The sequence below is a fragment of the Brachyspira pilosicoli genome (assembly GCF_036997485.1).
In the GTDB taxonomy this organism is placed as follows: Bacteria; Spirochaetota; Brachyspiria; order Brachyspirales; family Brachyspiraceae; genus Brachyspira; species Brachyspira pilosicoli_C.
The window spans coordinates 57,672-115,342 of sequence record NZ_JAWLPU010000004.1 but is presented as its reverse complement, the minus strand read 5'-3'; the positions used below and the strand labels follow the sequence as shown (position 1 = coordinate 115,342).

The window sequence follows — 57,671 nt, the reverse complement described above, 5'->3', positions numbered from 1 at the left end:
ATTACTTAAAGAGCCTAATCCCCCTCCTATCTCTATAGCATAATCTCCTCTTAAAATCCCATGAGGTACAGTGTTTGCTATATTATAAGCAATATTTCTGTCGCATAAAAAATTCTGACCTCTATTTTTGTTTGGAAATATAGACTTATTCTTTAAATATTCAGTAATTTCTGATTTTGAATATACATTATTTAACATATTTATTTATTCTTGACATCTGTAATAAAAATAATAATATCATAAAAATAGCAAAAACTAACATTATTATAATACTCACATTAAAACCTAAGATCATTAATATGTGTGTAGATATATAATTAAGAACTATATTATAAAGCAAAACAAGCAATATACTCCCTATAATACCTATAAGATTAGCCATAAACCCAGATGTATTTCTAATATAAATATTATACCTAAATGATAAGTATGCTATTACTATAAATAAAAGCAAATAATAAAATGGAGATAAAATCTTTTTAAACAAAACATTTGTAGTTCTTTCATTAGAGTACCCAAACAAAGGAAGCTCTGATCTTAAGCTTATAATGTCTCTTATACCTGTATCACCTAATACTCTGTAAGGATAATCTTTAATGTTTTTTATTGTTATGTCAGATATATTGACAGATATAATATATTCATTTGTATTATTATTATCATAAGTTTCATTCTTATCATTAAATTTAGCTTTTAAAATAATATTCTTTATACCTTGATTATTAAATGAATCTGTTATTTTTCCATATTTATAAATTACTTGATTTGTAATTTGTAAATCTTTGTCTAAATTAATTATAGATACATCATACAAATATAATGATTCACCAAAAAAAATACTATAAAGAGCAGAAAGCATAGTAGTATTATTATTGAGCATTAAAGTAATACCATTATTTTCTAACATAGTTGTATTGGTTATAGAGTAGTAATCATCAATAAAAAATTTTCTAATCTCTTTTGCCCTATCTATAAAAAAATCATATCTATTAATACTATCAACTATCAAAGAATAATAAGTTTTAATTTCATTAATATCTGGGTAATTAATATATAAATTAGATATGCTGTTGTATGCTCTCCAAAAATTTCCATTTCTATATAGTTCTATAGTATCTGCGAGCTTACCATAAGCTAATGATTCGTAGAAATTTTTTCCAATATAAAGCGGCTTATTATTTTGTATAATACTAATTTTATTAAGATAATAAATGGCTAAAGGATTATACCTATCCATTTTAAGCACATCAGTATAATATCGGCCAGCAAGAGAATAATTGGAAAGACTAAATGCTCTGGAACCTTGAGAAAGCAAATTATTTATATAAGCATTCCTATCCGTATTTTGAATCTCTTCTAATTCATTCTTTTTATTTTCAATATCCTTTAATAATAATAAAATATTTCCGTCATTTCTATCATATATTAAAGCATTTCTCGCAAAGCTCTCAGCAGTATCTAAATTTCCGGCATCAAACTCCTGTTTTGCCCTTTGATATTCACTTTCTTTTAAAGAAGATTTATATCGATTAAAATATTTATAATCTTTATTAATATTATAATCTTTTAATTCATATAATAATTTGTCTGTTAAAAAATAATCATAAAAAGTAAAAAATGCAGTTAATACAACTATTAAAGCAATAGGTATAGCAATAATCCTCGATATTGATAATCCAGCTAAATAATAACCTCTAAAAAATGCCAAATATACACTTAAAGCTATTATAAAAGGAATAAAATTTTTGTATATAATAAGTGATGAAAAAATATATATTATTAAATCATATACTTTCCCCTCACCTCTAGTATATATGTTATATAGCAGAAATATAAAAAATATTGAAATAATACTAATAATAGAAAAGCTTAGTATCAATCTTGGGATTATGCCAATTTTTTTCATTATTATTCCATATCAAGTTCTTGCTCAATATCTACTATTTCTTCCACTTCTTCTAATGTTTCAATAGGCTTTAATTTAGGCTTTTTAGTATAAATATCTTGCATAACTTTTTGAGCTAATACCTTAGGAGGTAAAACGGCAAAGTCATTGATAACAATATTAAAATAATCTATAGCCTTCTCATATTTATTTTGATAATAATAACAGAAACCAATTTCATAATAAGCCCAAGAAACATCTTTAGCAAAATTATTTCTATCAAAATTATCTATAATATACTGATAATATGCTATAGCATTTTTATATCTTTTATTATTAAATTCAGTATAAGCCTTTTCTGCTATGATTTTAGGATATCTTTCTTCTGCATCAACTTTGACAGTTGTAGCACAAGAGATGGAAAATAAAGCAAAAATAAGCAATAAATAATAAGTTTTTTTCACCAACAAAATCCACTATTTTTTTATAGAATAGACTTCATCGCGTACTGGCAAACTTTTGCGTAGGATTTTTAGGAAACTTCTCAAATCTCCCATATCCTTATAATCATCACATTTCTCTACAGTTCTTCTGGCAACTGTAAAATACTTGTACATTTTTTCTTCGCCAAGTTTTTTACGCCATTGTTCCTGAGTACATTTTACTCTTAGCAAATACTGTGAACCGTCTATTCCACTAGCTTTTCTAAATAAAACACAATATCTGCAATTAGCACAATAAATACCTCCACATTCTGGAGATTGTTCATTTTGTTCTTCAGTCATAAATACTTACCATAAATTAATTATATTGTTTTATAACTACAGTATAGCAAATTTAATATTAAAAGTCAAGTTCATATACTATATACAGAACTATTATTCTTCTAATATATATAGATACTCTTCTTTTACAAAAGGTCTTATTTCATCAAAAGAATAAACTATTTCTGTTTCGCCTTGAACATAAGCCGTAATAGTATAAATAGGCCATACAAAGTGAATACCATCTTTATATACATAAAAACTAGTATCTTCTAAAGTTATTTCATCTAAAGGAACTAAATAATCTTCTTCTGACCTATCACTTATAGAAAGAAGTTTAGATTTCATACTTATAAGCAATTTTTTATCTTTAAAGTCTTTTATTAGATTTGTAATTGAGATTTTTTCACCATCTTTAAGAGAATAAACTAAAGATGTATTATTATAAACACCATGAGCACCTCCCATATATATAGAAGAATAGCTATTTATAGATATTGTTGTATCATTAAAATATAATATATCTTTGCCTGCTATATACTCATAATTAAAATCTGAGTTTGTATACCAGTCATTATAAAAATCACTCATAGATTTTTCAAATAAAGGAAGCGTTTCATTTTTTAGCCACAATGTTTCATCTCTTGTAATATTATCAATATTATTATTAATATCCAAAGTTATTTTATCATAAACTTCTAAATTATTTGTATCACTTGGAATAAGCACAAATATAGAATCTTTATAAAAGAAAGTAGAACCATTTCCAAGAGAATCATTTTGAGATGAGTTTGTGTATAAATAATTGTATGATACAGCAGAAATAAAATCCGAAGCACTAATATCCACCTCATCTATTTTTGTTGTAATAGTAAACTTTTTATTATAATAATCGCCTCTCATTGTGTCGCCTACATCAGACTGAGCATACATATCAGCTCCATCATTATCAATAGCGGCATTAGAATAAAAATAAGTCTTTATTAAATTTTCATCTATATAAGTAAATCTAAATTGAGCAATATTATATTCCGGCAACACCATATCATTTAAAGCTAATTGAGCCATAGAACCATTATCATTTTTCATAAAAGTATAAGGCGAAAACCATTCATTATAATCACCATCACTTTTAACAGTAGTAGTAGTTGTTGTTGTTTCAGGTAAAGCGTTTTGATTAGTATCTATATAATTTTCAGTATTTTCCTGATTTTTATCTAAATTATCTTTATTATTACAAGCAATAAATAAAAATAAAACTAATAATAATACTTTCTTAATCATAAAAACTCCAAACATTTTTTAAAAAAAGAATAATATATTTTCCTTTTTTTGCAAGTGAGAGTTTTTATTTTTTTACAATATAGAGTCTTATAAAAATAATTAATCGCTAAATGATATAACGCCTTCAATAATAGCTTCAAATCTTTCAGGCTCTATAATCATCACAGTATCATCAACTTTCAAATTAGGAGCAAAATCACCTATACTAATTAAGAATGAGTGAGCACTCTTATATGCCCTAGCATAATCCATAAACTCATCTACAGTATTTTGTCTCATAGGGTATCCAGAAGTATCCAAAGCAAAAGTACTTTTATATGATTGTCCTTCAGAACCGAATTTTTTAATAGTAACAAAGAAAACCAAACTATCAGATTTTTTAGTATGATCCGTTACAATATATCCATTTAAAGTTAATATTCTATAGAAATGTTTTTCCAAATAATCAATAACATCCATTTCTAATGCTGTTCTAAATGCGTTATTAGCTATAATAGAACTATAAGTTTTTAACTTTTGTTCAACATCTAAATATATGTTTCTTATAGACTTTATTATCTCCCATTGTTTAACAGCTTCTTCAAAATGCTTTTGTTTAACTAAAGTTTCAGCATATCTATATCTTTCATCTACAACTTTTTCATTTGCAATATTGTCTTTAGTAAGAACCTCTCTGTAATATTTATTAGCCTTATCATAATCTCCAAGTTCATAATAAGAGTTAGCTAAATCTAATGATATGCTGTCTTTATTATCTATAAAACTGCTGTCATAAGATATTTCTAATTCTTTTACAGCGTTTTGGAAATCTCTCGAAGCGGATAATATTCTTCCATAAAGTAAATGATAATTATAATTAGAAGAATCCAAAGCTATAGCCTTTTCAATATTCTGCTGCGCTGCATGATAACTGCGCATTTTATAATAAGAATAAGCAAGCATATACAATAATTCCGGATTGCTGTCATTGCGAGTAGCAGCCAATGACAAATATTTTTGCGCCAATATCCACTCGCCGCTTTGATAGGATATAAGTCCTGCTTTATATAAAGAATCATAATCCTGATTTTTTATTTTTATTATATAATCATATTCATCTAAAGCCTTTTTAGCATTTCCTGTCTCTTCATAAATATTAGCCAAAAACTCACGCACTTTCAATTCGGTAATATCTTTAGTAAAATAAGCACCATCTAACATAGATTGTAATGATGCCATAGCCAATATATACTGATTTTGTTTATAATATAAATTAGCACTATACCATAATATAATTGGATCTTTTTTAAACTTTGGGTCAAGCTCATTAATTTCTTTCATTGCAAGTTCAACATTACCATCTTCATAAAACTGAGTAATACGTTTTAATTTAGCAGGATAAGAACCGCTCTTCACAATAAAATTAGTCGCTACTCCCAATGCAACTATCAACATCATTATAAGTATAATTGACAATTCCACTATTATATTCCTTTTTGATAAACTATAACAGGGCTTTCTGTTTCTTTAGATTCCCTTAAAGCTTCTTTTATTTTATCAGTTAAATTATCTTTAACTGTAAAAATTGATATTTTATTAGCCTTATTATCAGCAAAATCAAATCCGCTAACCGCCATAGACACTTTTACATCTATACTATCGCCATTATAACTAAAGTTATAGTTTTGAAGCATCTTTAAATATCTCTTTGTAATCTTTAAAGCCTCTTCTTCATTAGCATATACTATTATATATATAACATCATCATCTATTAAACATTGACTCTCGCCTGCTCTTGCCTCTCTTTTAATAAAAGCAACCAAATCTTTTCTTATTTTGTAATAACCAAGCCTGTCATAATGCTCTATTATATCATTAGCATTAGAAATATTAAATGCCATTATACCTATAGCATAATTATGTCTTTGTGAAAATGATATTACTGTTTTCAATGTATTATTAAATATTTCATATTCTAAAGTATTAGTTTTTTCAGCTTCATTAATTGAACTATTGGAAGAATTATTAGATTCATATCCTAAGTTAAACAATATTAAATTATACATAAAGAGTATAATATTTTTTATATTATAAGATAGAAATATAGCAATAAAAAATAAACATAAAGATAATATTGTGCTATAGAATGTATATTCTTGTCTATATAAGATTTTCTGTATTTCTGGTATATAGCTTAAAGAAAGAAGCATTACTATAGAAGTTACTACAAAAAACAAAATATTACCTATGCTTTTTCTTAAATTAGCCTCATGCTCTTTTGCAGAAAATATAAAAACCACAACAAAAGCATACAATACAGACATAGATATCCATATCCAAACCCAAATATCCAAAGTATAAAGCAAATAAACTAAAAAATTATTGGGGTTTGAAGATATAAGCAATATATAAATAGGTATTGCTATAGCACTATATATTAAAGTGCTTATCATAGCAGCAAAAAAACCATAGAGATATGATTTTGATAAGCTAATTTCTTTTACTTCCATAAATAACTACCTAATTTTTGCACCATACGGTATTATCATATTTTAATTTATTGAATCCGAATATTTTCATCATTCTTTCTAATTCTTCTTTAGTAGAATAAATCATATATTCAAGTCCTTTTCTGCCTTTACTTACAATAGAAATAAAACTTTCTTCTGTTACGCAAACAACATTAGCACCTAAAGCATAATACTTAAACAATTCTCCGCCATATTTAGGTGATTCTGCCAAAATATTAATTTGTGTTTTATTTTTATGCAAGTTTAAAGCTACACTACTAATAGTATCGGAAACTTTTTTCATACCTTTTAATGAATACTTATTATTATTAGAAAAATATACGTTATTTAAATTATTGTTAATTATATCTTTTTCATTAGATATTCCTTTTATTATTAGAGGTATATCTAAATGTTTTTGAATATAATTTATTTCTTTATGAGTTTTTAGATGTATATTATTTTCACAGCCATTATAATAATAAGACAAATCTATTCCAACAGCACAAGCTCCATTCTTTTGAGCCTCTTTAAGTTTTCTCATTATAACATCTTGAGAATTATTACCGCTAATCATAATAATTCCTCTCTTATGTTCTTTGATAGATTGGATAGCTAAATTAAATATTTCATCATTATTAAAATCATTGAGTATAGCAAGTATTTCAGAGTTTGAAGCTATATCCATAGTAATGTTATAATATTCTTTTATATCCATTATACCATCTAAAGCTTCTGGAAGATTATGAATGGTATCTATTACAATAGGCTGAGATAGATGCATATTAAATATACTTGTTTGCAAGCTAACATCTTTATCATCATTATGTATTATGCTTGGAAAAAAAGAATAATTTTCCAAACCTGTATCTTTATTTTCATCAAACAAATAATCAACATTATGTTTTGAAGATAATTTCTCTTTTGATACTTTTTTAATTTCTTCTATTGTAAGAGATTTTTCATCGGTTAGCTTAAAATGAACAGCATTTATAGCTTTATTAGCAATTTCTATAGCCTTATCTCTATTATCTGCCACAGCTATAACGTTTCCAGCCTTATCAAGATTGCTTGTAGGAGAAACTAATATATCGCCTACCTTTGTTTTAATAAATATCTCTTTTACGCCGTCTATATTTTTAGCATTCTCTAAACCTTCTATAGATTCAATAATCCCCGTACCAGGTAAAAAAGCTTTCTCAACAGAAACTCTATCCCATTTAGGCTTTAAATCACTTGGAGGATTACCTAAAGCTATCTCTATTGCATTTTTAATGAGGTTTACACCAGTAGCAAAAGGATAAGTATAAGCACTCATAAACCCGCCGGAAAGTCTTGCAGCAATCTCCCCTACCATGGCACCGTTTTTAGTTACTTTTATATCTCCCTTAGCGGCACCAATTTTTAAATTCAAAGCTTTTATGCCAGCCTTCATTACATTGATTGCATCATCTATCTTTTCTTGCTCCAAAGCAGAAGGAAGTATATGACCAGTTTCTATAAAAAATGGAGGATACTCTATTATTCTGTCAGCAACACCTGTAACATATATTTCATCATTATAAATAAGCATGTCTATAGAAAGCTCAGGTCCTTCCATAAACTCTTCTATTATCACCTCTCCCGAAGGCGAAGCACTCTTAGCCCTATTAAAAGCATTAAGCACATCCTTTTCATCAGACACCTTCATTACACCGCGAGCCCCCATATTGTCAGCAGGCTTTATTACAACAGGTTTAGTTAAATTTCTATAAGCCTCAACCGCCTCATCATAATTCCACACAGGAAAAAAATTAGGCTGAGGAACATTGTTTTTCTTAAACCTCTCACGCATTCTTATTTTGTTTGAAGCAGCATAAGCATCTTCAAATCTATTACCCGGAAGCCCCAAAGCATTAGCAACAGCAGCAACCGTACTCGAAGCATCAGTTCCAACTGTAATAACACCATGTATTTCCATCTCTTTGCTTAAAGCCCTCGCAACTCTCACACTTCCATCAACATCTCTTGTAGATGCTATTATAGGATAATCAGCTATCTTCATTCCAGGAGCATCTTTATTATAATCCAATACTATTGTATATAATCCCATATCTTTGGCTATTTGTATCGCTGGCACTTGTAATAGTCCAGCCCCTATTATGATAATTCTTTTACCTTTCATAATTAAAAAATTGCCTTTATTTAAAATAATCCATTAACTATATCGAAATATATTAAACTTACTAAAGAATTTTATTAAAACTTAACTTGCAAAAATATATAATATATATTAATATAGTATATAAATATAAGGGTGTTTATGATTAAATATAGAGAAATTAACTGTAAATCAGCACTAAATAAAATAAATAATAGATACGGTTTCTGTTATGATTTAAACATATATAGAGGCTGTATTCATAAGTGTTACTATTGTTTTGCTGTATATTCTCATAAATATATTAACTCAAGAGATTTTTTTGGTGAGATATTTGTAAAGAAAAATATTGCAGAAATGTTAGAAAAAGAGTTATCATCAAGAAATTGGAAAAGAGAGATTATTAACTTAGGAAGCGTTACAGACAATTATCAAGAGTGCGAAAAAGACTATAAACTTATGAGGGATATATTAAAACTTCTTATAAGATATAAAACTCCTATGTGTATATCAACAAAAAGTGATTTAATATTAAGAGATTTTGATTTGATAGATGAGCTTTCAAATATAGTTCCTGTTAGAATAGCTGTTACTATAACAACATTAAATGAAAAACTCTCATCACTCATAGAGCCTAATGTAATAAGCCCATTAAGAAGATTAGAAATATTAAAAGAGTTCAAAAAAACAAAAGCAACAGTTGCAATTCATACAATGCCTGTAATGCCTTTCATCACAGAAGATGAATTAGAAAATATTTTTAAAGCAGCAAAAGAATGTAATATAGATTACTGTGCTTACGATGCTTTAAAACTCTGCGGAGAATGCAGAAAGATATTTTTAAACTTTGTTAGAGAAAAATTTCCATATCATTATAAAAAATATTTATATATTTATGGAAGCAACGGCATTCTTAAAGATGATTATAAAAATAAAATGTATAAAAAAATAAAAGTATTAGAAGAAAAATATAATATATCATACAAATCAAGAGAAGATTTACATAAAGAAAAAATTAATGCGCAAAAAGAAGAGATGCTGCTCTTTTAAAAAATATAATCCCCTCTCAAAGCTTTAACTTCAAAAGGGGACTAACAATAACTTTTAGGATATCTTTAAAATATTAACTTATCTTCTTATCGGAATAAATATAACTATCTTTATATACAGGATTCTTTTTAATCTCAGCTAAAACCTTCTGAGCATCTTCTCTGGTTTCATACCTGCCTATTTTTAATTTGTACATAGTTTTTCCATCTGAGCCTACTTCTTCTTTAACAAAAGTTTTTGGATATTTAACTTTTAATGTATCTCTTGCAGAATAAGTATTATCTTTATCAAAACCAACTGCTACTTGTATAAAATAAATAGAATCTTGAGAAGATGATTTAGTATATGGCACAGTTGTAGTTACCTCTTTTTTCTCTATAGGTTTAACACTAGCTATCATTTGCTCGGGAGGTGTATATGTTGAATTTGGAGTTTGTTCTCCTTTAATATTTGCATTAATTGCATCAAGTTCTGAAGCTAAATTTTTAGTATATTCATTATATCTGTCTTCTGAAGATACACCTTCTCTAATAATACTGCTGCTACTTACGCTTGAAGCATTATTATTTAAAGGCTCAATATTATCTATATTTGAATCAACAAAGTTAGATTCTTGCATGTTATTTTCTTGACTATTTAAATTATCAGCCATAGCTAAAGTATCAGTAGTATCTAAATTATTAATAACATTATTATTCTCTCTCATAAGTATATCACTTGATACATCTGCACTATTATTAGAAGCATAGCTTGCCTTAGAAGAACCCAAATGAAAACCTATAACAAATATAAACAATACTAAACTAGCAGCACTTACAGAAAATACTAATAGTCTTATAGGTGTAAAATTAACTATATACAATGTTCTTCTATTATTTGTTTGCTTATTATTCAATTTAGTAGAATAATCTCTTTCTTCCATGTTTTCTTTTTGATTCATTTCCATAATGCCATCCTAATTTTCGAGATATAATTACCAAATGATTATAATCTCTCATATTGTTGATAATAATATCGGCATAGAGTTTCTTATTTTTTACATCTCTTTGCATTTTTAATATCTTTCTTGCATTATGTTCTGATATATTTCTACTTTTTTGCATTCTTTTTAATATATTGGAAGTTTTGGCATTAACAAAAACTAAACTATTACAAAGTTTATATATATTGCTCCTCATAATTAAAGCAGCTTCTATAACAACATCTTTATCAGTGGAGTTTATTAAATCTTCTGTTTTTTTTTCTATATAAGAATAAGTAATATCTTGAAGTTTTTTAAGCTTTTTTTTATTAGAAAATACAATACTTCCAAGCTTTTTTCTATCTATATTATTGTTTGAATCTAATATGCTATTAGAAAACTCTTTTAAAATAATATCTTTTTTATTTTCTAAAGCCTCATGACCAAGCTTATCAGCATCTATATAAAAAGCATCAAGCTCTTTTGCAAGAAGCTTAGAAAAAGAACTCTTACCAGAACAGATAAGACCATATACACCTATAATGTTTCTCATAAATAATTATTAATTAACAGCAGTAATATTTGTATTTACTGTATTAGTAATATAAGGAACTGTTATTTGATTTATATTAAGTTTGTTTAAAGCTCTATTATCTATAAGTTTAATTAAAGATACATTTTCATCAACTGTTATCACTTTAGCCATACCAATAGTTTCGGCATTAGTCATATTTAATTCTGCTTTAGTTGTATTATATATCATCATATTCATATTATTGCTTAAGCCTTGAAGTTTGCCTGCATTAATATATATATTGTCATTATGTATTTTAATTATTTTAGAATAGAAAGGCACTGTATTATTGATAACATTTCCAGCCATAACAGCAGCAGTCATCATTTTATCTCTGCCTCTTGTAGTGATAGTAAAATTAGTAACAACTCTCTCTGTATTAACATCTACTAAGTCAAGCATTAAAGTAATATTATCATATCCGCTAAATGTAGAACCTCTTAAATAATAATCAGCATTTCTTCTTTTTAATTCTTGATATAAATCTCTCTCAGAATAATAAGTATTATAAATATCTACAACATTAAATCTGCCATACTGCGGAAGCACGTAAGATAATGTTTGATATAATGCAGTATTTAAAAACATTGGACTGTCTTTTTGTATATTAATAGTATCCGCTATAGCAACTGTAAAACCTGGCTTATCTATATTATACTGATTATCTATGCCCCAAGTTCTTGAAATTATATTTTTATCCAATTGTCTTTTATAGCTGTCATATTTATAAACAATAGATTTATTATTAGGATTAACATTTTTAGCAATCTCTAATTCCTCTAAAGCTTTCTCTTCTAATCCCATTCTTTTATATACATCTGAAAGCATAAGTCTTGCATAAGTATTAGCAGGATTTAATTTTAACATGTGTTTTAAATATGCTTGAGAGCGAATTTTATCAGCAAGTCTTGTATAGTAAGAAGCCTTATTAGCATAATATAAAGCAGCTCTGTCTCTTTCATAATCAGCTTGAGGATTAGTATTAAATAAAACTCTCTCATAAGCTAATCTGCCAAGTTCATCTTCTGGTTTTACTCTTAAATAATTTATATAGGCATTTTTAGCATTAGGAAAATTATTAGCCTTCTCATAAACATTGCCTATATAATAATTTTTAGTATCATCTTTGAAACTTGACTCTGGAATATATTCTAATATAGCTATAGCATCATTGTATCTATCTAAAGCCATATAAACATTTGCCTGTAATATTTTTGCATCATTATAATTTGTATAATAATAAAAAGCATTTTTAATTTCATTTAAAGATGCATTATAATTACCAGTTATATAATAATAATTAGCCAAATGATAATAAGATTCAGCCATTTTAGGATTATTTTTTATATTAAGATTAAATAAATCTAAAGCCGTATTTTTATCTCCATTAGCAAGCTTTAAATATGCAAGTGCCACAGGAGCTTCACTCCTATTTTTATTTAATATCATAGCCCTTTCATATAAGCTCATAGCAGTTTTATAATACCCCACTCTCTCACTTAATGCTCCCTCAGCATAGTTGGCAAGATAATTTTTACTGTCTAAAGCTTTAATTTGGTTAATTGTAGCTCTTGCTTCATTATTCTTATTATTGATAAGCTCTATAGTTAATTTTTTCTCTAAAACTCTATAATCTCTTGAATGATATCTATAAGCATCATCTATAAGAGTTTGCGCCATAGTATAATTTTGAAGTTTTATATAATTGTCTATAAGCAGCAGATATTCATTGATATTACTTGGTTTAATATTTAATGAATTTAGCACAGAGATAGATGCTTCATAATTTCTATTATTATAGAGATTTAAAGCATCATCATAACTCTGTGCCAAAACACTGCATACTGTTAAAACAAATAAACAAAAAATTTTATATATCTTCAACGCTATAACCCTTATCTATTAATATTTCTTACCTGTAATTGTCTTCTAAGGAATGCTGGCTTTTCATAATCTGTATCTACACTCTCATCTGCAAATGGCAGCTTAGCTCCTAAATTATTATGCTTTTGCATTTCATCTTCAGGTATAATCTCAAAAGGAGCTATAGTTCTTTTTTCTGTATTAGTTTCTTCTTCTAATACACTATAAAGTTCCGCTGCTGCTTTATATTCTTTTCTTTCCTGTATATTATTATTTATTTTATTATGCTCTAATTCTTCCTCATATTCTTCTGCAACATTATTACTATTTAATATATTATCGCTAGATAAATTAACATCTAAGTTATTTGACTTTAATTCATTTTCAAGATTTAATCTGCTAAAACCGCTTTTAGATATTACAGGTTTTTTCATCTCTTCTATCTTGTTTTTAAAATTGATAACATATTTATTATTTGAAATATCATCATGATTTTCTATTTCTTCTTCTATTACTTTATTTTCTATTTTTTCTATATTCTCTATATTATTTATACTTTTTATATGATTTCCTATAATAGTTTCAATTTTTTTACTTTCTATATCATTTGAATTTTCTATATTTGCTTCATTTGCATTAATTTCATCTACAACAAAATTGATTTTTTGAGTTTCTTTAATATCATTAGAATTATTTTCTACACCATTGTTTTTTACTTCATTAGAAACATCATTTACTTTATCATCTTTTATTGTATTAGATTCTTTATCTTCTATTTTTTTTTCTTCAGTATTATTTGAGTTATTATCAAAACCAGTAGCAACTATTGTAACAATAATTTCATCTTTAATTTCTTCTTTAGTACAAACACCAATTTTTATATTAGCATTTTCATTAGCATAGTTATTAATAATCTTGCTTGCTTCTCTATACTCTTTCATACCAAAATCTTTAGGACAAACTATATTAGCAAGTATTCCCCTCGCATTTTTAATACTAGCAACATCTAAAAGCGGATTTTCAAATGCATTAGTAATAGCCTTATGAAGCCTATCATCACCTTTACCAACACCAATACCCAAATGAGCCCTTCCATTAGAAAGAGAAATCATAGTTTTTACATCGGCAAAGTCAACATTTATAAATCCAACCTGTGTAATTATATCAGAAATACCCTGAACACCCTGACGTAATATATCATCAACAACCGCTAAAGCCTCTTCATATTTATAATTATCCATATCAACCATATCATAAAGGTTTTCATTAGGTATAATGATAAGAGAGTCTACTACTGTAAGCATTTTTTCTATACCAGCCTCGGCGCGCTCCATTTTAAGTCTGCCTTCATACTCAAAAGGCTTAGTTACAACACCAATAGTTAAAGCACCAGCCTTTTTAGCAGCCTCTGCCACCACAGGACTAGCACCTGTACCAGTACCGCCTCCAAAACTACTCGCAATAAATACTAAATTAGCACCGCTTACAATCTCTTCTATTTTAGCAACATCTTCTCTTGCAGCCTCAGCACCCTTCTCTGGGTCTGTACCTGCGCCTAAACCTTGTGTAACTCTGTCACCTAAAACTATTCTAGTAGGAGCATTAGAACGAGATAGCGCCTGTGCATCGGTATTCATAGCTATAAAATCTACATTCTCTAATCCTTCAGCTATCATTCTGTTTATAGCATTACATCCGCCGTTACCGACACCTATAACTTTGATTACTGTGTCTAATGATGAGAGATTATTATAAGAATTCATTGCCATGCTCCCTTTGGAATTTTCATCTAATTCTATACGATACTTGCTATCCATATATACTCCACTGAATATAATTTAATATAAAGATATTATCGGCATTTTACTAAACATAATTATATTAACATAATTAAAATTTTCTGCAAGTAGTAAAAATAAAAAAATATGTTATTATATAATTTGTTATTGTTTATAAACAAAAAATAAATAGAGTTTTTTATTAATACAAAGAGAGAAATAAATGAATATACACATACACACATTCGGATGCAGACTTAATCAATACGAAAGCGAAAAGATAGCCTACGAATTAAAAAATATGGGAGCAAATATCACAACCCTAAAAGAAGCAGATGCAATAGCAATTAATACATGCACCGTAACAAATGACAGTGATAAAAAATTAGTTTCCTACTTAGAAAAATTGGAAGATATAGAACAAAAAAAAATATTTTTAATAGGCTGTTATGTTTCAAAGAAAGGCTTCACTACAGAAAATAAAAATATTATCACAATTAATAATGACCATAAAGAAGAAGCAGCACAAATTATATTTAATACTATACAAAAAGATACAAACAAAGAAATAAAATCCACAATATTTTTCCCACAGGAGCAAAGCAGAGCATATTTAAAAATACAAGATGGATGCGAAGTATTTTGCAGTTATTGTATAGTTTCAAGAGTGAGAGGCAAACATAAAAGCCTTGAGCCAAATAAAATATATGAGGCTATAAAAATTGCGAATGATTACAATTATAAAGAAGTAGTATTAACAGGTCTTAATTTAGGCTCTTACAACTATAACAACGAAATAAAATTTGCTGATATACTAAAAAATATATTAGAGCATTCTTCTAAATACGGCATTAGAATAAGACTCTCATCTATTGAGCCAATTTATTTTGATGATGAGCTTATAAACCTTTTTAAAAATAAAGACGTATTATCCCCTCATGCACATATTCCATTACAATCTGGAAGCAATAAAATATTAAAACTAATGAACAGAAGATATACAAGAGAAGAATATTTAACTTCCATAGAAAAGCTATATAAAGTTAATCCAAATATGGCAATAAGTACTGATGTAATGGTGGGTTTTCCAGAAGAAGAAAATGATGATTTTAATGATACATACAATTTATGCGAAAAGTCAAAGTTTATAAAAATGCATGTATTTAGGTATTCAGATAGAGAAAATACCCCATCATCAAAAATGCCGAATAAAATAGGATATAGAAGAAAATTAAAAAGAGCAAAACTTTTAAATGAATTAAACAACAAAATGAAAGATAATTATTATAATAATGCTTTAGGTAGAAAATTAGATGTTATCGTTGAAGAGGTTTTGGAAAATAATTATTATATAGGTACAAGCGGAGAATATTTAAAAGTAAAGTTCAAAAGTGATAAAACTCTAAATAAAAAAGAACTTATAACAGTAAAATCTTTAAAATATGAAGATGATATTATAATAGCAGAGTAAAATAGACTTGTTTCAAAACTAAATTAATAAATATTTATATGTTTTTAGTTTAATATTTAGTATGTAAAATATAATTAGTATTACTTTCTTAACTTACACTTTTGGGTTCTTTGACGAAGCCCGCAGAACGTAGCGGCGGGAAAAAGAACAATTATTATAAACTTAAAAATTTTTATGTTTTTATTATTTGTGGTGGCTTTGCCCCCACACCCCCAGTTCTTTTATTGGTATAAAAGAACCAAAAGAACTGCATTTTTATATACTAAAAAATAATTAATTATACAACATATAAAACATTATCTTATAACTAAACTTATATTAAAAATTATATAACTAACTCTATCAATTACATTTCAAACAAGTATAATATAAAAAAACTTATCAAGACATTTTTTTAATGTCGTCGTCCATTTTCTTTTTCCAAAGGTCATAAATCTTTTTCTGTGATTCTGCCTCTTCTGTTTCATTAAGATATACATTTATTCTTCTTAAAGCAGCTATTAAATTAAGAGCTATTTTCATATCATCTAATCTTCTTTCTTTTAATTCATACTTTGTTCTTTGCTGTTCGGCAGCTGCTGATAATAAAGATTTTGATAATCTCATAAGCTTAACCCTATAAATATAGCCTTCCACATCAGGGCTTAGCTCTTTTATATAATTTTTAAAATCTATTATATTTTTCGATATTAGGGCAAAACGCCATTCTATCTCATAAAAATTTTGAAGCCATTTAGAAGTTTCTCCATAACAGTATTTAAAAAAGTCTATAACATACCCAAATGAACATATAAACTTATATCTCCATTCATCATTAAGCTTATCTTTTAAATATTCATGTATATTTTCATTTAATGAAAGCGAATCATCAGAATGATTTCCTAAAGCCTCTTCAAGCAAAATAATAGCCTTGTTAATATATCTTCTTCCATCATTAAGCTGATTTTCTGATCTTACATCTATAGAATCTATTGCCACATAACAGGAAGTTGCTATTAATGATGAAGCATTGATATATAAAACTGCCAAATCTATCTTTTTATATGATGCCAATAATTCATCATCTATGGAAGATATCTCTTTTTCTAATTTATTTAATTTAGATTCTACAACAGAAAGTAAATCTTTATATTTGTTTTGTCTTCTAACACATTCAGCCTTAGCTACTTCACTTATTTTTGCCATAAAATTACTCCAATAATATTATCGGAATATGTTTATTAATTATTTAAAATCTCAGGAACTGTGATAATAAAAGAAGTAGTCTCAAATGGAATATTAATGCTTTTTATATTCATACTTCCGCCATGTGCCTCTACTATTCTCTTTGATATAGCTAAACCAATACCAACACCATGGCTCTTTGTAGTAAAAAACGGCTTAAAAATATTTTCCATAACTTCATCTGTAATATAAGAATTAGTGTTTTCTACTATTATATCTATCATTGAATCATTATATAAATTATCACTAAATAAAACACTTATTATAGCATATTGTTCATTTGATATGGCATCTATTGCATTAACAACTAAATTAAATATAACCTCATTCATTCTATCATAATCCCAATATACAGTATCTTTTTTACTAAAATTAAAAGCATAGAATTTAATATCTTTATTGCTCTTTTTTATATACTCTTTAGATATAATAGTAATATATTTAATAATATCTTCTATTTTTATTTTTTCTGCTTCTAAATTAATACTCTTAGCAAATGATAAATTCTTTCTAATATAATTCTCTAAATTCTCAACCTCATCAGCTATAATCTGAGCATATTTCTTAACATTCTCATCACTGCTCACCCTCACAAGCCTATTAGCAAACCCTGCAATAGGGACAATAAAATTCCTCAAATTATGCGCCATAGAAGAGCTCATCTCTCCTATAATAGCCAAACTCTTCATATCAAGTAAAGTCTTCTGTGCTGTTTTTAAAGCATTATTATTCTTTTCAAGTTCATTATAAAGATATGAATACCCCAAAGCAACTGCCGCCTGCCTTCCAAACATCTTCAAATAATCTAAATCGTCATTAGGTATAGCCTTATTATTGAAAGGATTATCAACTAATATCATACCTATACATTTACTCGCATTCATTATTGGTATAATAGCAAAAGGATAATTACCAAATAAATCTGTATATTGCCTTAATTGCTCAACTCTGTAATCTTCATCTATATTAGTAATATTAATAGTATCATGAGTATTAAAAACCTCAAAAAACAACTCGCAATTCTCATTGTTAGGTATAACTGTATTAATAAATTGCTGATTCAAATCCCAAGAAGCCTTAATGCTATTCATATTAAAAGAAAGCATTATCTTTTCTCTTAAAGCATACTTATCAATATTTTTCATATCATTCCATATATAAGCAGCCTCTTCTCCATCTTTAGGAGCTATACACATACGCCCTCTAAATACATTAAAGCCCTCATCATAAAGAAAAGCAAATGCTCTATTAAAAGCAAAGACATCTCCTATTGTTGTAATAGTTAATAGCAAAAACAATATATCTTCAGTCTTTGAGCGCTCTACCAAAATATTGCTCATATCATATAACGTATTTAAACGTGACATGTGGCGCATATTTTTTTCATTGGCTTTGCTTAACTCTACTATGTTAAAATATTCTGATACCCTACTTGAAATGTTTAATAAAAGAGGCTTTAATAACCCAGCATCTTCATTGTCAAAATCACCTAATGGATTAACAGCATCAGGAATTCTATCTATCACAACAATATAAACATCAACTCCCTCTCTAATCATAACCTTATTGAATAACACAGACCTATTAATAATGCCAGCAAACCTTTCAGCACACTCAGTTTTTGCTATATTATTGATAAAACTTTTGCCGTCTTTTATACAATTAGATATATGATTTTCCTTCTCAAAAATAGTGCAATCAAAGTCCGCATCAAAACCATAGCTCGATATAGTCTCAAACCTAGTATTATTATCATGACTAAACATCATAAATGCTTTTCGAGAACTAAATATATTCGCTATATCCTCTGAAATGCCTTTTAAGTTGGAATCAAATTTATTTATATCACTTAATTTTATATAAAGCTCTCTAAGCAATTTTAATTGTTTATCTTTCTCTTTATATGTAACATTCTGTAAAACATTATTAGCATATACCCCAAAATGACCTATTATATTAAGCAAATCTTCTAATATATTTTTATAATATTCTCTCTTATCCTCTTTATTTCTAAAAGCTACCAAACCTATAGGATTATTATGTAAATAAATAGGCAAAACCATAAGCGAAGAATAATTATTAAAAACATCATAATCACTTATATTTTCATTATTTCCAACATATCTCTTTTGCTTATATAAAACTTCTTCTATTCTATTTTTTACTATAGGGAAATCAACCTTACAAACATAATACCTATCAATGCCGTATACTCCCCTCAGTATTAAATAATCTCCTTTTGGGAAATACACCTCTCCGCAATCAAATCCATAAAAATTACAAATCTGCTCTAAAAATAAATCTACAACCCTATCTATCTCATAAGTATTTTCCATATAAAGAAGCCCCATAGATAAGTCTCTAAAAAAAGTTTCTATAGATTTATTTTCTGACATAAAAAAATTAACCTTCTAAATTATAACTAATAGTCTTTACCACTTTAAATATTTTTAATTGATACGGTAAAAACTCCACTATCCCGTTTTTAAAATCATTTACTCTATTATTAAATGATATATCTTCTATTATATTATATTTATCTATTTCTAAAGTTTCTTTATCTGCACTTGTGTTAATTACTATTAAAACAACATCTTTTTCATCTAAACTATATTTATAAAAACGCTTTAAAGGATTTTTTTTCTTTTCTTTCTCTTCTATATTCTCATTATTATTTTCATTATTCTCATTTGATGAATTTTCTAATTTCTTTTTTAGCTCCTCAATTAGCTTCTTCTCCTGCAAATCAATAGACACTATTTTACCGCAATTAGAAAGTATATCATTATTTTTTATATAATTACTAATATCTTTTATAAACTCACTTAAATCATAGCTAATATTTTCAAACTCATTTCCTTTAACAACATCACATCTATTATAAAAACCATATTCATCACCCAATGTTATCATCCACATATCGCAAACCATAGCAGTAAATAAAAATCTCTGCATAACTTCCCATATATTACCATTATATTCATTAATAAGTCTTAAAGTATCATGATTACTAGGGAAAGCTATTTGTTTAGATTTTTCTCTTGCCAAATCATACTGCTCTATAAACCACTCAGACTCATAATCCCACCACTTTGCACTGCTTGCCACATAATCAAAACCAGCTTCAATTAAAGATAATGTATCTTCCATAGAACAGCCCAAACTCTCAGCAAAAAATACTGTATCTTTTTTATTAGTTTTAGCAATGTCAATAAGGTATATCCATAAGTCTTTATTAACTTTGTAGGCAGCATCACATCTAAAACCATCAAAACCTAAACTCAAATTATGAAGTATTAAATCTTTCCAATACTCCCAAATAGGATTTTCTTCTTTTTCAGATTTCTCATTATTGAAACTCGCTAAATCTCCCCATTCAATCCACACACCATTGTCCCAAGCACCCGGAGATTTTAATTTACCTTCATCATCTAATAAATACCAATCAAAATGCTCATCAACTAAAACACTGTCCTTTGAAGAATGATTAATAACTAAATCTATCATCACCTTTATATTATTTTTTTTACAATAATTCAAAAAATCTTTTAATTCTTTTTCAGCAATATTAGCCTCAGCACTCGAAAAAAAATTCTCATTATATTTGTAATAATCTTTCGCAGCGTACAAACTTCCGCTAAAACCAGGATAAGTAATAGGGTTTATATAAATCCACTCAAAACCCATATTTTTAATTCTATCAATATGACTATACCAATTCGAGATGTGTCCCAAAAGAGGAGGAAATAGATTGTAAATAGAAGTCTTCATGTATATATTATATAAAATTAATATAAAAATACAACTAATAATAATTATTATTTAATAAAAATATATATGCGATATACTATTTTTTATAAAAAAGTTATATTATAATATAAAATTATGGAAACACTAAATTTAGAAAGAGCAGAATACGAATTAGAAAAAGCATACAAATCAAACCCTACTCCTTGGGCCATTCATTCAAAATATGTTGCCAAAGCTGCAAGAATAATAGCTTACGAATATAATAAAAAATCAACAGATAAAAAATTAGACGAAGACAATTCATATATATTTGGCCTTTTGCATGATATTGGAAGATATACAGGAATAAGTGCAGAGAGGCATTTAATAGATGGTTATAAATACTGCATCAATTATGGCTGGGAGAAAATGGCTCAGATATGCATAACTCATGCTTTTATGATACAAGACGTAAACACTGCAATAGGAGTATTTGATATGTCTAAAGATGATTATAAATTTATAAAAGATTTTGTTGCAAATGCAGTATATGATGATTATGATTTACTTATCCAACTATGCGACTGCCTTGCTTTGCCGAGCGGATTTTGTTTATTAGAAAAAAGATTTGTTGATGCTGCATTAAGATATGGAACATTTCCTCAAAGTGCATTGAGATGGAAAAAAGTTTTTGAAATAAAAGAGTATTTTGAAAAGACAATAGGCACTTCAATCTATAATCTGCTTCCAAACATAAAAGACAATATTTTTTAACTATTAAATTATAAATAATAAAACTTATGCTATTTAAATTATAAAATAACATAAATTTTAGAATTATTTTTAATTTTTTCTTATGTCAGTAAAGTTGCAGCCTAAAAAAGTTTTCCAAGCTTCATCAGTAGGATTTACAGCATTAGGAATTATCAAGGTTGTAAGTTTATCGCAATATAAAAATGCATCTTTATGGCAGTTTATAGAATCAGGAGAAACTCCTAAATAAATAATAGTTTTTAAATTACGGGAAGTATTAAAAGCTGAGTCTTTTATTTCTTTTACAGATGCTGAAATAGTTACTTTTTCTAAGCGAGAATTAGCAAATGCACTTTTGCCTATTGATATTACAGAATCTGGTATTACTACTTCTCTCAATGACTGTAAATACAAAAAAGCATAATCTCCTATAACTTCTAACTTGCTACCTAATACAAGAGTTTTTAATGAATAAATAGCTTGAAAAGCCCTCTCTCCTATTAATACAACAGAATTCGGTATTGTTAATACCTCTATATTATCTAAATTTAAAAAAGAATATTGTTCTATAGTTGTTATTTTATCATCTGGAAATACAAAGCTTAATCTTTTTTTGCTTATTCCTCCGCTTGAAAACATTCCCTCGGTTATAGTAGAATTTTGAAAATTAATATTTTTAGTGTCTATTATTATATTATCAGCATTAATTTTTTCTGCTGCTTTTATAGTTAAAGCAGCAAGAGAAGAGTTTGCTTTTAGCATATAATTTTTAGGAACACCTTTAAATATTACTTTATATAAAGATTTTTCAACATAATACTCTTGTAATTTCGCTTCTATTTGTTTAGATATTTCAGCATCATCTTGAGAAATATCTATACCATACTTTTGTGCTTCTTCATCTAAAACAGGGGGCGTTACTGTAGAACCTCCGGTTTGTCCTGAGTCTTCGTTATTTTCGTTAGTTGGACTGCTTGGACTAGAACAAGAAATTACAACTAAAAAACATAATGTTGTTATTAATGCAATTTTTTTATACATAATACCCCCATAATAAAATTACTTTTGTTTAACTGTAGTAAAATTACCGCCTAAAAAGTTTTTCCATTCATCGTAATTTGGATTTTCAACATTTGGCAATATTAAAGTTGCAAGCTTTGTACATCCATCAAAAACATTTCCATTATGTGTTATATCATTAGGACTTGTTCCCAAATAAGTAAGTGTGGTTAAAGATGAGGATGCTGAAAATGCAATATCTCCTATAGTAACTAAAGAAGATGGAAGAGTTAAACTTACTAATCCAGAATATGCAAAAGCACCTGCTTCTATAGCAGTTACAGAGTTTGGTATTATTAGTTCTGTTAATGATGAAACCGTGAAAAATGCACTATCGCCTATAGTTTTGAGAGAATTTCCTAATATTAATTTTTCTAATTTATAACATTCAAAAAAAGCAGCCTCTCCTATAGCTGTTATAGAATTTGGTATTGATATCTCTTTCAAAGAAGACAGCATATGAAAAGCATAAGATTCTATAGCAGTAATTTTATTATATGGAAATACAAAAGTAAATATCACATCTTCTTGAGAACTAATACCTTCAGAAAACATATAACTTTTTACAGCATTATTTTGGAAATTAATACCGCTTATATCTATGATTATATTATTAACTAAAAGTTTTTTGGACACTGTATAAATTAAAAATGAAAGAGAATTTTGATGAGAATACGAGCTTTTTGGTGTTCCTTTCAATATCACTTTATATAAGCCTTTTTCTTGAAAATATAATTTTAAATTTGTTTCTATTTGTTCAGTTATAATCGCATCATCTTTAGAGATATCCACACCATATTTTCTTAGCTCTTCTTCTGTAGCAGGAGGGATAATATTTTGATTATTATCTTCTTGTTTTTCAGGGGTTGTAGGGTTAGAACAAGAAATTATTGCTAAAAATATCATTATTAATATAATTTTTTTATACATAATTTCCTCTTAATTATTTTGTTTTTTTTATAGTGGTAAAATTACATCCTAAAAAATTTTGCCATTTACTTTTAAGCTCTTCGTCAGTCTGTTCAGGTGCATTAGGAACTATTAAAGTTTTAACTGTATTTTCAAATATATTTCCGCTATGTTGTATAGTATTAGGGCTTGTTCCTAAATAGATAACCGTAGTTAAAGATGATGAACTTCCAAATGCTCTGCTACCTATTGATTTAACTGAAGCAGGTATAGTTATTTCTTTTAATACTGAATATGTAAAAGCTAAATCTCCTATATATTCAAGTTTACTATTAACACCAAATGTTACTTTTTCAAGCTTATAATCTGCCTGAAAAGCATAAGGATTAATATTAATAACAGAATCTGGTATTGTTATTTCTTTTAAAAATTCACTATAAAGAGAAAAAGCATTCCCTTCTATAACTCTTATAATATTTTCTGGAAATTTAAAAGTTATAGTATAATCACCAGAACTCGGATATCCTTTAAACATTGAAGACTTTATCTTCCTCTCATTAAAATAAATATTGCTAACATCTATTTCTATATTTATACTTTTATATTTATATAATCTTTCTGCAACTTCTATTACTAACTTAGCAAGAGAATTTTTCTGCATATATTCAGCTTTTGGTGTTCCTGTAAATATTACTTTATATGATTGCTTATCAGTATAATATGCCTTCAATTTCTCTTCTATTTGTTTAGATATTTCAGTATCCTCTTGAGAAATATCTATACCATACTTTATTGCTTCATCATCTAAAACAGGCAAAGGCGGAGCTATTTCAGTCCAAGGTATATCTCCTCCACCACCTGTATTTCCAGAATCACCTCCAGAACCTCCACCATTTCCAGAGCCTCCTCCATTTACTATATCTCCATCACTTCCGCTATTCGGACTGCTTGGGCTAGAACATGACACTGCAAATAAAAAACATAATAATAATACAATTTTTTTATACATAAACTCTCCAAAATAAATTACTTCTGTTTAACTGTAGTAAAATTACCGCCTAAAAAAGTTTTCCAAGCAGGATCATTTATATTCTCAGCATTAGGTACTATTAAAGTTTTAAGATTAGCACAATTATCAAATATACCGCTTCCTTTAGTTGTTATATCATTTGGGGTTTTACCTAAATATGTAAGAGTAGTTAAAGATAATGCACCATTAAATACATTATTACCAATAGACTTTACTGATGCCGGTATAGTTAACTCTTTTAATGATTGACAATACATAAATGCCCCATCTTCTATAGTCTCTAAATTGCTTCCTAATGTCATTTTTTCTAAATTTAAACAACTTTGAAAAGCATAAGCACCTATTGTTTTTACAGAATTGGGTATAGTTATTTCTTTTATAGCATATAATAAATAAAATGCATAAGAATCTATAGTTTTTATTTTGTATACAGGAAATATAAAATTAAGTGGTATTTTTACAAGCTCTCCTCCTAAAAACATAAAACTGCTTACAGCATTATTTTTAAAATCAATATTACTAATATCTACATCTACAGAATTAGCACCAACTGTATTAGCAGCATTAAAAATTAAATATGCAAGCGATTTTGCTTTTGTAAAATAAAAATCATAATCTTTCGGAGAACCTTTTAATATTACCTTATAACTTCCCTTTTCATCAAAATACAATTTTAAATTTGATTCTAATTGACTAACTATAACATCATCATCTTGAGAAATATCTACTCCATACTTTTCTAATTCACCAGGAGGCGTAACAGTTTCAACTTTATTTGTATCATCTATTTGATTTGTATTTGGACTATTTGGATTTGAACAAGACATTGCCGCTAAAAAACACAATATCATTAATAAAATTTTTTTATACATAAGCTATCCAAAAAAATTATTATTCTTTTCTTACATCTGTAAAGTTGCCGCCCAAAAAGTTTTGCCATTTACTTTTAAGGGCTTCAGTAGTTGTTTCAGGAGCATTAGGCACTATTAAAGTTCTAAGCATATCACATTTGTAAAATATAGCCATTCCTGCTGATGTTATATCATTAGGAGTTGTTCCTAAATAAGTAACTGTTGTTAGTTGCTGAGAAAATGCAAATGCCTGCATTCCTATTGATTTTACAGAAGCAGGTATTGTAAGTTCTGTAATACTAGTAGAATCAAAAGCGTAATCTCCTATTGATTCTAATGAAGAAGATAATTTTAATGTTTCTATTTTTGGTCCGCTGAATGCTCCAATTCCTATAGTTTTCACAGAGTCTGGTATTATTACTTCTTTCAATCCATTAGCATACACAAAAGCCTGATCACCTATAGTTTTAAGATTTTTACCTAAAGTTAATTTTTCTATGCTGATAGAAGAATAAAAAGCTTCTGACTCTATAGTTGTTACAGAATCAGGTATTGTTATTTCTTTTGTATTGTATAAACTATCAAACGCCCTTACTCCTATAGTTGTTATCTTATTTTCTGGAAATATAAAACTTATAACTATATTTTCAGTACCATCAACACTATATCCTTTAAACATACCTGTTTTTATAGTATTATCCTGAAAATCAATATTTTTTATATCCAACTCTATATTCATAGAAGAACTAACTTTTAATGCTGCTTTTAAAGTTAAAGTATATAAAGATTCATAAGTACTATAATCTTTAGGAGTTCCTGTCAATATTACTCTATACGAACCCATTTCATCATGATAGGCTTTCAAATTCGCCTCTATTTGCTGACTTATTGTCGCATCGTCCTGACCTATATCTATACCGTATTTTTTTATTAATTCTTCTTCTGTTGGGCCTGTAAAACCTCCATCGCCATTATTATCGTTATTAGGATTGTTTGGATTTGAACATGAAAATATAAATAACAACCCTAATATTAATATTATTTTATCAAATATAAATTTTTTATACATGCATAACCTCTCATATTTACTCAAACTTTACATAATGTTACTTAGAATAACATTATATATAATATAACAATATATTTTTTAAAATGTTGTAGTTTTTTTGAAAAATTTAATAATCTCTTTCTATTGTTTCTGATATAGAATCATTAGTGTAAGGCAAATCAAAATAATCAACTACTTCTGAAGTGATATTATCATAAACTATTATGTTAACACCATTAGTTGTCTCTCTTAAATTGCTCCTGCTTATAAATATTCTGTTTCCGCTGTCAACCACTAAATCATTATATTTATTAAGCTCTTTATGATAAATATAATTAGTCTCACCCATTGAAGAAAATACAAGCTTGTTTTTATCTATAACATAAGAAACATTATTAGTATATATTTCATTGGTTATATTAAAATTGGAATACAAACTTTTAACCACATTATCATTAGTGGAATACTCACCAAGCATATTTATAACTATAGTATAATCATTAAGATTAGTGATTTTTTCTATATAATTGTAAATATTATCTATATCCCTTAAACCCATATCATAAACTTTATTATACTCATACAAAGCATTTCTCTCCCAAGTATAATAGTTTGTATCACCTCTTCTATCCGGCAAATCAAAATTATCTTTTAAATATTTACCCAAAAAAGAAGTGTATTTCTGAACACCTTTATAATTCAAATGCCCCGAATCATTATAATCTCTCCAAAAATCTAAATCATAATCATCATAATAATGATTGAAATTCATAAAAGGAACATTATACTCTTTTGCTATTTCACCCACCCTATTAAAATGCATTGCCTCTTCATCGGTCATAGGGAAAGGAGAAGCTATTACAACAATAGGAATATTATTTGTTTTTGCCAACTCTAATATTTTTCTATAATAAGTTTCCTGCTCTTCAAGCAAAGGCAAAGTATCTTTAATATTTTCTATATCAGGTCTTTTAACAGGAAATGTTTTATTATGAAAAGAATATCCCTTAAAATATTTATAATGATTATAATTATTTGCATAAGGTATAAAATCTTCATCTTTTAAATCTTTGTATCTGTTATGATATCTGTACATAGGATTAATAAACTCATCAAACCTTTCTGCTGCTGTTACTTTTAGAGAGTTTATTCTATTTTCTGACCATTTTAATGCATAAGTGGCAGCTACTATCTGATAATCTACAACATTAGTTCTGCTTGCTGCTACAATATAAGACTCTAATGCAATTAATTTAGGCTTTTGATATTTTAAAACCTCTATTAAATAATGATAAGTGCTCCAAATAGGCTGACTACCTGAAGTAAAATTATAAGCTGCTATACCATATTCATTATACAAAATAGCAGGATTAATATTATAATGCACATGGCTGCTTCCTAAAAATATTACATCTATAGAATTGGTCTTCTGTTCATAAAAGCTATCACCCTGATATATACCATTTTCATTTTTAAATCTTAACGCTCTGCTTGAAAACCAAAGCAATGTAATAAATATCACTATAAAACAAATAATTTTTATCGTATTTCTTATCATATTATAAACAGCCTATTATTAAATTATTAAACTTGATTAAAATATTCTTTACTCAATATAGAATAAATTGCAGCATCAGCAAGTCCTGTATTATCCCTATAAACGCTTCTTAATACACCTTCTTTTTTTAATCCGCATTTAAGCATTACTTTACCAGAATTTATATTATCAACATTATGAGCCGCTTCTATTCTATTGGCTTTAACTTCTTCAAAAAAGAATTTAATAATCATAGAAAAAGCCTCTGATGTAATGCCTTGATGCCAATATTTCCTTGATATGCAATATCCTACTCTAATGCAATCTATATTATCATTTGCATCAACTGAGCCTATACTTCCAATCAAGAAATTATTCTCTTTTAGTACAATAGCCCATTGATAAAAATCTTTATAACAGTATTGACTAGTCCATTCAGTTAAAATTATTCTGCTTTCCTCAACATTTTTATGAGTTCTCCAAATTAAATATTTAGTAACCTCATCATCGCTAGCCCAATTATTGTACATGTCTTCTGCATCTTCTATTTTAAATCTTCTAAGCAATAATCTTTCACTTTCTAATTGTATTGTTCCTTTATAGTTCATAATTTTCTTCACAAAAAATATTTTTTTATAAAATTTTTTTTATTATTTATTAAGTAATCAACCACATTATAATAATTATAAAAAACTACATTCAAATAAAAACATATCACATTTATCATTAACTGCAATTTCCTTTTCAAAAGAAGAAAATGTTTTAACTTGAGTAAATCCAACTTCTTTTAAATACTGCTCCATTTCACCATATTTATAAAGGTGCGTCTGAAAATCCATAAACTCACTTTGAAGCAATTCAGTATTATTATACATTTCATAAATTGATGGCGAAAACTGAGTTTGAGTCTTCTCTTCATAATAATTTTTTGATTTAAGCACTATTTCAAAATTCTCTTTTGTTTTAACGGATACAGCAATATTATAATCATTATCATCTATACATCTATTTTTTATTGTATCAACTGCAAAAACAAATTTACCATCTTTTAAAAGCCAGTTCTTTATTCTTGTTAGAATTTGTTTGCAAATATCAATATCTGTAAACAATGATACTGAACCTGAACTAATAAATATATAATCAAATTTCTCTTTCGGAGAATATTTCATAATATCAGTATGAACTGTTTTCGCATCAGAAAATTTTAATTTTAGTTTTTGCAGCATTTCATTAGACATATCTATTCCTGTTATGTCAAACCCTCTTTCTATAAATGGAATAAGAAATCGTCCGCTTCCGCATAAAGGCTCTAAAATCTTTTTGCCTTTTTCAGCATAAGATAAATAAAAGTTTAATTCATCTTCAGGTGCTTTTTCATGCAGTATCTCATACATTTCAGTACAAAGACTGCCATAATAATTTTTTCTAACTCCACTCATTTTTATAGCTCCTAAAATTGGAAATATATAAATTGTTTAGGGTCAAAACCTGCACCATATTTTCCATATATTATAATGAAGAATAACAAGAAAAATATTACTGCCCATCTAAAATATAAACATTGATTTTTCAAAAATACATAAATAGTTTCTTTCTTTATATATTTTACTAAATCAACTAAAAACAAAACAACCAAAGATATTATAAGTATATTCATTTCAAAACGGTCTAATCCTAATTTATATAATGAACCGTCAAATATACGCCATAAATCTATTTTAGTAAACATTCTCTCTATATAGTAAAAAGCATCATGTATAGTTTCTGCTCTGAAAAATATCCAAGCCAAATCTACTATTATAAATGTAATAATCACTTCAAGAAGCTTAAAACTAAAACTTTTCACTTTTACATTAAATTTATTTAAAACATTATTTTTAAATTTTGATGTAATATCTTCTATTAAATAGCATACACCATGAATAGCACCCCAAGCTATAAAAGTAAAATTAGCTCCATGCCAAAGACCGCTCACTAAAAATGTTATTAATATATTTATGCTTCTTCTAAACTTTGAACATCTGTTTCCGCCCAAAGGTATATATAGATAATCCCTAAACCAAGTAGACAACGATATATGCCACCTGCCCCAAAACTCTTTTATGCTTCTTGCAAAATATGGAGTATTAAAGTTTTCCATTAAGTCTATCCCCATAACTTTAGCAGTTCCTATTGCTATGAGTGAATAACTTGCAAAATCGCAATATATCTGAACCGCAAAAAGTAGTGCTGATAATACTAATTCACTTGTATTATAAATATAATATCTGTTAAATACAGTGTCCACCAATATGGAAGCCCTATCCGCTATCACCATCTTTTGAAAATAACCAAAAAGCATTAAAATTAAACCCTCTGTTATTCTCTGATAATCAAACCTTTTAATTTTATCCATATTCTGTATTTGACCGAGTAAATGTTTTGAACGCTCTATAGGGCCTGCTACTAACTGCGGAAAGAATGATACAAACAATGCATACTTAATAATGTTTTTTTCTGACTTTATTTCACCTCTGTAAACATCTATAGTATAGCTTAATGCCTGAAAAGTGTAAAATGATATGCCTACAGGAAGCACTATATCAAAAGGCTTTTCTACTAACTCTATATTTAATGATGATAATACAATATTAATATTCTGAAGTAAAAAATCAAAATACTTAAAAAACACAAGTATTGCAATATTTATTATAAAACTAAATGCTACAACTATTCTTTTATATTTTAATTTTTCTATTAATATACCGCTTAAAAAAGTTACAACAGTTGAAGTAGCCATTAATAATGCATATTTAGGATTCCAAAACATATAAAATATATAACTTGCTATAAATAAACAAATATATCTTAATTTCTTTGGAAATATCCAATACAAAATAAGCGTTATAGGAAAAAATATCAAAAAGTCCGTAGAATTAAACAGCATTTATATAACTCATCATAAAATATACATTGTATAACTAAAAAAATCTTTAATTGTAATAAAATCAATTTTTTTATATCTTAAATTATAATATATTATTATAAAACTAAATATATTACAACATATATTAATTACTTGTGATAATTTTGTTAATTCTAAAATTTATATTTATGTAAAAAACTTATAAAAAACATACTCCCATAAGCAATATATTATATTTATTTGTATTGACTATAAAATACACTATGATATAATCTACTTCAAACGGCTAATATGTAGAGGTTTTAGTGAATATAAACGAAATAATGGATAACCCTGAAAAGCAAATTGAGGTGTTTTCCAATATAATAAAAAAAATGAATTCTTCAACAGATTATGAAGAAAGTTTAATAACACTTATATCTGAAATAAAAGCCGTAATGAATTCAAACACAATACTTTTATACTTAGTAGACCAAGAATTAAATAATTTAAACTTTGAAATGTCTATAGGTCCCTTAGGCGATAAATGTTTCGGATCTATTATAGATAATGATAAACCAATAGCAGTAAGAGCATATACCACATCAGCTTCATTATATTCTAATGACCCTAAAGAAGATTCAAATTTCGTCCCCTTGAAAGATATGATAGGAGATGAGTTAAAAAATATTTTATTTGTACCTGTAAAAATTAGAAAAAGAAATATAGCTGCAATATTTCTTTTAAACAAAAAAAACGGCAATTTTATAGAAAAAGATACTATATTAATGAAATCTTTTGCTCATTTAGTATCTTTATCTTTAGTTAATAAAATTAATTATGAAAAAGCACAGTCAAGAGCTTATGAAGTTGCTGCTTTATATGAAATGTCTATATCTATTAACAGATGCGAAACTGTTGATGAGATATTGAATAACAACATCAGTATAGTATGTGAAGCTTTTGAAGCACATAGGGTTTCTGTGATATTAAAAGAAAATGGCGTATTTAAATTTAAAGCTGCTATAGGCATTGATGAAGATATTTTGCAATATGGCGTAGTTACTGTTGAAGATAATGTACTTGCAGAAATATTAAAAACTAAAAAGCCTGTTTATTCTGTAAATGTTTCTAAAGACCATAGATTTAAACCAAACAAGTCTTTAAGATATAAAAGAGAAAGTTTTATAGCAGCCCCTATAATCATAAAAGATGAAATAATAGGCTTTTTATGTGCTACAGAGAGAAACATTAATAAACCATATAATTTAAGTAATTTGATGTTATTAGAAATGCTGGCACAGCAATTAGGTGAAAATTACATGCATATACTTTTATCTGAAGAATCAAAAATAAAAGAATCTCTCACAGAAGAAATTAACTATACAGAACAATTACAAAAAAGCGTACTTCCAACACATTTCCCAAATGATAATTTATTTGAGATAGCCGCTATAAGCATACCAAGCAAAAATGTAGGCGGCGACTTTTATGATTATATCAAAATAAGCAGCAGTAAATATGCCCTTATAATAGCAGATGTATCAGGTAAAGGTTTAGGCGCCGGTTTCTTCATGACCATGACAAGGTCTATATTAAGAGTTTATTTCTCTCAAATAGATGACCCTGCAAGCATATTAAAATATACTAATAGGCATATTTTTGAAGATTCTAAAAACGGTATGTTTGTTACTTGTTTTTTAGTTGTAATAGATACCAAAAACAAAACTTTAACATATTCTAATGCCGGACATTTGCCTCAATATTTAGTTAGAAAAGATAACTCTTCAAACACAAAAATATTAGAAGAAATGCATACAAAAGGCAAACCATTAGGATTTATAAAAAATGAAACATATATAAACAACAAAATATCATATTCCTCAGATGATACTATAGTATTATTTACAGATGGGGTAACTGATACTTTTAACAAATTTGATGAAGTTTACGGCGACGACAGATTAAAGGAACTCCTTAAAAATGATTATGATAATCCTAAAGAGTTATTAGATGATATAGTAGAAGAAACTGTTACATTTAGAGATAAAGTTGCTCAATTCGATGATATTACTCTATTAATAACTAAAATTTTATAATTATTTCAAAATCAACTATAATTTATATGCTTGATTAATTGAATAATTATTTTATAATATAAAGAATAACTTTAAAACATTTAGGATAAAAAATTGAAAGCAAAAGATTTTTTTAAAACAAAACTATCTAATTTAAAAAATAAATATAATAAAGTGAATCTCAATAAATTTATAAAAATATATATAGCAGTATTAGTTGTAATATTTTCTATAGTAACTTTAGTATTTGCTTTTTTAATAGCAGATATCATAAGACAGCCGGATGTTCAAGCAGTAGAATTATATAAACCAACAATACCAACAAAAATATATGATATAAAAGGCGAAGTAATATCGGAATTTTTCTCAGAACAAAGAGCATTAGTAGAATATAAAGATTTACCCCCTCATCTTATAGAAGCAATTATATCTATGGAAGATAATAATTTTATGAAACATGACGGTATAGATATAATAGGTATATTTAGAGGAACTATTGGTAATATGATAGTTGGCAAAAGACCGAGAGGAGCAAGTACCCTAACCCAGCAGGTGGCAAGAGGGATAGTATTAAAATCCAGAGAAAGAACTATTATAAGAAAATTAAAAGAGATATGGGTAACATTTCAAATAGAAAAAAGACTAACTAAAGAAGAAATAGTAACATTATATTTCAATCAAATATTTTTTGGGCATTCTGTTTATGGTGTACAGGCAGCAAGCAGATTTTATTTTAATAAAGACGTACAAGATTTAGATTTAGCTGAATGTGCTATGCTTGCAACACTTCCGCCTTCTCCAAACACATATTCTCCTATCAATAACCCAAACATATCTATGAGCAGACATAAAGTTGTATTAAAAAGAATGACAGATTTGAAGTTTATAAGCCAAGATGAAGCAGATAATGCCTATAAGGAATTTTGGGCTTCTTATAGCGGAAAAATAGGAAGAAGAGGCTCTACTGCTTACAGTGCTTCAATAGACAGAGCTCCATATATTACAGAATATGTTAGAAGAGAATTGATTGACAAATACGGAGAAAAAGCATTAAAAGAAGACGGGTTAAAAATATACACTACTATAGATATAGAAAAACAGGAAGCTGCACAAAAATTATTAACAGAAGCCTTAAAAGAATATAATGATAAATATGAAGGCGGCTCTATGGATATAAGCACTATCTATGACAGAGAGCTTATAGATAAAGTGGAAATGCTTTCTTTACTCTTTGAGCTTCCAGAAAATATGGCAAGAAATAAATTCTCTATAGCTGTTCGTTCACTTCTTAACCAAGACACATCAAGTTCACTAGCACTTATTTCAGATATGTTTGGTATGGAAGAAGTTAATGACATTATGATGGAGGTAATGAAAGCTGATGAGGCAGAATTATCTCGTCAAATAGAAGGCGCATTAGTTGCAATAGACCCAAGAAATGGATATATAGTTTCAATGGTTGGAGGTTCAGGCTTTACTCCAAGAAACCAATTTAACAGAGCAACCCAAGCAAGAAGACAAGCAGGAAGTGCATTCAAACCTTTTGTATATGCTGCTTCTATGGACATCACTAATTATAATCCTGCAACTATAGTAAGCGATGCTCCTATTGGATTTGTTCCTGAAGAAGGAGAAGAAGGAAAAGTTTGGATACCAAAAAATTATTCTGGAAACTTTAAAGGAGATGTTAGCCTAAGATATGCTCTGGCTGTTTCGCTTAACATTGCTACTGTTAATGTTGTAAATTATGTAGGTATTACAAATGCAATAAGATATATAGAGCCTATATTTAAAGCACAGCCTGATGATGCTAAATCAAAGAGAATGTTTAATCCAGATTTAACATTAGGTCTTGGTACAGGTTTATTTACGCCATTAGAACTTACTACAGGATTTGCCACTATAGCAAACAAAGGAAAAGAGGTTGAACCTATACTTATAAGATATGTTACAGATAGATACGGCGTTATGATAGATAATTTTGAAGAGGATTTAAAAAGAGAAATTAGTCTTAGGGGTGGAGCTAAACAGGTAATGAGCGAAGAAGTAGCATATATGATTAGTGACATATTAGCAGGCGTACTTAGAGGAGGTACTGCTACTAGTGCTATGTATGAGGCAGGATTTACTAGAAGGGGTGCTGGTAAAACTGGTACTTCAAATGACTGGAAAGATGCTTGGTTTGTTGGATACACTCCTGAACTTACTACAGGTATATGGATTGGTTTTGACTCTTTCAAATATTCTCTTGGCAACCACCAAGTTGGAGGAAGAGTTGCTGCTCCTATTTGGGGTAAATATATGGTTGAAGCACTAAAAGATATAAAACCTACTTGGTATTCTCAGCCTGAAAATGTTGTGAGATTAGAAGTGTGTGCAAGAAGCGGAAAATTGCCTAGCTCTTCTTGTCCTACTCTTACTACAGATTTATTTATAAAAGACAAAATACCTCAAGAGACTTGCGATGTTTGTGATACCTATTTAGAAGATACTAGCAATCTTGACAGTATAATTGATTCTTTTTTTGATTAATTTTTATGAGTAAAATTGTTAATATTGATTCTAATGTTTTAAGATATAATAATATTTTAGCTATCCCATCTATACATTCAAGAGTATATTTTGCTCTAGCTGTGAGGGAAGCTTTTTACAATTTCAAGCCTGATGCTATAGTGGTAGAGCAGCCTTTGAACTTTTATAAATCTCTAAAGAATGCTGTTGCGAGACTTCCATTTGTCAGCCTAATTATAAGAGAAATAGAAGATGAAGCTGTTTATATACCTATTGACCCTTGCGATTCTATTATAGAAGCTATAAGGCTTTCGATAGATGAAGAGCTTCCGTTATATACAATAGATAAAGATATTACATCAATAAACACTAACTCTCATTATCTTATGCCTGATGATTATTTATTAAATAAAATTGGGCTTGAAAGTTTTTATAATGAAGTTAAAAACAATTATTCATTTGTAAAAACTAAAACAGATGAAGAAAGAGAATTATTTATGGCTAGAGAATTAGCTAATATCTCTCAAAAGCATGAAAGAATATTATTTGTTTGCGGAATGTCGCATTGGGATAATATTTTAAATTTACTTAAAAAAGATAAAAACGAAACTGATAATGAAAAAATTGAATATAGCGAAGATAACAACAAAATATTTAATATACATAAAAACTCTATAAATAAAGTACTTGGAGAGTTTCCATTTACTTCTTATATGTATGAGAAATACAGAAACAATGAATTAGAAAAGTTTGATAAAATAGAAATTATAGAAAGTATTTTTAGAGAGGCTAAATTAAGATACAAGCTTCCTATATCTATGCTGCAGCAAAAGAATATGATGAAGTATTTAAGAAACTTATGCATATTAGACAATTATATTCTTCCTGATTATATAGATATGCTTACAGCTTCAAAGTGTATGATTAATAATGATTATGCTTTGGAAGTAATGGAAGGTATGGAATATTATCCTTACTACACAGATGAAGATGAAGATTATCCTACAATAAAATTAAACCGCGACCCTGCTACTAACGGAATGGAGGGTTTATTAAAAGACAAAAAAATAAAACTTCATCAATATGACAATATATGGAAAACTTCTTTTAAGAAAGTTCATGTTACAACTCGCCCGAAAGAAAAATATGATGGTGAATGGGCTGACACTTGGAATAAGAGAACTAATTTACTTTCGCATATACCTGAAGATGTGCTTATGGAAAAGCATATGAATATACTTAGAAACAAAATTAGAAACATGCTTACAGAAGATAAGGCAAAAATAGAGCCTTTTAAGGTGAGCATTAAAGACGGTATTGACATGCGTGAGACTATAAGAAATTATTATAAAAAAGAGATATATGTTAAAGAGATTCCAAAGATAAAAGGCAATATTGGGCATATGGTTGTGATATTTGATGAGGAACATGATGAAAATTATGATTGGAATATAGTTTGGTATAGCGAAGCACATGATGACAGTGATTTAATACTTTATTCGACAGAGCCAGGCAACACTTTGGTTGGTCCCGGTATATCAAAATGCTTTTTTGGAGGATATGCTTCTTTAATGCCTCCTCAAGCTCCGTATGATGTATGGAGAGAATATGCTAAGCTTAAAAAAGATGGTATAGTGAGAAATTATGCTGATTTATTATTGTATACAGCTATAGTTTATTCTGTGGATAAATATTTAGGTTATGTTGCCCCTACTCCGCCTTCAAACATATTAAAAGAGTTTGCTAAAATGACAACAAAAGTAGAGATAGTTTATGTGCCATTAAATACATTCTCTAGTGAAACATTAAGAAAACTAAGACATTTCCATGTACTTGGAGCTAAAAGACTAAGAAGCATCGCTAACGATTATATTATTTAATTAATAGAATGTTTCAAAAATCCTTACTAATTTTGTATTTAAATTATAAAAAATATATATACTTGAACAATTATCAATTTTGTATTTTTATAAATATATTATATATTTTTTATTTTACTCAACTTTTTCCCGCAGCAAAAAGTGCAAATACTACAACTTTATGTTTTACAACATATATTCAATGTAATATAACATCTAAAATTTAATGTACACCTAAAGGTAGATTTTATAAAATGCAGTTCTTTGTGAAGTGTATACAAAAAAGTAAAACCTTTTTACTATAAGAAAAGTTGACAATATATTTAAACTTTATCTAATATAAGAGTTAAATCTTTTTTTTCTATTATAATATTTGCTTCCTTTTTTAAAACTTCTTTAGCACAAAATGCTGCCTTTTTTTTGGCATATTTAAACATACTTAAATCATTAGCACCATCACCAACAGCCAAAGTATCATCATAGGAAACATTAAGAAGCTTTTGTAATCTTGCAAGCATTTCTCCTTTGCTGTTTGAAAACATCATCTCGCCTCCAACTTTTCCTGTAAGTATGCTATTTTTTGTGTGAAAGATATTTGCAAACTCTCCGTCTAAATTAAGCTTATATGCAAATAGGGTGGTTGCATTTTTAAATCCTCCAGAAAAGCATACACATTTATAGCCTTTTTTGTGAAGCTCGTGAATAGTTTCTTTTGCACCATTCATCACAGGAAGGCTATTACAAATTTCATTAACAGTTTCTAATTTTATTCCCTTAAGTAATGCAACTCTCATTTCTAAACTTTCAAAAAAATCAATCTCCCCTCTCATCCCTTTTGCAGTAATTTCAGAAATCTCTTTTTCAAAATTAGTTTCTCTTGCAATAATGTCTAAAGTTTCACCGTCCATCAAAGTGGAGTCAAAATCAAAAACTGCTAATTTCATCTATATTTATCCTTATAGTGTATATCCTGAAGTAAGTTTAACATACTTTGGTTGATGAACTCCGTCTATTTTTGAGATTTTTTCTATCATGTCGTTTTCTATTACTCTGTCAACGTTTATAGCCATTATAGACATATTACTTCCTTTTATGTTTTCTGATACATTCATTGATCCAATATTTATTCCGTCACTTGATAATACAGTTGCTACTTTGGCTATCATAGCAGGCTGGTTTATATGCGGTACTATTAATATATGAGGCTGAGGCTTTATTATAACATCATAATCATTTAGCTTAACTATTCTTGCTATGTTTTTAGCTATTAAAGATACAGATACATTATTAACCTCTTTGTCTGTAGTTAGTTTTACTTTTAATATGCCTGTAAATGTGGAAGGAGTTTCAGATTTTATTGTTTTTACTTCTATTCCCCTTTGCTTTGCAAGATAAGGAGCATTAACATAGTTTACATCTTGAAGCATTGAAGATAATGCACCTTTTAATACTGCTACTTCAAGTGGCTGGATATCTAAATTAATTAATTCCCCCTGTGCTGTTATTTCAAAAGATTTAATTTTACCGTTAGATATTTGCATTATCATTTCACCTGCATTTTCTGCTATCTTCATATAGTCTTTTACAGGCTCTAATTTTTCAGGATTAAGTGAAGGTATATTAACAGCAGATTCAGTATATCCTCCAGACAATACTTGTTTTATTTGTTTAGCAACATCTAAAGCAACATTAATTTGAGCCTCTTTTGTACTAGCACCAAGATGAGGAGTAAGTATTAAATTGTCATTTTTATATTCAACTAATGGGCAAGTCTCTATCTTTGGTTCATTAACAAAAACGTCTACTGCCGCAGCTGCTATAGTGCCGTTTTCTAATGCTTGTTTTAAATCTTCTTCATTAACAAGTCCGCCCCTTGAACAATTTATGATTATAGCGTTCTTTTTCATCTTGCATAAATTATCTTTGTTTATAATATTATTTGTTTCTGGAGTTTTTGGTATATGAAGAGATAAATAATCAAGCTGAGGTAAAAACTCATCTAAAGAAGTTTCGTATACAGCTCCAACTTTTTGTACAATTTCTTCTGTAGCAAATGGGTCATATACTATAACTTTCATTCCAATAGAAAGAGCAATATGCACAACCTTTCTTCCAATTCTTCCAAAACCCATAACACCTAGAGTCTTTCCAAAAAGTTCATTTCCTGTAAACTTATCTCTGTTCCATTTAGCTTCTTTTGTAGAAACTACAGCAGGAACTATATTTCTTGATATGGCAAGCATTAAAGCAACAGTATGCTCTGATGCCGCAATAGTGTTTCCATCTGGAGAGTTTACTACTATTATTCCTTTCTCTGTAGCAGCTTCAACATCTATATTATCAACACCAACTCCAGCACGTCCTATAATTTTTAAGTTTTTTCCAGCTTCTATGATTTTTCTTGTTACTTTTGTCTGGCTTCTCACCATTAGAGCATCATATTCTCCTATAATGTTAGATAGCTCATCTTCGCTCATTGTTGGAAGAAATACTACTTCAGAAACATCTGATATTATATCCTTAACGCATTCATTTATCTTATCAGTTATCAAAACTTTCATTGTGTAATCTCCATTTAATTAATCTAATTTTATTTAAGTATGTTATACTTTTTTAGTATTATTTTTTTATAATAATTTTTTACTTCTTGTTTATTATTTCGAGTGCATACTGCAGCAACTCTTGTTATATAAGAATTATAAAAATATTATTTATTTAGTTCTTCTATTAATTTTTTAACTCCGCTTCCAACTTCAAATTTATATCCTAATTTAATTAGACTTGCTTCCAATGCTCCAACAGCCATTATTAAATCTCTTTCGCATACAAATCCTAAAGTACCTATTCTAAATATTTTATTCTCTAAACTTCCCTGTCCATTAGCTACAATAATATCATAATCATCTTTCAAAGTTTTTCTTATATCTGGAACAGTTATTCCTTCTGGTGGAAGTATTGAAGTGATAGCATAGCTTGCATTATTATCATCTTCTACAAAAAGTTTTAATCCTATAGTTTTTATAGCAGCTCTTAAAGCAAGAGAAAGTTTTTTATGTCTTTTATTAACATTTTCAATTCCCTCTTCTTTAATCATCTTCAAAGATGTATGAAGTGAACTTATAAGACTTACTGCAGGTGTAAAAGGTGTAGTGTCTTTAGCTAAAGATTTTTTATGCTCTTTCCAATTAAAGTAAAAACTTGGGTATTTACATTGTTCATGCATTTTCAAAGCATCTTCACTTGCAGTTAAAAATGAAAGCCCTGGAGCTATCATAAATCCTTTTTGAGAGCCTGACAATGCAACATCAATATTCCATTCATCAGTTTTAAACTCCATAGCACATAAGCTTGTTATACCATCAACAACAGATAATGCACCATGTTTTTTTATTATAGAACATAATGTTTTTACATCATTAGCAGCACCTGTAGAAGTTTCACTATGAGTGAGTGTTACTATTTTTATGTCTTTGTTTTTATTTAAAGCTTCTTCAAGTATTTGCGGCTTAATTACTTCACCAAGAGGCACTTCTACTTTTATAACTTCAGCTCCTCTACTTTCTGCAATTTTTGCCCATCTTGCTCCAAAGTTTCCAATCACTAAGCATAGTACTTTATCGCCCTCATTAACAATATTTTCTAATGCAGCACACATTGCCCCTGTTCCGCTTGCTGTAAATAAAAATACATCGTTCTTAGTTTGAAACACATATTTTAAATCTTCGTAAACTTCTTTTAATATATTTGAAAATTCTTTGCTTCTATGTGCCATAGGGTGTTTTGCCATTTCGATTAAAGCAGATTCTGGTACTGGTGTAGGTCCTGGTATCATTAAAAAAGTTTTGTCTCTCATAGTATAATCTCCTAAAAAATACTCTGTTATGGTAGATTTAGATATTATATTACTTTATACATATTTTACAATACTGTGTTTAGTAATATTTTAAATAATTTTTTATATTATAAAATAAATACATTAATTTAAATCGGATGTGCAGTTTGGACATTTTATAGCTTTAATGTTTATATTAGAATAACAATAAGGGCATACTTTAATTTCTTTTTTATCTTCTTTCTTTTCTTTCGGCATTTTTTCTTGTATTTTACTTACTGCTTTTATTATTATAAATATAGAAATTGCTGTGATTATAAAACTTATTATAGCATTAAAAAACATTCCAACACTTATAACAACAGCACCTGCATTTTTTGCTGTCTCTAATGAAGTGTATGGACCTTGATTTTCTATTCCTTTTTTTATAACTATAAATATATTAGAAAAATCTATACCGCTAAGCATTAAGCCTATTGGAGGCATTAAAATATCTTCTACAAATGAGTTTACTATTTTACTAAAAGCAGAACCTATTATAATACCAATAGACATATCTATTACATTTCCACGCATTATAAAATTTTTAAACTCTTTGAGCATAAATTATACTCCTTAATTTTACTGTTATGTAATTATATAATATATTTAAAATTATTGTATTGGTTATGATACAATTATTTTTAAGAGTTTTATTTATAGTATTAAAAGTCTACAATACTGTATTTATTTGTGTATATAAATAATACATATATTAAAATAAGTATTTACTCTATTTATAAAAACATATAATAAATGTATAAAAAATATACAACATGTTAAATAATATTTGGCATAATTCTTGCATAATATATAGTGTAGCAAAAATAAAAAATGCTGCTTACTATTATTGATTGAAAAAAGGAGATTTGATTATGTCAAGAATATTTTTACCTGCTTTACATTCTATATTGGATGATTTTGATAATTTTTATAATGAAGAAAATAGCCTTTCTAAATATAGCGATTACAAGATAGAGGAGAATGATAATAGCTATACTATAGAAATGGATATGCCTGGTGTAAGAAAAGAGGATTTAGATATTGGTATAAAAGAGAATATGCTTTCAATATATGCTGAGAGAAAGAAAGTAATGAAAAGTGAAGATGGTGATAAAGAAGAAGTTGTTTCAAAATATGAACAAAGCTTTAATATTAGCGTGAAAGGAATAGATATTGAAAACATTTCTGCTAATTTTGAAAATGGTGTTTTAACTCTTACTCTTCCAAAAAAAGAAGAAGTTAAGTATGAGAAAAAAATAGAAATAGCTTAATAAAAAATAAAATAATAAAGGAGATTAGTATTATGTCAAGAATGTTTTTCCCAATGTTTAATAATAGATGTCATAGAGGAGATAGTTGTATGAGAGATTATTCTTTGTATCAAAGAAATTATAAAATATATGAAGATGATAAGGGCTATACAATAGAGATGGATATGCCTGGAGTAAAAAAATCAGATTTAGAGATTGGAGTAAAAGAGAACATACTTTCAATATATGCTGAGAGAAAGAAAGTTATAAAAAGTGAAGAGGGCGATAAAGAAGAAGTTGTTTCAAAATATGAGCAGAGCTTTAACATAAGCGATAAGTCAATAGATGTTGATAATATAGCTGCTAATTTTGAAAATGGCGTATTGATTCTTACTCTTCCAAAGAAAGAAGAAGTTAAGTATGAGAAAAGAATAGAAATAGCTTAAAAAATATATTGCCTTATGAATGCATGCATTATAAATGCATGCATTTTTTATTTTAAAATAATTTAACTTTTAAAATATTTGCATGGCTTTACCCTTAACGAAGTACACACCGTGCAGCACCCTAGTTCTTTTACCGAGTAGGTATCTTTCGGTATTTATATAAAAGAACATTATATCCTTCGTATACGCTTCGTGAAAAACTGCATTTAACAAAATCTGTATTTATGTTTAATTTTAGATGTTATACTATATTTAATATATATTCTAAAAATATAAAGTTGTAGTATTTGCACTTTTTGGTTCTTTTGACGAAGTCCACACCGCGAGCTGCGGGAAAAAGAACAATAAAATTTTTATCTTTTTTATTATTTGCAGGGCTTTGCCCCGCACCCCAGTTCTTTTATTGGTATAAAAGAACCAAAAGAACTGCAAGCACTTATTATCATCTTATATATTGTTGATGATTTATATATTTGGGTTATAATTCAAGTATGATTTTTTGAGAGTTTTTTATGGCAATATTTGAAATTAGAGATATAAGAGCTACTCAAGATATTTTAAAACTTACTGAATATACTTCAGAAGAACAATTAATAAAAGTATTTATTGTTTATTTATATCAGCAATATCTCTCAAAACGACAAGGAATTTGTTTGAATTACAAAGATAATGATATAATTACCATTTTACCAGAAGAAGACTATATTTTACATATAGGTCATCAACATCGTGAAACTATAATTAATTTTAAATTTGATATTAGAAGTATAATTTATAAATTAAATAAAGAAGCACATGATACAAATTGTGAAGTTGTTAATTTCAAATTGTATTTTCAAAATATATATTTTACTAAAGATTTAGTATTAGAAAATATAACTTTTAATAATGAGGTATATTTTGAAAATTGTACTTTTAATGGAAATGTATCTTTTACAAATTCAATATTTAAAGAAAATTTTAAATTTGCTTCAAATACTATTTCTAAAAAAGTTATTTTTTCTAATATAGAAATATTTAAAAAAGCATATTTTTTAGAAACAAAAGAAATAAAAAATGATGATTATTTAAATGTAAATGAAAATGGAGAAATTGAAATAATAAAAGTTATCGAAAATAAAAAATTGCAAATTGTTTTTGATAATTTAGTTTTTAAAGATAATGACTCAAATTTATATATAGACAATGGTGATTATAAAAAATCATTTAAAGTGTCATTCCAAAACATTAATATAAAAGGAAAAATAGAGTTGAGAAATATGGAGATTGAAGAAGCAGATTTTAAAGGTTCTATTATTGATGGTGGTTTAATCAATCCTGTTAATTTCAAAGTGAATAAATTCGCCAATCGTGAAAGTGCTTTATTTCTTAAACAGCAGGCTTATGCCAGAAACAATGCTATTGATGCTTTACAATATAAGGCTAAAGAAATTGAATGCCATAAAAATGATTTAATAAAAGATTGGCAGAATAATAAAGATTTCAAAACTTTTGGAGATATAGTTTCCATTGGATTAAGTTCTCTATATAGCGACAATGGGCAGAATTGGATTAGGGCTTTAGGTATGACTATATTTATAACTGCTTTTTGTTTTACTGTTTTTTATATGCCAGATGTTTTTTATATAGATAAAATTTTTAATAGAGAAAATTATATTTCATTATATTTCTGTTCTTATCAAAATTGGTTTTCTGAATTAGTTAAATACTTTATACCTACTGATTATATCCTTATAACAAAATATGCTGCATCTAATCTTAATTTATTATTAAAAATATTCGGCGTTTTAGTTTATTTTTTAGGAAAGGTGTTGTTTTGGTACGGCTCGGTGCAGACTGTTAGTGCGTTTAGGAAATTTTCTAAGGGGGCTTGAGGTTATTTACTCATTAGATATTTTGAAAGTATTTCGTTTGCTATTTCGGATATTGATGTTTCTGACTGGTTGGATAAAATTTCTAATTCAGATAATATTTTTTTGTCTAAATAAATAGGGGTTTCTATATCTTTCCTTCAATAAAAAACTTTCCATTTTCAAAATTTGTAATAAAGAAGTTTTTCAGAGTGACCGAATGGAGTGCATCTTATTAATGGAGCGAAAAAAAAGTTAATAAATAAATTATGAATTGATGAAATGTATTTATAGTTTTTTAATTTCAACAAAACATAATTATTTTGAATATTCACCGTTACTGTCAAACTTCACGCCTGTCTTTGGAAAATCTAAATCAGCATATTCATTCAATTTTTTTATAGCAGTGTTAGATGAATCAATACTTGGTACGCCTCCATTTACTAAACGTACAGGTATCACTTTGGCCTTAGAAAATTTTAAATCATCATCTAAAGTGATTTGTAATATAGCACTAATTCCATTATTTCCGGATAAAGAGAACTGTTTATATCCAACGAAATTGCCCAGAGAATAAGCTATAAAAGTATTATTATACATTTCCATAGCTCTAAGCACATGCGGACCATGACCAATTACTAAATCAGCCCCCGCATCACTAACAGACCTTGCAAATTTATAAACATCCCCTCTATTTTCTTTATAAAAATACTCTGTAGTTTTAGGTACTCTAAACATGCTGCTTCCTTCAGCTCCGCCATGAAAACTTACAATTAAAAAATCGCATTCTTTTTTTGTCTTTTCAACTAAAGCCTTAGCAGATGCAATATCTTGTATGGAATTATTAGCATAAGAAAAATAATAGAAAGCCAAGAAGCCTATTTTTTTACCCTTTACATTCATAAAGGATGCCTGATTTAAAACATTACCAACAACTTCCATACCAGCTTTTTTCACATATTCTTGAGTTTGAGTATATCCTTTAGCACCGAAGTCCCTTGAATGATTATTAGCAACAGCAACTATATCAAACCCAGCTTCAGATATTCTATCTGCCATATATGGAGGCATACGAAAAGAATATGAACGTTTGCCTGTTTTAGCAGATTTTGTCTCTGAGTTTGCTATGGCCCCTTCTAAATTGGCAAAACTTATATCTGTAGATTTTAAAAATGACGATACACTTTTAAAAACATCTTTCCCCTCATTAGGAGGTAAATAACTTTTATCTGGATGGTCACTTCCTGTCATAACATCGCCTACAAAAGATAATGTTATTTCAGAATATAAAGAAAATTGAAATAATAATATTAATAATACAACAAAACTTCTCATAATAATATGATTTTAGCATAAAAATAAATAAATTCAATATTATGTTTACAATTTATATTAAAAGTTTTTTCTTTTTTACCGAGTTATTATAAAGTTAGATAATATTTACATTATATGTACTTGACAATATGTCAAAATTTAGTATTATACTAACTGATAATTTTAATAATTTAATAATCCAAAATAAAAAGAACTAATTACCATGAGAAAATTTAAATACACAAGAGTGAGAAGAAAACAAAATATCATACAAAAATTAAAACAATATTTAATAGATGATAGTGATAAAAACCTCTTTCCATACTTTCTAAAAAAATCATTATTAGTAGCAATATCGTTTATAATGTTTATAGTTCTAATTAATTTTTTGATACTTGGGGCTAAAAGGAATTCTAATAATAATTTGTATGCTCAAAATATAGATGATTCAAAAAATACTTCTGAATTATATAATAAAATAGTAGATGAAGTTAAAGAGATGAAAATAGAAACTAATAATATAGCTGCAGTAGAAGAAGATATAGAAAATATACCTGCAGTTACTTCTACGCCTGTTGCCTCTATAGAAAAGGCATCTGATGCTTTTTATGATTATTTAGTTTCTGATAATTCGCTTGTAAGTGACGGTACTATTAGTCTTAAATATGATGAATATATAATAGAAGAAGGCGATAATTTAAGCAGCATATCAAAAAAAATAGGTGCTAATTTAGATACTATAGTAAGTGTTAATAAAATAAGCAATGCTAATAAATTAAGACCAGGGCAGACTATAATGATTCCAAATAGAAATGGATTACTTTATGTTGTTAAGAAAAATGAAACATTAGAAGAGATTAGCGACAGATATGATGTTGAACTTAACAGAGTATTAAGTTTTAACAAAATAGACAGAGACAACATCAATACTGGCGATGAAATATTTTTACCTGGCGCTAAATATACATTAGATGAAAGAATAGATAAGTTTGGTCAAATGTTTAGTTTGCCTACAGTTGTAACAAGAATAAGTAGTGTATTTGGGTATAGAGTACACCCAATCACAGGGGTAAGAAGAAAACATTTAGGTGTAGATATACCTGGTGGGTTAAATACTCCTATATATGCAGCAAGAAAAGGAAAAGTTATCTTTGCAGGATACAGCGGCGGATTTGGAAATTTGGTTATAGTTCGTCATGATAAAGGATACACTACATACTACGGACATTTAAATAAAATCACTACTACAGTTGGTGCTAATGTAGGTGTTGGTGTAATGATAGGAAGAATGGGAAGCACTGGTAATTCTACAGGAAGCCATTTACATTTTGAAGTTAGAAGAAACGGAGTGGCGTTAAACCCAGCAGACTTTATACCTATAGGCAAATTTATTAAAAGAAGATAATTAAAATAAATAATCTAAAAAATAAAAATAAGGAAGCAGTAAATAACACTGTTTCCTTTTTTATTTATATACAATTTTATTATTGCTAAAATATATTAATATTTATTAATGTTTTAAAACAACTCTAATATAAAAAAGGAGCTTTATACAAAATAAAACTCCTTGAAAAATTATCTCTATAAAAAAATTATCTTTTATCCATAGAAATAAACTCTTGAGGGTCAGAAACATTTTTATACGCAGGTCTTATAATTCTTCTGTCATCAAAATTAAGTTCCTCTATTCTATGAGCACACCAGCCTACAATTCTTGACATAGCAAAAAGCGGAGTATAAAGTTCTTTAGATATGCCAAGCATTTCATATATAAATCCAGAATAAAGGTCAACATTGGCACAAACTCTTTTTTTATCTCCTTTTACCTTTATAAAACATTCTATAGCTCTCTCTTCTATTAGCTCCATAAACGCAAGCTCTTTTTCCTTTTTCTTTTCTTTAGCAAGCTGACGAGCCAAATCTTTTAATATAACAGCACGCGGGTCTGATAAAGTATAAACAGCATGCCCCATTCCATATATAAGTCCGCTCTTGTCATAAGCTTCTTTGTTAAGCATTTTCATTAAATATTCATCTATCTCTTTTTTACTCTCCCAATTATCTATAGCCTCTTTCAAATGAATAAACATATCCATTACTTTAGCATTAGCCCCACCATGTAAATCACCTTTTAAAGAACCAATACCAGCAGAAATGCTTGAATAAGTATCCGTTCTTGTAGAGCTTGTAACACGCACTGTAAATGTAGAGTTGTTACCGCCACCATGTTCTGCATGAAGTATTAAAAGTAAATCAAGCATTCTTGCTTCTAATTCACTAAACTCCTGCTTAAGCATATATAAAAAATTCTCTGCTATAGAATATTTTGGCTTTGGCAATGTAATGTTTAAATATTTTTGATTAACACTATATTGAAACATATTATAAGCATAAGCAATAACAGCTGGAAATCTTGCTATTAATTGTATAGATTGAAGCATTAAGTTTTCTAATGATAAATCTTCAGGATTAGGGTCATGAATATACATCTCAAGCACACTTCTTGAAAGTATGTTCATAATATTTTGCCCTTCCAAATCTATTATATTCATTATAGTTTTTTTATCTAAATACATATTATCAGATATTAACTCTTTAAAAGACTGCAATCTCTCCATATCTGGAAGCTTACCAGAAAGAAGAAGATAGCAAACCTCCTCATAACCAAAACGTTTATTAGTTAATATATCATTAGCAATATCATTTAAATCATATCCTCTATAATAAAGTTTACCGTCTATAGGACATACTTTTCCGTTTTTATCTCTTTCATAACCTACAACATCTCCAATATTTGTAAGCCCAACAAGAACTCCTGTTCCATCTTCATTTCTTAAACCTTTTTTTACATTATATTTCTGAAAAAGCTCACTATCTATTTTTATTCTTTTGCTTGAATGGTCATAAAGTTTGTACAATAAATATTCTTTTTTCATAAATATACCCCTATATTATTTTTTATTACATTATAGAAACTATTCTTTCTGCAAACTCTTTTGTGCCAAGTGCAGTTCCATTATCCATAAAGCAAGCCAAATCTTCAGTAGCATATCCGCTTTCAAAAGATTTCTCTAATGCATTTATTATTAAACTTGCAGCCTCATTCATATTCAAATATTCTAATGCCATCACAGAAGAAAGTATTAATGAACAAGGATTAGCCTTATTTTTTCCTGCTATATCGGGGGCTGTGCCGTGAGTAGCTTCAAAAATAGCATGACCTGTTTTATAATTAATGTTTCCTCCAGGTGCTATTCCTATTCCCCCAACCATAGCAGCTAATTGGTCTGATACATAATCGCCGTTTAAGTTTAATGTTGCTATTACAGAATAATCTTCCGGTTTTAATAATGTGTTTTGTAAAAATGCATCGCATATATTATCTTTTATTATGAGTTTACCTTGTTCTTTTGCTTCTTTTAACTTTTCTTTTGCTTTATCTTCACCAAACTCTTTTTTTATTTTGGCATATTCTTCCATAGTAAAAGTTTTATCAGCAAACTCTTTTCTTGCAAGTTCGTATCCGTATTTTTTAAATCCGCCCTCGGTGAACTTCATTATATTACCCTTATGAACCAAAGTAACAGAAGGAAGTTTATTTAACAAAGCATATTCTATTGCAGAGCGTATGAGCCTTTTAGAGCCTTCTTCAGATACAGGCTTAACTCCAAAAGATGATGTTTCTGGAAATCTTACTTTAGTTACACCCATTTCATTTTTTAAGAAGTTATAAAATTTCTTTGCTTCTTCAGTGCCTGTTTTCCATTCTATGCCAGCATATATATCTTCAGTATTTTCTCTAAAAACCACCATATTAACTTTATTAGGCTCTTTTACAGGCGAAGAAGTACCCTTAAACCATCTTACAGGTCTCAAACAAACATAAAGGTCTAAAGTCTGACGAAGTGCCACATTGAGTGAACGTATACCTTCACCAACAGGAGTAGTTAAAGGTCCTTTTATGCCTATAAGATATTCTTTAAAAATGTTTATAGTCTCATCAGGCAAAGGAGTACCTAACTCTTTTTGAGCTTTATCTCCTGCAAGTACTTCAAGCCATTCAATAGACTTCTCTCCGTTGTAGGCCTTTTTTACAGCCGCATTTACAACCATTTGAGAAGCAGGCGTAATTTCAGCCCCTACTCCGTCCCCCTCTATAAAAGGAATTGTAACTTTATTTGGTACTATCAATTTACCATTTTTCATTTCTATTTTACTCATATTAAAATCCTATTATTGATTGTTTTTTATTTGCGGGGACTAGCCCCCGCTCCCCCAGTTCTTTTATTGGTATAAAAGAACCAAAAGAACTGTATTTTATTTATGATACTATAAAGAATATCAAACATTTAAATTTATATAAATTAATTTTTCATTAAACTATTCAATGCTCCTCCGTTTTTAAACCATTCAATCTGTGCTTCATTATATGTGTGAACCGCTTCAAAAGTCTCTTCACTTCCATTTTGATGAATTACTTTAACAGTTAAGTTTTGTTTAGGCCTAAAATCATCAAGACCTAATATGCTTATTTTATCTTTTTCTTCTATCTTGTTATAATCATCTTTATTTTTAAATGTTATAGCAAGCATACCTTGTTTTTTAAGATTAGTTTCATGTATTCTAGCAAAACTTTTAGCAAGCACTGCTTTAACATTCAAAAATCTTGGCTCCATTGCAGCATGCTCTCTGCTTGATCCTTCTCCATAATTCTCTTCTGCCACTACTATAGAAGAAATATTTTTTTGCTTATATTCTTTTGCTGTTTTTGAAACCTCTTCATAATTGTTGCTTAATTGATTAAATACAGAGTTTGTTTTATCATTAAAGAAATTAACAGCCCCCATTAGCATATTGTCTGAAATATTTTCCAAATGTCCTCTGAATTTTAGCCAAGGTCCTGCCATTGATATATGGTCGGTTGTACATTTACCTTTAACTTTTATAAGCAAAGGCATATTTTCAAAATCCTTTATATTAAACTTATCAAAAGGCTTCAATAATTGCAAACGTTTTGAATCTTTATCTATTATAATTTCTACACTACTGTCTGGTGCATTTTGTCTGTTTTTGTTTTCTGTGCTAAGTCCGTTTTTTGGCAAAGCTATTCCAATAGGTTCATCAAGTTTTACTTCTTTTCCTTCTTCATTAATTAAAATATCTTTTAAAGGATTAAATCTCAAATCCCCTGCTATGCTTAAAGCCATTACAGTTTCAGGAGAAGCAACGAATGCATGAGTATTAGGGTTACCGTCAGCACGTTTTGCGAAGTTTCTGTTAAAAGATGTTACTATAGAATTAGCTCTTGTGTTGTCTTTCTCTTCTCTGTTCCACTGCCCTATACAAGGTCCGCATGCATTAGTCATTATAACAGCACCAATTTTTTTGAAATCATCAATTATACCATCTCTTAAAGCTGCATTATAAGAAACCTCAGAACCTGGATTAATTATTATTTTTGATTTTACTTTTAATTTTTTCTCTATTACCTGACGAGCAATTGAAGCTGCCTTACTTAAATCATGATAAGAAGAATTAGTACAAGAGCCTATCAAACCAACTTCCATAGCTGTAGGATATTTATTTTCTTCCACTTTTTTAGCAAACTCACTTATAGTGCAAGCTGCATCTGGAGTAAATGGTCCGTTTATATATGGTTCTAATTCAGACAAATTAATCTCTATTATCTTATTATAATATTTCTCTGGACTTTTATATACTTCTTCATCTGCTTTTAGATTATTTATATTTTCATCAGCAAGTTTAGCTATCTCTTCACGTCCTGTAGCAATTAAATATTCTTTTATATTATTGTCATAAGGAAATATTGAAGTGGTAGCTCCAACTTCCGCACCCATATTACAAATGGAAGCTTTACCAGCAGCCGATAAACTATTAGCCCCATCTCCAAAATATTCTATAATGGAGTTAGTGCCGCCTTTAACTGTCAATATTCCTGCCAATTTTAATATCACATCTTTTGCACTCGCCCAGCCATTTAAAGAGCCTGTTAATTTTACCCCTATTATATTAGGTATTTTTAGCTCCCACTCCATTCCCGTCATAACATCAACCGCATCAGCTCCGCCTACACCTATGGCAAGCATTCCAAGCCCTCCAGCATTAGGTGTATGAGAGTCTGTACCAATCATCATGCCGCCCGGAAAAGCATAATTTTCTAAAACTATTTGGTGAATAATACCAGAACCAGCCTCCCAAAAACCAAGCCCGTACTTTTTAGCAACACTCTCCAAAAAATTATAAACTTCTTTATTAACATTAAGTGCATTTTTTAAATCTTCTTCAGCACCCTTACAAGCCTCTATTAAATGGTCGCAGTGTATTGTTGCAGGTACTGCAGAAGAAGTTTTTCCAGCATTCATAAATTGAAGTAATGCCATTTGTGCTGTAGCATCTTGCATTGCTACTCTATCAGGACGAAAATCTGCATAATCTTCTGCCCTCTTAAAATCTTTTATTGTTTTTTCATCATACAAATGAGCATATAATATCTTTTCTGATAATGTTAATGCTCTATTTAATTTTTGTTTTACATTATTAACTTTATTAGAATAGTTTAAATAAAACTTTCTTATCATTTCTATATCATATATAGGCATACTTTCCCTCAAAATAAAAAAATAATATTGTTATTAGTAATACTATACAACAATATTATTTTTTATCAATTAGTAAATTAATATTTTTTTTATTTATATTTTTGTTAAATTTGATTATTAATCTCTAAAAAAATTACCATAAGCAAACCAAAGCTGCAAAGTAACAATACCATAAAGTATTAAACCAACTCCAATAACTACACTAACATAAACAGCTCCAAGTATAGGATTGAATGCTAACACAATTCCAGCTAATAAAGTTAATACTCCGCTAAATAATGAGAGTCCCCATTTACTGTAACCCTCTTTTTTTAATTCTATAGAAGAAGATATAGCAATAACTCCTCTCACTATTACAAAAAATGAAACCATATATGGTATAAATGCACCGCTGATTGTGAGATTAGATATGATTATAATACCACATATAGTTGATATTATACCATCTGCTAAAATTAAAAGTGAACTTGATAAATGCCTTAAACTGAAAAAATAAAATATAGTGCTTATACCAGAAAATATTGTTAAAAAGCCTATTATATATGCTAACAACAATACTGTTTCAGCCGGATTAAATATAGTAGCTATGCCTGATATAATAAGTAATATACCAAATACTAACCATAAAACTCTTCCTAATTTACCCATAATTTATATACTCCGCTATAAAAAATTTAATAAATTATAATTTATTATATAATAATGATAATTTAATACATAAAAAAATCAACATTTTATATATAACTTTATAAAAATAATTGTATTTTTAATTATAAATAGGGAACTTTCATGGCTGTAACTTCGTCTAATATAATACAAAAACAAAACAGGAGTTATTAGAAATGAAATCAAAATTATTATTATCTACATTAATATTAACATTAGTATCAGCATTAGCATTTGCTCAGCCGCCTGCTCCAAGAGGTGGTGATGTTCCGCCTGCACCAGGTCCGAGAGAAAGAGCTATGCCAAGGGCTATGGGAGGTCCTAGAGGTGATATATACAGAATGTGCAGAAATGCCGGTATATATTTAACAGATGCTCAGCTTGAAGAAATGGGTCAAATATCTTATGAATATGAATTAAAAATCAATGATTTAGAATATCAAAAAAGAAGTATTGATTATAAATTCAAGCTTGAAAGAGAAAAAATTGATTTAGACTTAAACTTAATAAAAGATTTAATAAGTCAAAGAAAAGATTTAGAAAAAGAAATTGATTATCTTAGAATAGAAAAAGACGTTGCTGTTTTAGATGTTCTTACAGATGAACAATTAACTCAATTAAACTCATATAGAATGAGATATTATTACTATAGATAATATTTATATAATTATATTGAAGGAGGTAAATAAGTTATTCTTAAATTACCTCCTTTTTTATTTATAATTTTTTAGTATAATTTTTTATCAAATATATTAGGCATATCTGTAAATACTCCATCTACTCCCATAGAATAAAGTTCATTAGCAAGTTCTATAGAATTTACAGTATATATATAAAGTTCATACCCTTCATTTTTAATATTTTTAGCCAATTCTTTATTTATAGTTTTATCATATAAATGCATAGACTGAGGTTTTAATTCATCTGCTATATCTTTCCAATGATTTGTTTCTTCCCAAAGTAATATTCCAAATTTTGAGTGTTTTGATATTTTTTTTAGTGTTCTAAGCATATCAAATTCAAAACTTGAATAAAATACTAAATCTTCTGCCTTTTTATCAGCTACAGTTTTTACAGTATTTTCTACTATGCTATCTTTTTCATTCTTTGAAATCTCGCCTTTTAATTCTAAATTTATTACAGTATTTGTTTTCTTACATAAATCTATTAATTCTTGTAAAGTAGGTATTCTAATATTTTTAAACTTTTCATTTTTCCAAGAGCCCGCATCTATTCTCTGTATCGCATCATAGTCCAAATCATTTATAACACCGTCAAAGTCTGTATGGTATTTAGTTTCATAATCATGAAATAATACAAGTGTTCCATCTTTTAATATGGTTACATCTGTTTCTATACATTTTACTCCAAGTTCTATTGCTTTTTGAAATGCCAACATAGTGTTTTCAGGGTACTCATAAGAAAATCCTCTATGTGCTATTATCTTTCTCAAATACATATAAAACTCCTTAAATATATTTTTTTAACTATTCATTTGATTTATTTTTTTTAAAAATTATTGCATAGAATACACATACAAAAATATTGCTTTAATACTAATTTTGTTTTTTTTATTATAATTTACAAGTATTGAATCTTATTAAACATTAAAAGAAATCTACAAAAGTTTTATCTTTATTATCATCTTTCATCTCACCTATATCATATAAATATCTTGTAACAGCTAAAGAAAATCCGCCTTTTATAGGAGTTTTAGGATAGAGAATTATTAATGGAGTACGTTTTTGAATAGACATCATTACTTTTTCTTCATCAAATAATATTGGTCCAAGTAAATTAAGCTCTATATTAAGTTCAAACTTATCAACAACTTTTTTTATCTCTTTATACAAATTAACAGCCCAATCTATATTTTTTACTTTATTTACTATCAAATAAATCTTTTCTGTAATTTTGTCAGAACATATCATTTTTATAAGTCTATATAAATCGGTAAGAGAAGTTATTTCAGGGTTAGCAATTAATATAATGTCATCAGAAATCTCATAGAACTTTATCATAGATTGTGTTATTCCCGCAGCATAATCTATAATAACATAATCATATTCCTCAGACAAAGCTTTTAAATCATTAGCAAGCTTTGATAAATAAAAATCACTTTCAAATGGAAGAAGTTTTTGTATATTAACTCCCGCACTAATAACATCTATATTAAAAGGGCTATTCAATATACAATCTTTTAAAGTAATATTTCCTTCAAAATATTGCTGTAATTTAGACTGAGGCTTTACCTGCAATAATATAAAAACATTAGAACAATTAATATCTATATCAAAAACTAATACTTTATAACCTTTGGAAACTAATTCGCTGGCAAAATTGACGGAACATAAAGTTTTTCCAGCTCCACCTTTTCCACTAGAAAAAGATATTATTCTCGCCATATATTATTTCTCCATATATATTTTTAATAGATGAGCAACTTTAACCCTAACATCTTCATCCCAATCTAATATATGCTCTTTTAATACTTTAATTACAGCTTTCTTGTCGGCAACAGATACTTGTTTTGCTAACTCATCAAGGGCTTCTAATCTCTTTTCAACATTCTCACTTTCTAATCGTAAAAATATTTCTCTCATCTATAATTCCGCAAATCTATATTATTATTCTAATAAATTATACATTATAATGTTAAATTGTCAAAACATTACATACAATTACATCATATAAAATAAAACTGTAAAAATATATTATTGTTAAATTTCAATAATTAAGTTATTTTCACATTGTTTTTTAGTTCTATTTTCATTTCTTTTATTATACTATACCCCAAAGGTATTGATATAATAAAAGTAAATAAATCTGCCAAAGGCTGAGCTATTTCTATACCAAGCAATCCTAAAAACTTTGGCAATATATAAACTATTGGTATAAAAAATATACCCTGTTTTGCCAAAGCTAATATTGAAGCTCTTATTGTTTTTCTGGTAGTTTGAAGAATCATACTAGATAAAGTTATAATCCCCCACAAAGGAAGAGTTAATGCTTGATAGCGTAAAGCACTATTTGCAACAGAAAATAATGCTGCATCTTCTTTATTAAAAAGATTAACTATTGAATGAGAGTTAGTAAAAATAATAAATGCAAACATTATAAGCACAATAGTTGAAACTTTTACACAAAAATAAAAAGCTTTTATAACTCTATCATATTTTCTTGCCCCATAATTAAAGCCGCATACAGGCTGAAACCCTTGACCAAAACCTATAATTGCAGAATTAGAAAACATAGCCACCCTATTTACTATAGACATAGCAGCTATTGCAGCATCTCCAAAAAATGAAGCAGATGTATTTAAAAAGGCAGTTGAAAAACTTGATATGCTTTGTCTGCAAAGACTAGGAAGCCCTCCAACAATTATAGCCTTATATTTTTCTAAACTAGGAGAAAAATCTTTTAACTTAATAGGAAGTGTACCCCATACATTTGAGCCAATTAATAATACACAGAAACTTATAAATTGACTTATTATAGTACCTACAGCAGCACCTTTTATTCCCATATCAAAATAAAAAATAAAAAGAGGGTCTAATATTATATTAATTACAGCACCGCTTATTAAACCTATCATTGCAAACAAAGCATTACCTTGAAGCCTTAATTGATTATTAAGCACAATAGAAGCAGTCATATATGGTGCCCCTATTAAAATATATTTCATATAGATTTTTGAATATGGTAATATTGTATTTGTAGAGCCTAAGATATGAGCTAAAGGATTTATAAAAATAATTCCAAATATCAATATAATAAAACCAACTATCATAGCAGATACAAAACCAGTAGCAGCCATTTTAGAAGCTTCAAGAGTATCTTTAGCACCTAATTTAATAGAAATGTAATTACCAGAACCATGCCCAAAGAAAAAACCAATAGCCTGTATTATAGCCATCATA

Annotated in this window: 48 protein-coding genes (2 of these 48 cut by a window edge); 11 read left to right on the top strand and 37 right to left on the bottom strand. The window is 27.9% G+C overall.

Features of this window, described 5'->3' with window-relative positions; translation table 11 throughout:
• From rsmA to R4I97_RS10630, 8 genes are all read right to left on the bottom strand, one after another.
• A protein-coding gene (gene rsmA / locus R4I97_RS10665; RefSeq protein ID WP_335785032.1) for a 16S rRNA (adenine(1518)-N(6)/adenine(1519)-N(6))-dimethyltransferase RsmA crosses the window boundary here: on the bottom strand, positions 1-198 show its beginning. The gene continues 654 nt to the left of window position 1, outside the view; the window shows 198 of its 852 coding nt (coding positions 1-198); the start codon lies at positions 196-198; its stop codon lies beyond the left edge, outside the window.
• A complete protein-coding gene (locus tag R4I97_RS10660) occupies positions 188-1,906 on the bottom strand; it encodes a hypothetical protein (protein WP_335785031.1) in 1,719 nt (572 codons plus the stop codon). The genes rsmA and R4I97_RS10660 overlap by 11 nt, the downstream gene beginning before the upstream one ends.
• Before the next feature lie 2 nt (positions 1,907-1,908).
• The gene (locus R4I97_RS10655; protein WP_335785030.1) at positions 1,909-2,349 is read right to left on the bottom strand and encodes a tetratricopeptide repeat protein; all 441 of its coding nucleotides are present in this window, start codon (positions 2,347-2,349) and stop codon (positions 1,909-1,911) included.
• 12 nt (positions 2,350-2,361) lie between these two features.
• Entirely contained in the window at positions 2,362-2,670 is a 309-nt protein-coding gene (locus tag R4I97_RS10650) for a hypothetical protein (protein ID WP_013243495.1), read from the bottom strand.
• Positions 2,671-2,763: 93 nt separating this feature from the next.
• On the bottom strand, positions 2,764-3,933 hold the full coding sequence (locus R4I97_RS10645) for a DUF3298 domain-containing protein (RefSeq protein WP_335785029.1): 1,170 nt from the start codon (positions 3,931-3,933) through the stop codon (positions 2,764-2,766).
• A gap of 99 nt (positions 3,934-4,032) precedes the next feature.
• Positions 4,033-5,394 carry a tetratricopeptide repeat protein gene (locus R4I97_RS10640; protein ID WP_335785028.1) on the bottom strand — a complete coding sequence of 454 codons (1,362 nt, stop codon included), beginning with the start codon at positions 5,392-5,394 and terminating at the stop codon, positions 4,033-4,035.
• 2 nt (positions 5,395-5,396) lie between these two features.
• Positions 5,397-6,422: a hypothetical protein gene (locus tag R4I97_RS10635; RefSeq protein WP_335785027.1), complete on the bottom strand. Its 1,026-nt coding sequence runs from the start codon at positions 6,420-6,422 to the stop codon at positions 5,397-5,399.
• 10 nt (positions 6,423-6,432) lie between these two features.
• Positions 6,433-8,586 carry an ATP-grasp domain-containing protein gene (locus R4I97_RS10630; protein WP_335785026.1) on the bottom strand — a complete coding sequence of 718 codons (2,154 nt, stop codon included), beginning with the start codon at positions 8,584-8,586 and terminating at the stop codon, positions 6,433-6,435.
• A gap of 138 nt (positions 8,587-8,724) precedes the next feature.
• Here R4I97_RS10630 and R4I97_RS10625 point away from each other — a divergent pair, with 138 nt between their 5' ends.
• Complete coding sequence (locus R4I97_RS10625; protein ID WP_335785025.1) at positions 8,725-9,612, top strand: SPL family radical SAM protein; 888 nt, start codon at positions 8,725-8,727, stop codon at positions 9,610-9,612.
• Between the two features lie 73 nt (positions 9,613-9,685).
• Here the strand turns inward: R4I97_RS10625 and R4I97_RS10620 are convergent, their stop codons facing one another.
• From R4I97_RS10620 to ftsZ, 4 genes are read right to left on the bottom strand one after another with little or no spacing between them, the layout of a single operon-like run.
• A complete protein-coding gene (locus R4I97_RS10620; protein WP_335785024.1) occupies positions 9,686-10,558 on the bottom strand; it encodes an SPOR domain-containing protein in 873 nt (290 codons plus the stop codon).
• Positions 10,509-11,126, bottom strand: a complete 618-nt coding sequence (gene coaE, locus R4I97_RS10615) for a dephospho-CoA kinase (RefSeq protein WP_335785023.1) — start codon at positions 11,124-11,126, stop codon at positions 10,509-10,511. The genes R4I97_RS10620 and coaE overlap by 50 nt, the downstream gene beginning before the upstream one ends.
• Before the next feature lie 9 nt (positions 11,127-11,135).
• Entirely contained in the window at positions 11,136-13,031 is a 1,896-nt protein-coding gene (locus R4I97_RS10610; protein ID WP_335785022.1) for a hypothetical protein, read from the bottom strand.
• Between the two features lie 11 nt (positions 13,032-13,042).
• The gene (gene ftsZ / locus R4I97_RS10605; protein WP_335785021.1) at positions 13,043-14,827 is read right to left on the bottom strand and encodes a cell division protein FtsZ; all 1,785 of its coding nucleotides are present in this window, start codon (positions 14,825-14,827) and stop codon (positions 13,043-13,045) included.
• Between the two features lie 184 nt (positions 14,828-15,011).
• Here ftsZ and mtaB point away from each other — a divergent pair, with 184 nt between their 5' ends.
• Positions 15,012-16,259 carry a tRNA (N(6)-L-threonylcarbamoyladenosine(37)-C(2))-methylthiotransferase MtaB gene (mtaB, locus tag R4I97_RS10600; RefSeq protein WP_335785020.1) on the top strand — a complete coding sequence of 416 codons (1,248 nt, stop codon included), beginning with the start codon at positions 15,012-15,014 and terminating at the stop codon, positions 16,257-16,259.
• A gap of 381 nt (positions 16,260-16,640) precedes the next feature.
• On the opposite strand, the gene R4I97_RS10595 is transcribed toward mtaB, so the two are convergent.
• The 3 genes from R4I97_RS10595 to R4I97_RS10585 are packed head-to-tail and all read right to left on the bottom strand — an operon-like array spanning position 16,641 to position 21,254.
• Positions 16,641-17,444, bottom strand: coding sequence for a hypothetical protein (locus R4I97_RS10595; protein ID WP_335785019.1), 804 nt, complete (start codon positions 17,442-17,444; stop codon positions 16,641-16,643).
• A gap of 35 nt (positions 17,445-17,479) precedes the next feature.
• Positions 17,480-19,879 (bottom strand): GAF domain-containing sensor histidine kinase, encoded by a 2,400-nt coding sequence (locus tag R4I97_RS10590; protein WP_335785018.1) that lies wholly within the window; start codon positions 19,877-19,879, stop codon positions 17,480-17,482.
• A 7-nt stretch (positions 19,880-19,886) separates the two neighbouring features.
• Positions 19,887-21,254 carry an alpha-amylase family glycosyl hydrolase gene (locus R4I97_RS10585; protein WP_335785017.1) on the bottom strand — a complete coding sequence of 456 codons (1,368 nt, stop codon included), beginning with the start codon at positions 21,252-21,254 and terminating at the stop codon, positions 19,887-19,889.
• A gap of 114 nt (positions 21,255-21,368) precedes the next feature.
• On the opposite strand from R4I97_RS10585, the gene R4I97_RS10580 reads away from it, so the two are divergent.
• Complete coding sequence (locus tag R4I97_RS10580) at positions 21,369-21,986, top strand: HD domain-containing protein (RefSeq protein WP_335785016.1); 618 nt, start codon at positions 21,369-21,371, stop codon at positions 21,984-21,986.
• 69 nt (positions 21,987-22,055) lie between these two features.
• On the opposite strand, the gene R4I97_RS10575 is transcribed toward R4I97_RS10580, so the two are convergent.
• The 9 genes from R4I97_RS10575 to R4I97_RS10535 all read right to left on the bottom strand — a co-directional run bounded on the left by R4I97_RS10575 (position 22,056) and on the right by R4I97_RS10535 (position 31,325).
• Positions 22,056-23,006, bottom strand: a complete 951-nt coding sequence (locus tag R4I97_RS10575; protein WP_335785015.1) for a leucine-rich repeat domain-containing protein — start codon at positions 23,004-23,006, stop codon at positions 22,056-22,058.
• A gap of 18 nt (positions 23,007-23,024) precedes the next feature.
• Positions 23,025-23,954: a leucine-rich repeat domain-containing protein gene (locus tag R4I97_RS10570; protein WP_335785014.1), complete on the bottom strand. Its 930-nt coding sequence runs from the start codon at positions 23,952-23,954 to the stop codon at positions 23,025-23,027.
• Between the two features lie 13 nt (positions 23,955-23,967).
• On the bottom strand, positions 23,968-24,942 hold the full coding sequence (locus R4I97_RS10565) for a leucine-rich repeat domain-containing protein (protein ID WP_335785013.1): 975 nt from the start codon (positions 24,940-24,942) through the stop codon (positions 23,968-23,970).
• Between the two features lie 17 nt (positions 24,943-24,959).
• Entirely contained in the window at positions 24,960-25,835 is an 876-nt protein-coding gene (locus tag R4I97_RS10560; RefSeq protein WP_335785012.1) for a leucine-rich repeat domain-containing protein, read from the bottom strand.
• Positions 25,836-25,854: 19 nt separating this feature from the next.
• The gene (locus R4I97_RS10555) at positions 25,855-26,883 is read right to left on the bottom strand and encodes a leucine-rich repeat domain-containing protein (protein WP_335785011.1); all 1,029 of its coding nucleotides are present in this window, start codon (positions 26,881-26,883) and stop codon (positions 25,855-25,857) included.
• Between the two features lie 106 nt (positions 26,884-26,989).
• Positions 26,990-28,420, bottom strand: coding sequence for an SGNH/GDSL hydrolase family protein (locus R4I97_RS10550; protein ID WP_335785010.1), 1,431 nt, complete (start codon positions 28,418-28,420; stop codon positions 26,990-26,992).
• Positions 28,421-28,446: 26 nt separating this feature from the next.
• A complete protein-coding gene (locus R4I97_RS10545; RefSeq protein ID WP_335785009.1) occupies positions 28,447-29,007 on the bottom strand; it encodes a GNAT family N-acetyltransferase in 561 nt (186 codons plus the stop codon).
• A 75-nt stretch (positions 29,008-29,082) separates the two neighbouring features.
• Entirely contained in the window at positions 29,083-29,838 is a 756-nt protein-coding gene (locus tag R4I97_RS10540) for a class I SAM-dependent methyltransferase (RefSeq protein WP_335785008.1), read from the bottom strand.
• An 11-nt stretch (positions 29,839-29,849) separates the two neighbouring features.
• Positions 29,850-31,325 carry an MBOAT family O-acyltransferase gene (locus tag R4I97_RS10535; RefSeq protein ID WP_335785007.1) on the bottom strand — a complete coding sequence of 492 codons (1,476 nt, stop codon included), beginning with the start codon at positions 31,323-31,325 and terminating at the stop codon, positions 29,850-29,852.
• A 284-nt stretch (positions 31,326-31,609) separates the two neighbouring features.
• Here R4I97_RS10535 and R4I97_RS10530 point away from each other — a divergent pair, with 284 nt between their 5' ends.
• From R4I97_RS10530 to R4I97_RS10520, 3 genes are all read left to right on the top strand, one after another.
• Entirely contained in the window at positions 31,610-33,382 is a 1,773-nt protein-coding gene (locus tag R4I97_RS10530) for a GAF domain-containing SpoIIE family protein phosphatase (protein ID WP_335785006.1), read from the top strand.
• Positions 33,383-33,475: 93 nt separating this feature from the next.
• A complete protein-coding gene (locus R4I97_RS10525; protein ID WP_335785005.1) occupies positions 33,476-35,893 on the top strand; it encodes a PBP1A family penicillin-binding protein in 2,418 nt (805 codons plus the stop codon).
• A gap of 5 nt (positions 35,894-35,898) precedes the next feature.
• Positions 35,899-37,752 (top strand): conjugal transfer protein TraB, encoded by a 1,854-nt coding sequence (locus R4I97_RS10520; protein WP_335785004.1) that lies wholly within the window; start codon positions 35,899-35,901, stop codon positions 37,750-37,752.
• 302 nt (positions 37,753-38,054) lie between these two features.
• On the opposite strand, the gene serB is transcribed toward R4I97_RS10520, so the two are convergent.
• From serB to mscL, 4 genes are all read right to left on the bottom strand, one after another.
• On the bottom strand, positions 38,055-38,675 hold the full coding sequence (serB, locus tag R4I97_RS10515) for a phosphoserine phosphatase SerB (RefSeq protein ID WP_335785003.1): 621 nt from the start codon (positions 38,673-38,675) through the stop codon (positions 38,055-38,057).
• Positions 38,676-38,687: 12 nt separating this feature from the next.
• Positions 38,688-40,292, bottom strand: a complete 1,605-nt coding sequence (gene serA, locus R4I97_RS10510) for a phosphoglycerate dehydrogenase (RefSeq protein ID WP_335785002.1) — start codon at positions 40,290-40,292, stop codon at positions 38,688-38,690.
• A gap of 146 nt (positions 40,293-40,438) precedes the next feature.
• Positions 40,439-41,584 (bottom strand): alanine--glyoxylate aminotransferase family protein, encoded by a 1,146-nt coding sequence (locus R4I97_RS10505; protein ID WP_335785001.1) that lies wholly within the window; start codon positions 41,582-41,584, stop codon positions 40,439-40,441.
• Positions 41,585-41,707: 123 nt separating this feature from the next.
• Complete coding sequence (gene mscL / locus R4I97_RS10500; RefSeq protein WP_335785000.1) at positions 41,708-42,166, bottom strand: large conductance mechanosensitive channel protein MscL; 459 nt, start codon at positions 42,164-42,166, stop codon at positions 41,708-41,710.
• Between the two features lie 311 nt (positions 42,167-42,477).
• On the opposite strand from mscL, the gene R4I97_RS10495 reads away from it, so the two are divergent.
• From R4I97_RS10495 to R4I97_RS10485, 3 genes are all read left to right on the top strand, one after another.
• Positions 42,478-42,876: an Hsp20/alpha crystallin family protein gene (locus R4I97_RS10495; protein WP_335784999.1), complete on the top strand. Its 399-nt coding sequence runs from the start codon at positions 42,478-42,480 to the stop codon at positions 42,874-42,876.
• A gap of 32 nt (positions 42,877-42,908) precedes the next feature.
• The gene (locus R4I97_RS10490) at positions 42,909-43,301 is read left to right on the top strand and encodes an Hsp20/alpha crystallin family protein (protein ID WP_219708998.1); all 393 of its coding nucleotides are present in this window, start codon (positions 42,909-42,911) and stop codon (positions 43,299-43,301) included.
• Between the two features lie 512 nt (positions 43,302-43,813).
• Positions 43,814-45,175 carry a pentapeptide repeat-containing protein gene (locus R4I97_RS10485; RefSeq protein WP_335784998.1) on the top strand — a complete coding sequence of 454 codons (1,362 nt, stop codon included), beginning with the start codon at positions 43,814-43,816 and terminating at the stop codon, positions 45,173-45,175.
• 294 nt (positions 45,176-45,469) lie between these two features.
• On the opposite strand, the gene R4I97_RS10480 is transcribed toward R4I97_RS10485, so the two are convergent.
• Complete coding sequence (locus tag R4I97_RS10480; protein ID WP_335784997.1) at positions 45,470-46,486, bottom strand: CapA family protein; 1,017 nt, start codon at positions 46,484-46,486, stop codon at positions 45,470-45,472.
• Positions 46,487-46,688: 202 nt separating this feature from the next.
• On the opposite strand from R4I97_RS10480, the gene R4I97_RS10475 reads away from it, so the two are divergent.
• Positions 46,689-47,870 (top strand): M23 family metallopeptidase, encoded by a 1,182-nt coding sequence (locus tag R4I97_RS10475; RefSeq protein WP_335784996.1) that lies wholly within the window; start codon positions 46,689-46,691, stop codon positions 47,868-47,870.
• A gap of 187 nt (positions 47,871-48,057) precedes the next feature.
• Here the strand turns inward: R4I97_RS10475 and R4I97_RS10470 are convergent, their stop codons facing one another.
• The 4 genes from R4I97_RS10470 to R4I97_RS10455 form a co-directional block, all read right to left on the bottom strand.
• Positions 48,058-49,401: a citrate/2-methylcitrate synthase gene (locus R4I97_RS10470; RefSeq protein WP_335784995.1), complete on the bottom strand. Its 1,344-nt coding sequence runs from the start codon at positions 49,399-49,401 to the stop codon at positions 48,058-48,060.
• Between the two features lie 25 nt (positions 49,402-49,426).
• Positions 49,427-50,686: an NADP-dependent isocitrate dehydrogenase gene (icd, locus tag R4I97_RS10465; protein WP_335784994.1), complete on the bottom strand. Its 1,260-nt coding sequence runs from the start codon at positions 50,684-50,686 to the stop codon at positions 49,427-49,429.
• Positions 50,687-50,829: 143 nt separating this feature from the next.
• Positions 50,830-53,085: an aconitate hydratase gene (locus R4I97_RS10460; protein ID WP_335784993.1), complete on the bottom strand. Its 2,256-nt coding sequence runs from the start codon at positions 53,083-53,085 to the stop codon at positions 50,830-50,832.
• A gap of 117 nt (positions 53,086-53,202) precedes the next feature.
• Positions 53,203-53,733, bottom strand: a complete 531-nt coding sequence (locus tag R4I97_RS10455) for an HdeD family acid-resistance protein (RefSeq protein ID WP_335784992.1) — start codon at positions 53,731-53,733, stop codon at positions 53,203-53,205.
• A 194-nt stretch (positions 53,734-53,927) separates the two neighbouring features.
• On the opposite strand from R4I97_RS10455, the gene R4I97_RS10450 reads away from it, so the two are divergent.
• Positions 53,928-54,407 (top strand): hypothetical protein, encoded by a 480-nt coding sequence (locus tag R4I97_RS10450; protein ID WP_335784991.1) that lies wholly within the window; start codon positions 53,928-53,930, stop codon positions 54,405-54,407.
• A gap of 71 nt (positions 54,408-54,478) precedes the next feature.
• Here the strand turns inward: R4I97_RS10450 and R4I97_RS10445 are convergent, their stop codons facing one another.
• The 4 genes from R4I97_RS10445 to R4I97_RS10430 form a co-directional block, all read right to left on the bottom strand.
• A complete protein-coding gene (locus tag R4I97_RS10445; protein ID WP_335784990.1) occupies positions 54,479-55,210 on the bottom strand; it encodes a glycerophosphodiester phosphodiesterase in 732 nt (243 codons plus the stop codon).
• Between the two features lie 148 nt (positions 55,211-55,358).
• Positions 55,359-56,156 (bottom strand): AAA family ATPase, encoded by a 798-nt coding sequence (locus R4I97_RS10440; protein WP_335784989.1) that lies wholly within the window; start codon positions 56,154-56,156, stop codon positions 55,359-55,361.
• A 3-nt stretch (positions 56,157-56,159) separates the two neighbouring features.
• The gene (locus R4I97_RS10435; protein WP_335784988.1) at positions 56,160-56,354 is read right to left on the bottom strand and encodes a hypothetical protein; all 195 of its coding nucleotides are present in this window, start codon (positions 56,352-56,354) and stop codon (positions 56,160-56,162) included.
• A gap of 131 nt (positions 56,355-56,485) precedes the next feature.
• Positions 56,486-57,671 carry the 3' portion of an MATE family efflux transporter gene (locus tag R4I97_RS10430; RefSeq protein ID WP_335784987.1) on the bottom strand. 194 nt of this gene lie beyond the right edge of the window, so 1,186 of the gene's 1,380 nt are visible here — the last part of the coding sequence; the start codon falls outside the window, past its right edge — the gene reads right to left on this strand; its stop codon occupies positions 56,486-56,488.

What these genes read in the sequence shown, in the direction of transcription:
- R4I97_RS10660 (WP_335785031.1), bottom strand. Translation starts at nt 1,906, where the DNA reads ATGAAAAAAATTGGCATAATCCCAAGATTGATACTAAGCTTTTCTATT.
- R4I97_RS10650 (WP_013243495.1), bottom strand. Translation starts at nt 2,670, where the DNA reads ATGACTGAAGAACAAAATGAACAATCTCCAGAATGTGGAGGTATTTAT.
- R4I97_RS10645 (WP_335785029.1), bottom strand. Translation starts at nt 3,933, where the DNA reads ATGATTAAGAAAGTATTATTATTAGTTTTATTTTTATTTATTGCTTGT.
- R4I97_RS10635 (WP_335785027.1), bottom strand. Translation starts at nt 6,422, where the DNA reads ATGGAAGTAAAAGAAATTAGCTTATCAAAATCATATCTCTATGGTTTT.
- R4I97_RS10630 (WP_335785026.1), bottom strand. Translation starts at nt 8,586, where the DNA reads ATGAAAGGTAAAAGAATTATCATAATAGGGGCTGGACTATTACAAGTG.
- R4I97_RS10625 (WP_335785025.1), top strand. Translation starts at nt 8,725, where the DNA reads ATGATTAAATATAGAGAAATTAACTGTAAATCAGCACTAAATAAAATA.
- R4I97_RS10620 (WP_335785024.1), bottom strand. Translation starts at nt 10,558, where the DNA reads ATGGAAATGAATCAAAAAGAAAACATGGAAGAAAGAGATTATTCTACT.
- coaE (WP_335785023.1), bottom strand. Translation starts at nt 11,126, where the DNA reads ATGAGAAACATTATAGGTGTATATGGTCTTATCTGTTCTGGTAAGAGT.
- ftsZ (WP_335785021.1), bottom strand. Translation starts at nt 14,827, where the DNA reads ATGGATAGCAAGTATCGTATAGAATTAGATGAAAATTCCAAAGGGAGC.
- mtaB (WP_335785020.1), top strand. Translation starts at nt 15,012, where the DNA reads ATGAATATACACATACACACATTCGGATGCAGACTTAATCAATACGAA.
- R4I97_RS10595 (WP_335785019.1), bottom strand. Translation starts at nt 17,444, where the DNA reads ATGGCAAAAATAAGTGAAGTAGCTAAGGCTGAATGTGTTAGAAGACAA.
- R4I97_RS10590 (WP_335785018.1), bottom strand. Translation starts at nt 19,879, where the DNA reads ATGTCAGAAAATAAATCTATAGAAACTTTTTTTAGAGACTTATCTATG.
- R4I97_RS10585 (WP_335785017.1), bottom strand. Translation starts at nt 21,254, where the DNA reads ATGAAGACTTCTATTTACAATCTATTTCCTCCTCTTTTGGGACACATC.
- R4I97_RS10580 (WP_335785016.1), top strand. Translation starts at nt 21,369, where the DNA reads ATGGAAACACTAAATTTAGAAAGAGCAGAATACGAATTAGAAAAAGCA.
- R4I97_RS10575 (WP_335785015.1), bottom strand. Translation starts at nt 23,006, where the DNA reads ATGTATAAAAAAATTGCATTAATAACAACATTATGTTTTTTAGTTGTA.
- R4I97_RS10570 (WP_335785014.1), bottom strand. Translation starts at nt 23,954, where the DNA reads ATGTATAAAAAAATTATATTAATAATGATATTTTTAGCAATAATTTCT.
- R4I97_RS10565 (WP_335785013.1), bottom strand. Translation starts at nt 24,942, where the DNA reads ATGTATAAAAAAATTGTATTATTATTATGTTTTTTATTTGCAGTGTCA.
- R4I97_RS10560 (WP_335785012.1), bottom strand. Translation starts at nt 25,835, where the DNA reads ATGTATAAAAAAATTTTATTAATGATATTGTGTTTTTTAGCGGCAATG.
- R4I97_RS10555 (WP_335785011.1), bottom strand. Translation starts at nt 26,883, where the DNA reads ATGTATAAAAAATTTATATTTGATAAAATAATATTAATATTAGGGTTG.
- R4I97_RS10550 (WP_335785010.1), bottom strand. Translation starts at nt 28,420, where the DNA reads ATGATAAGAAATACGATAAAAATTATTTGTTTTATAGTGATATTTATT.
- R4I97_RS10545 (WP_335785009.1), bottom strand. Translation starts at nt 29,007, where the DNA reads ATGAACTATAAAGGAACAATACAATTAGAAAGTGAAAGATTATTGCTT.
- R4I97_RS10540 (WP_335785008.1), bottom strand. Translation starts at nt 29,838, where the DNA reads ATGAGTGGAGTTAGAAAAAATTATTATGGCAGTCTTTGTACTGAAATG.
- R4I97_RS10535 (WP_335785007.1), bottom strand. Translation starts at nt 31,325, where the DNA reads ATGCTGTTTAATTCTACGGACTTTTTGATATTTTTTCCTATAACGCTT.
- R4I97_RS10520 (WP_335785004.1), top strand. Translation starts at nt 35,899, where the DNA reads ATGAGTAAAATTGTTAATATTGATTCTAATGTTTTAAGATATAATAAT.
- serB (WP_335785003.1), bottom strand. Translation starts at nt 38,675, where the DNA reads ATGAAATTAGCAGTTTTTGATTTTGACTCCACTTTGATGGACGGTGAA.
- serA (WP_335785002.1), bottom strand. Translation starts at nt 40,292, where the DNA reads ATGAAAGTTTTGATAACTGATAAGATAAATGAATGCGTTAAGGATATA.
- R4I97_RS10505 (WP_335785001.1), bottom strand. Translation starts at nt 41,584, where the DNA reads ATGAGAGACAAAACTTTTTTAATGATACCAGGACCTACACCAGTACCA.
- mscL (WP_335785000.1), bottom strand. Translation starts at nt 42,166, where the DNA reads ATGCTCAAAGAGTTTAAAAATTTTATAATGCGTGGAAATGTAATAGAT.
- R4I97_RS10495 (WP_335784999.1), top strand. Translation starts at nt 42,478, where the DNA reads ATGTCAAGAATATTTTTACCTGCTTTACATTCTATATTGGATGATTTT.
- R4I97_RS10490 (WP_219708998.1), top strand. Translation starts at nt 42,909, where the DNA reads ATGTCAAGAATGTTTTTCCCAATGTTTAATAATAGATGTCATAGAGGA.
- R4I97_RS10485 (WP_335784998.1), top strand. Translation starts at nt 43,814, where the DNA reads ATGGCAATATTTGAAATTAGAGATATAAGAGCTACTCAAGATATTTTA.
- R4I97_RS10480 (WP_335784997.1), bottom strand. Translation starts at nt 46,486, where the DNA reads ATGAGAAGTTTTGTTGTATTATTAATATTATTATTTCAATTTTCTTTA.
- R4I97_RS10475 (WP_335784996.1), top strand. Translation starts at nt 46,689, where the DNA reads ATGAGAAAATTTAAATACACAAGAGTGAGAAGAAAACAAAATATCATA.
- R4I97_RS10470 (WP_335784995.1), bottom strand. Translation starts at nt 49,401, where the DNA reads ATGAAAAAAGAATATTTATTGTACAAACTTTATGACCATTCAAGCAAA.
- icd (WP_335784994.1), bottom strand. Translation starts at nt 50,686, where the DNA reads ATGAGTAAAATAGAAATGAAAAATGGTAAATTGATAGTACCAAATAAA.
- R4I97_RS10460 (WP_335784993.1), bottom strand. Translation starts at nt 53,085, where the DNA reads ATGCCTATATATGATATAGAAATGATAAGAAAGTTTTATTTAAACTAT.
- R4I97_RS10455 (WP_335784992.1), bottom strand. Translation starts at nt 53,733, where the DNA reads ATGGGTAAATTAGGAAGAGTTTTATGGTTAGTATTTGGTATATTACTT.
- R4I97_RS10450 (WP_335784991.1), top strand. Translation starts at nt 53,928, where the DNA reads ATGAAATCAAAATTATTATTATCTACATTAATATTAACATTAGTATCA.
- R4I97_RS10445 (WP_335784990.1), bottom strand. Translation starts at nt 55,210, where the DNA reads ATGTATTTGAGAAAGATAATAGCACATAGAGGATTTTCTTATGAGTAC.
- R4I97_RS10440 (WP_335784989.1), bottom strand. Translation starts at nt 56,156, where the DNA reads ATGGCGAGAATAATATCTTTTTCTAGTGGAAAAGGTGGAGCTGGAAAA.
- R4I97_RS10435 (WP_335784988.1), bottom strand. Translation starts at nt 56,354, where the DNA reads ATGAGAGAAATATTTTTACGATTAGAAAGTGAGAATGTTGAAAAGAGA.